General features: G+C 62.0%; 42 protein-coding genes and 2 pseudogenes (1 of these 44 running past the window's edge). 6 read left to right on the plus strand and 38 right to left on the minus strand.

The annotated features are described in order from the left end of the window. The 35 genes from DNK06_RS14340 to DNK06_RS14510 form a co-directional block, all read right to left on the minus strand. On the minus strand, window positions 1-138 hold the 5' end (the start) of the coding sequence (locus DNK06_RS14340) for an AAA family ATPase (RefSeq protein WP_207389988.1). The gene continues 357 nt to the left of window position 1, outside the view; the window shows 138 of its 495 coding nt (coding positions 1-138); the start codon lies at window positions 136-138; its stop codon lies off the left edge, out of view. Continuing rightward, a complete protein-coding gene (locus tag DNK06_RS14345; protein WP_131180666.1) occupies window positions 138-1148 on the minus strand; it encodes an aldo/keto reductase in 1011 nt (336 codons plus the stop codon). Before DNK06_RS14345 ends, DNK06_RS14340 begins: the two co-directional genes overlap by 1 nt. After that, entirely contained in the window at window positions 1145-1600 is a 456-nt protein-coding gene (locus tag DNK06_RS14350; RefSeq protein WP_131180667.1) for an NUDIX domain-containing protein, read from the minus strand. Before DNK06_RS14350 ends, DNK06_RS14345 begins: the two co-directional genes overlap by 4 nt. 14 nt (window positions 1601-1614) lie before the next feature. After that, window positions 1615-3447, minus strand: a complete 1833-nt coding sequence (locus DNK06_RS14355) for an ABC transporter ATP-binding protein (protein WP_131180668.1) — start codon at window positions 3445-3447, stop codon at window positions 1615-1617. 28 nt (window positions 3448-3475) lie between these two features. After that, window positions 3476-4021, minus strand: a complete 546-nt coding sequence (locus DNK06_RS14360) for a GNAT family N-acetyltransferase (protein ID WP_131180669.1) — start codon at window positions 4019-4021, stop codon at window positions 3476-3478. Window positions 4022-4205: 184 nt separating this feature from the next. Then, window positions 4206-5591 (minus strand): MFS transporter, encoded by a 1386-nt coding sequence (locus DNK06_RS14365; protein ID WP_131180670.1) that lies wholly within the window; start codon window positions 5589-5591, stop codon window positions 4206-4208. A gap of 112 nt (window positions 5592-5703) precedes the next feature. Continuing rightward, window positions 5704-7407, minus strand: coding sequence for a dipeptide ABC transporter ATP-binding protein (locus DNK06_RS14370; protein ID WP_131180671.1), 1704 nt, complete (start codon window positions 7405-7407; stop codon window positions 5704-5706). Beyond that, on the minus strand, window positions 7404-8267 hold the full coding sequence (locus DNK06_RS14375) for an ABC transporter permease (RefSeq protein ID WP_131180672.1): 864 nt from the start codon (window positions 8265-8267) through the stop codon (window positions 7404-7406). Before DNK06_RS14375 ends, DNK06_RS14370 begins: the two co-directional genes overlap by 4 nt. Then, window positions 8264-9250 carry an ABC transporter permease gene (locus tag DNK06_RS14380; RefSeq protein WP_131180673.1) on the minus strand — a complete coding sequence of 329 codons (987 nt, stop codon included), beginning with the start codon at window positions 9248-9250 and terminating at the stop codon, window positions 8264-8266. Before DNK06_RS14380 ends, DNK06_RS14375 begins: the two co-directional genes overlap by 4 nt. Further along, window positions 9247-10932, minus strand: coding sequence for an ABC transporter substrate-binding protein (locus DNK06_RS14385; RefSeq protein ID WP_131180674.1), 1686 nt, complete (start codon window positions 10930-10932; stop codon window positions 9247-9249). The genes DNK06_RS14380 and DNK06_RS14385 overlap by 4 nt, the downstream gene beginning before the upstream one ends. A 170-nt stretch (window positions 10933-11102) precedes the next feature. After that, window positions 11103-13271 carry a TonB-dependent receptor family protein gene (locus tag DNK06_RS14390; protein WP_131180675.1) on the minus strand — a complete coding sequence of 723 codons (2169 nt, stop codon included), beginning with the start codon at window positions 13269-13271 and terminating at the stop codon, window positions 11103-11105. Between the two features lie 512 nt (window positions 13272-13783). Next, complete coding sequence (locus tag DNK06_RS14395; RefSeq protein WP_131180676.1) at window positions 13784-14986, minus strand: acyl-CoA dehydrogenase family protein; 1203 nt, start codon at window positions 14984-14986, stop codon at window positions 13784-13786. A 72-nt stretch (window positions 14987-15058) separates the two neighbouring features. Next, on the minus strand, window positions 15059-16474 hold the full coding sequence (locus DNK06_RS14400; RefSeq protein ID WP_207389989.1) for an LLM class flavin-dependent oxidoreductase: 1416 nt from the start codon (window positions 16472-16474) through the stop codon (window positions 15059-15061). Then, window positions 16452-18110 (minus strand): dipeptide ABC transporter ATP-binding protein, encoded by a 1659-nt coding sequence (locus tag DNK06_RS14405; protein ID WP_131180678.1) that lies wholly within the window; start codon window positions 18108-18110, stop codon window positions 16452-16454. The genes DNK06_RS14400 and DNK06_RS14405 overlap by 23 nt, the downstream gene beginning before the upstream one ends. Beyond that, window positions 18107-18991 (minus strand): ABC transporter permease, encoded by an 885-nt coding sequence (locus DNK06_RS14410; protein WP_131180679.1) that lies wholly within the window; start codon window positions 18989-18991, stop codon window positions 18107-18109. The genes DNK06_RS14405 and DNK06_RS14410 overlap by 4 nt, the downstream gene beginning before the upstream one ends. Before the next feature lie 18 nt (window positions 18992-19009). Continuing rightward, window positions 19010-20065, minus strand: coding sequence for an NADP(H)-dependent aldo-keto reductase (locus DNK06_RS14415; protein ID WP_131180680.1), 1056 nt, complete (start codon window positions 20063-20065; stop codon window positions 19010-19012). Between the two features lie 25 nt (window positions 20066-20090). Further along, window positions 20091-21440, minus strand: a complete 1350-nt coding sequence (locus DNK06_RS14420; protein ID WP_131180681.1) for an LLM class flavin-dependent oxidoreductase — start codon at window positions 21438-21440, stop codon at window positions 20091-20093. Continuing rightward, a complete protein-coding gene (locus tag DNK06_RS14425) occupies window positions 21437-22732 on the minus strand; it encodes an acyl-CoA dehydrogenase family protein (RefSeq protein WP_423228062.1) in 1296 nt (431 codons plus the stop codon). Before DNK06_RS14425 ends, DNK06_RS14420 begins: the two co-directional genes overlap by 4 nt. A gap of 101 nt (window positions 22733-22833) precedes the next feature. After that, window positions 22834-23766: an ABC transporter permease gene (locus DNK06_RS14430; protein WP_131180682.1), complete on the minus strand. Its 933-nt coding sequence runs from the start codon at window positions 23764-23766 to the stop codon at window positions 22834-22836. A gap of 2 nt (window positions 23767-23768) precedes the next feature. Continuing rightward, a complete protein-coding gene (locus tag DNK06_RS14435; protein ID WP_317621893.1) occupies window positions 23769-25379 on the minus strand; it encodes an ABC transporter substrate-binding protein in 1611 nt (536 codons plus the stop codon). 201 nt (window positions 25380-25580) lie between these two features. Next, a complete protein-coding gene (locus tag DNK06_RS14440) occupies window positions 25581-27641 on the minus strand; it encodes a TonB-dependent receptor family protein (RefSeq protein WP_131180684.1) in 2061 nt (686 codons plus the stop codon). Between the two features lie 514 nt (window positions 27642-28155). After that, window positions 28156-30180, minus strand: a complete 2025-nt coding sequence (locus tag DNK06_RS14445; RefSeq protein WP_242674668.1) for a TonB-dependent receptor family protein — start codon at window positions 30178-30180, stop codon at window positions 28156-28158. Between the two features lie 335 nt (window positions 30181-30515). Next, a complete protein-coding gene (locus DNK06_RS14450; protein WP_207389990.1) occupies window positions 30516-32138 on the minus strand; it encodes a gamma-glutamyltransferase family protein in 1623 nt (540 codons plus the stop codon). Window positions 32139-32149: 11 nt separating this feature from the next. Then, window positions 32150-32926 (minus strand): ABC transporter permease, encoded by a 777-nt coding sequence (locus DNK06_RS14455; RefSeq protein ID WP_131180686.1) that lies wholly within the window; start codon window positions 32924-32926, stop codon window positions 32150-32152. Then, window positions 32919-33677, minus strand: a complete 759-nt coding sequence (locus DNK06_RS14460; RefSeq protein WP_131180687.1) for an ABC transporter ATP-binding protein — start codon at window positions 33675-33677, stop codon at window positions 32919-32921. Before DNK06_RS14460 ends, DNK06_RS14455 begins: the two co-directional genes overlap by 8 nt. Further along, a complete protein-coding gene (locus tag DNK06_RS14465; RefSeq protein WP_131180688.1) occupies window positions 33674-34981 on the minus strand; it encodes an acyl-CoA thioesterase/bile acid-CoA:amino acid N-acyltransferase family protein in 1308 nt (435 codons plus the stop codon). The genes DNK06_RS14460 and DNK06_RS14465 overlap by 4 nt, the downstream gene beginning before the upstream one ends. Next, a complete protein-coding gene (locus DNK06_RS14470; protein ID WP_131180689.1) occupies window positions 34978-36042 on the minus strand; it encodes an ABC transporter substrate-binding protein in 1065 nt (354 codons plus the stop codon). The genes DNK06_RS14465 and DNK06_RS14470 overlap by 4 nt, the downstream gene beginning before the upstream one ends. Window positions 36043-36069: 27 nt before the next feature. Continuing rightward, window positions 36070-37605 (minus strand): class I adenylate-forming enzyme family protein, encoded by a 1536-nt coding sequence (locus DNK06_RS14475; protein WP_131180690.1) that lies wholly within the window; start codon window positions 37603-37605, stop codon window positions 36070-36072. Next, complete coding sequence (locus DNK06_RS14480; RefSeq protein WP_131180691.1) at window positions 37602-38390, minus strand: VOC family protein; 789 nt, start codon at window positions 38388-38390, stop codon at window positions 37602-37604. Before DNK06_RS14480 ends, DNK06_RS14475 begins: the two co-directional genes overlap by 4 nt. A gap of 4 nt (window positions 38391-38394) precedes the next feature. Continuing rightward, entirely contained in the window at window positions 38395-38817 is a 423-nt protein-coding gene (locus tag DNK06_RS14485) for a PaaI family thioesterase (RefSeq protein WP_131180692.1), read from the minus strand. A 174-nt stretch (window positions 38818-38991) separates the two neighbouring features. Next, complete coding sequence (locus DNK06_RS14490; protein WP_131180693.1) at window positions 38992-40008, minus strand: zinc-binding dehydrogenase; 1017 nt, start codon at window positions 40006-40008, stop codon at window positions 38992-38994. A 17-nt stretch (window positions 40009-40025) separates the two neighbouring features. Continuing rightward, complete coding sequence (locus tag DNK06_RS14495; protein WP_131180694.1) at window positions 40026-41009, minus strand: ABC transporter substrate-binding protein; 984 nt, start codon at window positions 41007-41009, stop codon at window positions 40026-40028. Window positions 41010-41035: 26 nt separating this feature from the next. Then, entirely contained in the window at window positions 41036-41800 is a 765-nt protein-coding gene (locus DNK06_RS14500) for an ABC transporter permease (protein WP_131180695.1), read from the minus strand. A gap of 1 nt (window position 41801) precedes the next feature. Then, on the minus strand, window positions 41802-42563 hold the full coding sequence (locus DNK06_RS14505) for an ABC transporter ATP-binding protein (protein WP_131180696.1): 762 nt from the start codon (window positions 42561-42563) through the stop codon (window positions 41802-41804). Continuing rightward, window positions 42560-43288, minus strand: a complete 729-nt coding sequence (locus tag DNK06_RS14510) for a GntR family transcriptional regulator (RefSeq protein WP_131180697.1) — start codon at window positions 43286-43288, stop codon at window positions 42560-42562. Before DNK06_RS14510 ends, DNK06_RS14505 begins: the two co-directional genes overlap by 4 nt. Window positions 43289-43941: 653 nt before the next feature. Here DNK06_RS14510 and DNK06_RS14515 point away from each other — a divergent pair. Together DNK06_RS14515 and DNK06_RS14520 are read left to right on the plus strand one after the other, a co-directional pair. Further along, the gene (locus DNK06_RS14515; protein ID WP_131180698.1) at window positions 43942-44130 is read left to right on the plus strand and encodes a hypothetical protein; all 189 of its coding nucleotides are present in this window, start codon (window positions 43942-43944) and stop codon (window positions 44128-44130) included. Between the two features lie 51 nt (window positions 44131-44181). Then, a complete protein-coding gene (locus DNK06_RS14520) occupies window positions 44182-44601 on the plus strand; it encodes a VOC family protein (protein WP_131180699.1) in 420 nt (139 codons plus the stop codon). A 228-nt stretch (window positions 44602-44829) separates the two neighbouring features. On the opposite strand, the gene DNK06_RS14525 is transcribed toward DNK06_RS14520, so the two are convergent. After that, window positions 44830-45771: a toll/interleukin-1 receptor domain-containing protein gene (locus DNK06_RS14525; protein ID WP_165493630.1), complete on the minus strand. Its 942-nt coding sequence runs from the start codon at window positions 45769-45771 to the stop codon at window positions 44830-44832. Between the two features lie 203 nt (window positions 45772-45974). Between DNK06_RS14525 and DNK06_RS14530 the strand changes: the two genes are divergently transcribed. Further along, window positions 45975-46115 (plus strand): YHYH domain-containing protein, encoded by a 141-nt coding sequence (locus tag DNK06_RS14530; RefSeq protein WP_131180701.1) that lies wholly within the window; start codon window positions 45975-45977, stop codon window positions 46113-46115. A gap of 97 nt (window positions 46116-46212) precedes the next feature. Here DNK06_RS14530 and DNK06_RS14535 read toward each other — a convergent pair. Next, window positions 46213-46850 (minus strand): annotated as a pseudogene (locus DNK06_RS14535) (recombination protein NinG). 34 nt (window positions 46851-46884) lie between these two features. Next, a pseudogene (locus tag DNK06_RS14540) lies at window positions 46885-47163 on the minus strand (hypothetical protein); the annotation flags it as partial. Window positions 47164-47182: 19 nt separating this feature from the next. Between DNK06_RS14540 and DNK06_RS25530 the strand changes: the two are divergent. From DNK06_RS25530 to DNK06_RS14550, 3 genes are all read left to right on the plus strand, one after another. Continuing rightward, a complete protein-coding gene (locus DNK06_RS25530; protein ID WP_423228060.1) occupies window positions 47183-47569 on the plus strand; it encodes a hypothetical protein in 387 nt (128 codons plus the stop codon). A gap of 160 nt (window positions 47570-47729) precedes the next feature. After that, the gene (locus tag DNK06_RS25535; protein ID WP_423228061.1) at window positions 47730-47993 is read left to right on the plus strand and encodes a site-specific integrase; all 264 of its coding nucleotides are present in this window, start codon (window positions 47730-47732) and stop codon (window positions 47991-47993) included. Window positions 47994-48013: 20 nt separating this feature from the next. Next, window positions 48014-49600 carry an ABC-F family ATPase gene (locus DNK06_RS14550; RefSeq protein WP_131180702.1) on the plus strand — a complete coding sequence of 529 codons (1587 nt, stop codon included), beginning with the start codon at window positions 48014-48016 and terminating at the stop codon, window positions 49598-49600. Window positions 49601-49827: the final 227 nt, after the last annotated feature.

Below are 49827 nucleotides of genomic sequence, written 5' to 3' on the forward strand. Positions count from 1 at the left end.
CTGCGCCAGCAGCGCCTCCAAAGCGGCATAGGCTTGCTCCCATGCCTGGTGACTGCGCTCGGCGGTGAATACCCGCCCGGCTGGCGTTTCCAGGTAGTCGTCAGGATTGACGATGCGCCCCGCCAGCACCGACGGCATCAGCTCAACCGGCCGGAAACGAAGTGCGTCGGATCGTTGTAGCCGGGTGTCGATGCGTGGCCAGGCGTAACCAGTGAATCGACGAAAGCTTCATCCTCGGCAGTGATGAGCACCTCCAGCGCCTTGGTATAGGTGGCCCAATGAGCCTCGGTTCGCGGGCCAACGATGGCTGAGGAGACTGCCGCGTTGTTGAGCACCCAGGCGATGGCGAACTCCACCACGCCGACGCCGCGCTGCTCGGCATACCCTTTGATCTGCTGGGCGATATGCAGCGATTCGTCACGCCATTCCGTCTCGAGAATACGCTTGTCCTGACGCCCTGCACGGCTGTCGCCAAGCGGCGCGACGCCAGGCTGGTACTTGCCGCTGAGCACGCCACGGGCCAGTGGGCTGTAGGGCACCACGCCAATGCCATGGAAGGCAGCCGCGGTAATCTGCTCCACTTCGACCTGCCGGTTGACCAAGTTGTACAACGGCTGGCTGACGACTGGCTTGGCCACACCCAGGCGCTCGGCAACGTTGGCGATCTCGGCGATACGCCAGCCACGGTAGTTGGAAACACCCCAGTAACGGATTTTGCCCTGGCGCAGCAGGTCGCCGATGGCTGAAACGGTCTCCTCCAGCGGAGTGAGAGGGTCTTCACGATGCAGGTAGTAGATATCCAGGTAATCGGCACCCAGCCGACGCAGGCTACCCTCGATGGCGCGCAGTACGTTCTTGCGACTCAGCCCGCGACGGTTGACCACGCCATCCGCGGCGCCCATACCGACCTTGGAGGCCAGTACCCAATCATCACGTCGTGCGGCGATGGCCTGGCCGACGATCTCTTCGGAACGCCCATCGTTGTAGACGTCAGCCGTGTCGATGAAATTGACGCCCTGGTCGAAGGCCGTGTCGATGATGCGCTGCGACACGCTGGCATCGGTCTGCCCACCGAACATCATGCTGCCCAGGGTTAGCGGCGAAACCTGCAGGCCGGAACGGCCAAGGCGACGATATTCAAGACTCATCTGATTCTCCTGTCGGCCTCAGGCCGACTCAATACAGCCTCACGAACACGCTCGATCACTGGCTCGAACGACTCGTGGAAGCCTAAGGCTGGCAGCTCGAGCGGCTGCCAGAAACATTCGAAACATAAGCCATCCTCGGCTTCGCTGCCGGAGGCGCCATGCGTCCAGGCGGGCGGCAAACCCGACACCGGCAACAGAAACAGGTGCCAGCGCTGGATCTGCACGTCCCCGGACGCACCGTGGCGCTCATGATCGAGTACGGCGAGAGCCTGCACGTCACCGCCGAAGACGACACCGGTTTCTTCGAACAACTCGCGAACGACTGCCTGCTCGGGAAGTTCGCCCGACTCCACCGTGCCCTTGGGTACCTGGTTGCCGGCCAACGGATGCCGGAAACACAGTAGGCTGCCTTCCTGTATGACGCACGCGACCGCCTTCAAGACCTCATGCATAACGACGTATCCAATCAAACTGTTTGCACGGCATCCTCATGAACCATCCCATCGGATTGCCGACTCCACAACCGGTAGTAATAACCGCGTTTCTTGAGCAGCTCCTGATGGCTGCCATCCTCGACGATGCGCCCCTTGTCGAAAACCACGATGCGATCCAGGTGGGCAACGGTGGAAAGCCGGTGGGCCACCACGATCACCGTCTTGCCATCCATGATCTCGTCCAGCTTGTTTTGAATGAAGTGCTCGGTGATCGAATCCAGGCTCGATGTGGCCTCGTCCATCACCAGTATCGGCGCGTTCTTCAGCACGACGCGGGCAATGGCGATGCGCTGGCGCTGCCCGCCGGACAGTTTGACGCCGCGCTCACCGACCAACGAGTCGTAGCCCTTGTCCATCGACTCGATAAAGGCACTCGCCCCGGCTCGATGGATGGCTGCCGCCAGCTCCTCCTGGGACGCATCGAGCCGCCCGTAATGGATATTTTCGCGAATGCTGCGGTGAAAAAGCCCCGGTTCCTGGGGAATCAGCCCGATCTGTTGATGCAGTGACTGTTGGGTGACTTCACGCACATCCACGCCATCGATCGTCACCTGGCCACCATTGACGTCGTAAAGACGCAGCAACAGGTTGAGCAAGGTCGATTTTCCCGAGCCGGAGGAGCCTACCAAGCCCACGCGCTGTCCAGCGGGGATGACCAGTTCGAGGTGCTCGAAGATCGGCTTGCCTGGCGAATAACCGAAGGCGACATCACGAAATGCCACCTCTCCCCGGCTGACCTGCAGGCTGCTGGCATCTGGCTTGTCTACCACTTCGTGGGGACGGATCAGCGTGCGAACGCCATTGGCGATATTGCCCGATGCTTCGAAGAACTCGAGGAATCGCCGTGAAAGGCTGGCCACATCGTTGATGATCAACAACGAAAGACTGGTGGCCATGACGAACGTGGCAATGCTGATCTGCCCGCTACGCCACAGGTAAAGCGACAGCACCAGCACGCTGATCTTCAGCAGCATTCCCGATATCGACTGGAACCAGCGAATCTTTTCCATGTAGCCAAACGAGCGATAAGCAGCACCTACCTCACGCTCCAGGTAGTCCCCCAGATAATCGTGTTCGAAGGAGTGGCGAGCGAACAGGCGGATGTTGGTCAGGTTGCTCACTGCATCGACCACCTTTCCATTACTGGTGCTGCGGGCCGCTGAATATTGTTGAGCCAACGGATGGCTGCGTTTGGCCAGGTGATAGCAAACAGCGATGAACAGCACCGACCAGCCAAACATCAGCAAGGCCAGCAGCGACGATGCCGTCCACAGCAGAGCGGTGGCCAGAATCAGGGTGACGGCCAGGGGAATCAGATCGAACAGCAGAATGCTCAGCGTCTGGTTGACGCCCAGGGCCACTTCGGAAACCCGGTGCGCCAGGGCGCCGGCGAACTCACTGCTGACGAAGCGATGAGAATGCTGCTGCAGATAGGCGAATACGGTATGCGTCACGGTACGGCGTTGCTGCGGCAGCACCCGAATATGGCAGCCGGTCGCGCTGCGGGTGAACAGCACCTCGAGCAGTATCAGGCCTGCGAACGCCAATACCGGCCATTGCAGGATCACCCGAGCGTTCTCCACGCTCAGCCCCTCACTGACCAGCCGCGTGATCTGCCCCAGCCCCCAGGGCACGAGGATGGTACATATCACCGCAGCGACCTGCAGCAGCAGGATGGCCAGATACCAGGGTTTGTAGTGCCTGACGAAGAACAGCACGAACTGCAGCGGGGTATCCGGCAAGCTGCGGATCTTCCAGTCGAGCGGGTCGCTCGGGGGGCGCGGGGTCAATCTGAAAACGCTCATGGCGTACGAATCCTTGCGGCAGGTAGGGTTACGCCGGAGTGGCAAGTTGCAGATTGAAGCGGGTCAGCGGCAGGGGTTCGCCGTTCTCCTCGAAGGTGCGTTGGCTGGCGGTATCGGCGACGAAGCCGGCGCTACGGTAGAAGCCGGCAGCACGCTCGTTGCCGTCCAGCACCCAGGCGGTAACGGCACGGTAGCCGGCGTCTTGCATTGCCTGCCGGGCCGCCACCCAGAGGCGGGAGCCGATGCCCTGCCCCCAGGCCTCCGGCAGCAGGTAGATGGCCATCAGCTCGCCGGTCGCAGGCGCGAAGCCTTCATCACGGCTAGCGCCAAACGAACACCAGCCCAGCACGCGTCCCTGGGCCTCGGCGACTCGAATCACCGGCTCCCCCGCTGCTATGGCCTTGTCGAACCAGGCCACACGACGCTCCAGGCTATCGCTCAGTGCGGCAAGATAAGCAGCCGACAGCAGGTCACGGTAGGTCACCTGCCAACTGCGGATGTGAAGTTCCGCGATAGCCCGTGCATCTCCTGCCTGCGGTGGGCGAATCAGCACACTGGCTGCAATTGAGGTCATTTCTCACAGGCCTCCCGCCCATTCTTCACGCTCGCCGCACAATTGCCGGCCTAACCATGGAGCACAGCCCGTGCCAACGCTATAACCCAAATAAAATCAAATGGTTAGGCCTAAACAGCGGCAGTTGGAAAATGTCCCTCTGGGCAAACTGCTGGAACGCTGTCTGCCTGGTAACAGCATCGGCTCAACCAGTGACCGAGCTGCCCGCCTTTTGTCCCAGGCGACGAAACAGCAACCAGGATGACGCGCACAGCAATCCGCACAGCAGCATGGTCAGGCTCAGATCGGAAGCATGGATCTCGGTGTGGCCGCGAAGATTCATGATCGCGCTCAGTACTACCGCTGCCAGTCCTATCGCCAGGCTCATGCTCAGTTGCATGGACATCGCCGACAGACTGCTGGCGCGACTTGCCAGCTCCACGGGCACGTCAGAGAAGGTCAAAGCCCCCAGGGTACTGAACTGCAGCGAACGAATGACGCCGCCAACGAACAGCAAGACCACGATCAACCAGTACGGCGTCTGCGCATCGAAGAGCGCACACAGTGCGATGGAGACCCCCGCTAGCAAGGAGTTGCCCAGCAAGGTGCGGCGAAAGCCGAAGCGTTTGACGATGCACACAGAGAGAAACTTGATTGTCAGTGCTCCGGCGCCCCCGGCCAGTGTCAGCAGGCCGGCCACCAGCGGACTGAGACCGAAGCCGACCTGAAACAGCAGCACCAGCAGAAACGGCTGTGAAGCACTGCCGAGACGAAACAGGTTCCCGGCCCAGATGGCCGTAGCGAAAGTCGGCACCTGCAACAGCCGCAGATCGATCAATGGCTGCGGTGCATGCCGCGCATGGCGCACATAGAGAGTCGCACTGCTCACCCCCAGCAACAGCAACGCAATGATCCAGGGTGTGGGCAGCAAGCCGTGGCCAATGGCCTCGAAGGCGAAAACGAGGCTGGCCAGGCCGAGGCCACTGAGAACGAAACCTCGTTCATCGAGCTTCGCCTGCGGCTGCGCCGGGTATTCCGGCACATGGCGGCGGATCATCAGGATACCCAGCACGCCGATGGGCACATTGATCAGAAAGATCCATTGCCACGACAACAGGGTAACCAGCAGCCCACCCAGCGGCGGGCCAAGCACGGGGCCGAGCAATGCCGGGATGGAGAGAAAGGCCATGGCTTGCAGCAAATGCTCGCGGCGCGCCCAACGCAGCAGGATCACCTGCCCGACCGGAACCATCATCGCCCCGCTGGCCCCCTGCAACAGCCGTGACAGTGACAGCTGCAGCAATGAACTGGAGGCCGCGCAGGCCAGCGAGCTGAGCATGAACAGCAGGATGGCTGCGATGAACACCCGCCGCGGGCCAAATCGATCTGCCGCCCAACCGCTAACCGGCACGAACAGCGCCACAGCCAGCAGATACAGCGACACCACCAGGTTCATGCGCACCGTCGGCTCGCCGAAATCCGCCGCCATCTGCGGTAGCGCCGTAAGCACCGCCGTCGCGTCGAGCAGCTCCATGAACAGTGCGCAGCCGATGATGATCGGCACCGTGCGGGAAAACGATTCACTCGCCATCAGGTAAGCGCCGCCCGGAACGGATCGGTCAGAAGACCCACTTTGGTTTCCTTACTCCGCAAGTCGAGAACCTGCCAGCCGTGGCGCCCGCGATGTGAAAGGGTCATGCCATTCAAATGGCAATTCGCCACAACCGCGCCTCGTCGAGCAGCAGTGCGGGGCTTTCCGGCTCGGCAGGCGGAACGATCAGGTCGACGCCTGCACCCGGCAACCGCGGCACGGCCCCCAGCAGGCGCTGGGTATAGGCTTGCTGCGGGGCAAGAAACACCGATTCGACCGGGCCATGTTCGATGGCGCGCCCCTGGTGCATGACCAGTACTTCATCACTGACGTGGCGGATCACCCCGAGGTCATGGGAGATGAACAGGTACGCCAGGCCCAGTTCAGCCTGCAGATCCGCCAGCAGGTCGAGCACCTGGGCCTGCACCGAGACATCCAGCGCCGATACCGGTTCATCACAGATGATCAGCTGCGGCTCGCTGGCGATGGCTCGCGCGATGGCCACACGCTGGCGTTGCCCACCTGACAACAGCAGCGGCCGGCGAGCGGCGATATCGGCCGGCAAGCGCACCTTGTCCAGCAGTCCGCTGACGCGCTCCTGGCGAACCTCTGCCGGAACACCCGCTACCTCCAGCGCGTCAGCGAGAATCTGCCCGACGCTCCAACGCGGATCGAACGAGCTGAGTGGATCCTGATAGATCACGCTGATCGCACGGCGGTATGGGCGCCGGGACTTCTCCTCGACGCCGATGCCGTTCCAGAGCTGGCCGAGAAAGTGAACCACACCTTGATCGGCGGGCAGCAAGCCTAGCGCCATGCGCGCCACGGTGGTTTTCCCCGAGCCGGATTCACCGACGATTCCCAGCGTCTGTCCCGCACGCAGCTCGAAGGACACATCGTCCACGACCTGACGGATCTGCCCATCCGGGCCCTGATAACGCTTGCCGAGGCCATTGGCCGTCAGTAATACGGAGGTATCCGAGTTTGCACTGCGAACCGGGCCGGCCTTGCCACGCCCTGGCGATAGTCTCGTACCGCGTGGATGCTCGGTCGGTACGGCATCGAGCAGCGAGCGGGTATACGGATGCTGCGGGTTCTGCAGAACTTGCTGCATGGCCCCCTGCTCCACCACTTCACCCTGCCTGAGCACCACGACTTCATCGGCGAGCTGCGCCACGACGGCGAGGTCGTGACTGATGATCAGCAGGGAATCACCCCGTGCCTTGATCTCCTGCAATACGCCAAGGATCTGCGCCTGCACGGTGGCATCCAGCGCGGTGGTCGGCTCATCGGCGATGATCAGCCCTGGCGTCAGCGCCAGTGCGCTGGCGATCAGCGCTCGCTGGCGTAACCCGCCAGAGAGCTGATCCGGGCGCTGCCGGGCACGCAACTCGGGTTCTGGAACGCCAACCGTCTCCAGAAGTTCCAGAACCCGCGCGGAACGCTCATGGCGAGTACCCCAGTCGTGGATTTGCAACACTTCGAGAATTTCCTTGCCCACCGGCCGGAGCGGATCCAGTGACACCAGGGCATCCTGCAATACGAAGCCGATCTCCTTGCCGCGTAATCGGCGCCATTGCCGCTCGGACAAGGTCAACAGATCATGCCCGGCGTAGCTCAGACGGCGGGCGCTGACCTGTGCGCCACTGCCGGCAAGCCCCACCAGGCTGCGCGCTGTGACGCTCTTGCCGGAACCGGACTCACCGACCAGAGCGACGGCCTTGCCCGGCTCGAGGGTGAATGAAAGATCGCGGATCACCTGACGATCCGCGAAGGTGATGGACAATCCTTCGACGATCAGACTGCGCTCACTCATGACAGACGCCCCTCTAGCCGCTGCTGTAGATAACGCCCGACGACGGTGGTGGACAGCGTGGTCAGGACGATGAAGGCCCCCGGAAAGAAGGTCAGCCACCAGGCGTTGGCAATGAAGTCCCGCCCCATGGACAGCATGGTGCCCCACTCGGGCGCAGGCGGTGGTGCGCCCATTCCCAGGAAGCTGAGTGCCGACGCCCAGACGATCGCCTGGCCAATGCCCATGGTCACGGTGACCAGCAATGGGCGCATGGCATTGGGCAGCAGTTGCCGCAGGATGATGCGCCGCGGCGAATGGCCCAGCGCCCGCGCGGCCTCGATATAACCCGAGCCTTTGACGGCGAGCACCTGGCCGCGAACCATCCGCGCATAGCCGGGTGCCGCGCCGAGCCCGGTCGCCACGATCAGCGGAATCAGCCCGGTGCCGAAAATGGCCACGAACAGCAGCGCCAGCACCAGCGAAGGGAACGCGAAGAGGATTTCCAGCAGCCAGCCCACTGCGCGGTCCGTGCGCCCGCCGGCGAGCCCGCTCAGCAAACCGAGGGAGATGGCGATGGACATGGCCAGAAAGGTCGCGGCCAGGCCAATGGTCAGTGACTGTCCGGCGCCATGAATCACCCGCGAGTAGATGTCCCGCCCGGATTGATCGGTGCCGAACCAGTGTGCCCAGCTCGGCGCCTGGAATGCGTCGCGCGGTGCGATGCTCAGCGGATCGGTATGGCTGAACAGTTGAGGCAGCAGTGCCGCGATGATCAACAGCAGCAGAAACATTGCGGCCAGCAAAGCCGCCCAGGGCAGTTTGTGGCGGCGTAGTCGCACAGGCGTTGGAAGCACTTGGGTATTGAGCGTCAACTCACTCATACGGTCGCCTCCTGGCGTGGGTCGACCCACTGATAGAGCGCATCGACCACTACGTTGATCAATACGTAGCCGGCAGCGACCACAAGGCTGATACCGATGGCCAGTGGCAGATCCTGGGCCTGCACCGCCTGGTACAACTGACGCCCCAGACCGCGCCGGGAGAAGATTACTTCCACCACCACCGCTCCGCTGATCAGCGAGCCAATGGCCCAACCGGAGAGGGAAATGCCCGGCAGCAAGGCATGACGAAGGGCATGGCGAAAGCGCACGGCGATATCACTCAAGCCTCGGGTACGGGCAGTTAGCACAAAAGGCTGCTCGAGCGTCAGCTCCAGGGATTCACGGGTGACCTGGGCAATGAAGCCGGCCAGAGGAATGGCCAGCGCCAGGGATGGCAGGATCAGGGTGCGCCAGCCGTCGCTGCCAGCCGGGGGAAACCAGCGCAGACCAAAGGCGAACACCGCCAGCAACAGAATCGCCAGCCAGAAGTGGGGAATGGAAGCGGCCAGGGTCTCGAGCATGGAAGCCAGGCTACCCACCCAGTGCCTGCGCCCGGCGGTCAGTACCGTGAGCAGCAGTACCAGCAGCCAGGCCAGCAGCAGCGAGAACAGGGTCAACTCCAGAGTTGGCCAGAACTGCTCGGCCAGCACCTGGGTAACCGGCAGGTGCTGCGAGTAGGACGAGCCCAGATCGCCCTGTACCAGCTTCGCCAGGTACAGCCCGTATTGCACGGGCAATGGCTTGTCCAGGCCGTATTCGCGGGTGGCCTCGGCGATGGTCTCCGGTGTCGGATTGCCACTCGGCCCACCGAGGATTGCCAGCACGGGATCGCCCGGCATCAGGCGCAGCGCGAAAAAGATCAGCGTGGCAATCGCCCAGAGAACGAACGCGCCGCCCAGCAGCCGATGGAAAAATCGCCTGGCCAATGCGACCCGACGCTGACGACGAGGATCGGGCGTGAATGCTGCAACGGAATCGCTCATTTGTTCACCCATGCGTCGTACAGATATGGAACGGCCAGCGATGGCTCCAGGTGCACGCCCTGAGTGGTCTTGTAGATGCCCAAGCGCGTGCTTTGCGGGTAGGTGGTCAGCTGCAGGTACTGACGCGAGATGATTGCCTGGGCCTGGTAATAGAGACGCGCACGGGCACTGGCATCCTGGGTCGCCAGCGCGGCTTTCATTACCGAGTCAAAGTCCGGGTCGGCGAAGCCAGCGGTGTTCTGGTGATAGCCGCCAACTCCTGCGGGCTGGACGAACTCGGAGCCAAACACGATGCGCAGGACGTCAGCCGTATTGGTGTTCCAATAGCCAATGCGAATGTCGTACTCCCAGTCCGCCTGACGCTTGGTCGCCTGCACGTCGCTCATCTGCTCGAGCTGCACATCGATTCCCGCCTGCCGGGCAGTCGCCTGCACCTGCTCCCAGAGGGTCAGCTCCGACGGCGCCGTACGGCTACCGATCACCACGTTGACGTGCAAGCGCTTGCCATCCCGGGTTCGGTAGCCCTGCTCGTCACGTTGCGTCCAGCCAGCCTCGTCGAGCAGCTCGGCGGCACGCTTCGGGTCGTACGCCTGGGCGGCTTCGAAATCGGCGCTGAAGAACCGGGTCGCCGAGCTGAGCGGCCCGCCCGAACGCGGAAACTCGCCGAAGTACACGCTTTTCAGCGCGCCCTCGACATCGGCACTGCGCACGAAGGCTTCGCGCACGCGCACGTCGTCGAACGGCGCACGGGTGATGTTCAAGGTGCCATTGGTGGGGTTGCCCGGGCGCTGGGCGATGATCAGTTGCAGATCGGGGTTGCGCCGCGCCGCTTCGTGGGACTCCGGCGGCAGCGTCTCGATGACGTCGACCTCCCCCGCCTGCAGCGACGCGAAACGAACCGAGGGCTCCTGAATGAATTTCCACTGGATACGTTCCAGGTAGGCCGGCCCCTGATGCCATGCGGTAGGTGGCGCCGAGTTGTAAGCGCTGTTGCGCTCGAGCAGCACCTGGTTCTGCCGCTCCCAGCGCACCACCTTGAAAGGCCCGCTGCCCACCGGGCTCTGGCAATTTTCATCGCGGCTGCGCTGCAGCGCCGCCGGCGACTGAATGCCCAGAAAGCCCTGGGCCAGCACCTCGAGGAACGCCGCATAGGGCGCATTCAAGCGCACCGCCGCTGTGTACTCGTCAATGATGTCGGTGTCCACATACTGGCGAATGTAGCCGCCGGCCGTACTCGACTGCGTCTTGGGGTTGACGATGTGTTCGAGATTGGCCTTGAGTGCCTGCGCGTTGAACGACGTGCCATCGGTGAAGCGCACATCGTCACGCAGATGAAAGGTGTAGGTTCTGCCGTCCTCGGACACTTCCCAGGACTTGGCCAGCCAAGGGCCGATCTCGCCCTGCTCGTTCATCGACACCAGCGAATCGAGAAACTGTCTGGCGACGAACAGTTGCGGCATATCCCCCGCCACATGCGGATCGAGGCAAGTCGGCTCGCGATCGGTGGCGTAGATCAAGGTGCCGCCGCTCACGGGCTGGTCACTGCGCGCCTGGGTCGCCACCTCTGCCCCGCAGCCGGCAAGGAGAATGGCACAGAGCGCCGTGGCGCCTAGCGAACGAACTGGTCGGCCGCCAGGGAGGCATTGCCGAGCGAATGGCTTGCAATGGGTATAGATAGGCATGTCACGCTCATTCCGAATGTCGAAGCGTCTGTTGCACCCTGCGTGCCAGGCCCGAGGCCCAGTGAAACCGGCCTTACGGGCGAGCGAACGGACGTCATCAGGAAACAAACTGTGCAGGTGCTGTTGGCAGACAGACAGCTGGCGCCTGAAACGCCAGCTGCCGCCCCTCATCACCAGAAGCTGTACTGGACGCCCGCATAGGCGCCAAAGCCGTCACCCGGGATGATCGAGCGCACATCGACACCGCGCGCATCATGAGTCGGGCTGATGGAGGCGGCGTACTTCTCGTCGGTGATGTTGCGCAGATCGAGGTAGACGGACCAGTCCTTCTTCGGCGAATCCCAGCCCAGCACCGCGCCCCACAGGTTGTAAGAGCCTGCGTACTGGCTGTTGGCGAAATCGATCGGCGCCTTGGAGGCGTAGTAGGTGTTCACGCCGACGTACACGCCATTGTTGAAGTCGTAACGCAGCTCTGCCTGGTAGTTGTGCTTGGGCACGCCCGGCAAGTCATTGCCTCCGAACTGATCGTCGTCCCGGTAGAAGAAGTCGCTGTAGGTGTAGGACTGGCGCAGGCTCAAGGCATTGCCAGCGTTCTCGTAAAGCAACGACTGCAGGCCGAACTCGATGCCCTGGTGGATGGTCTTGCTGGCGTTGTATTCGGCGGTGAGCGCATCCGCAGTCGAGGTCGCCTCGCGGATCACCACCGACAGCAGTTCATCCTGTACATGGGAGCGGTAGAAGGTCAGATCCCACGCATGGCGGCCGTACTCCCCTCGCGTACCGAACTCCAACGTGTCGGCGATCTGCGGTTCCAGCTGCTGGCCGCCAGAGTTGAGCCCGCTCGCCGGGCCGGAAGTGAAGACCTGCGTCCCCGAAACGAACGCCCACGACTGTTGAGCTTCCACGGTACGGCTGAGATTACCGAAGAGCTGCCAGTTGGGGCTCAGTTGATAGCGAGCACCGATGCGCGGGACGAACTCCCAATCGTTCTTCTCGATCGGGTTGTTGGGGTTGTCGGCCTCACCACCCACCGGGTACGTCACTTCGGCACGACGGCGGAACTCGACGGCAGAAAGGCCTACTTCCAACCAGAAACGATCATCCACCCATTCGATTTCATTGCTCAGGCTGAACACTGTATCGGAGCCGTCGTATTCGGTTTTGCGTACCTGGGTGCCAACCGGCAAACCGGCGGTATTGCCCCCTGGAACACGAACGCTGATCTTCGAATAACCATTGGCGTGCTGGGTTCGCAGCGCGCTGAAACGCGTGGTGCTGTTCTTGCCCCACAGCGAATCGAGCCGGTCATATTTCAGGCTGGCGGAGTAATCGGTGAAACCCCAGTAGTTGCGGTTCACGCCCTGTTTGGCGTCGATGGGATAGTCATGGTAAACGAGGCCCAATTCCAGGTTCGAACCGTCGTCAAAGGCGTATTCGGTCTTGTTGGCAAGCCAGGTGGAACCAGGCTGCTTGCGGTGTGCGCCGACGTTGACGCTGGTCGGGTTGGCCTGCTTGGGATCATCCTGCAGCTGAGCCTTGGTGATGTAACCAGGGGTCTCGTTGTCCGTGGTGCGGTAGCGGTAATAGAAGCGCGTCTTCAACTGCGGAGAAAACTGATAGCCGATATTGGACGCGACCCCAGCGCTCTTGCCGCGGGTCTGATCCTGGAAACCGTCTGCAGCGGAGTCCGTCAGGCTGACGTAATAATCGAGCGGGCCGAACACCTGGCCCGAGCTGATCTGGCGCTTCTGATAGCCGTAACTACCCGCCTCGTAACGGATCTGCAACGGCGCAGCATTGTGGCCGGTCTTGGTCACGTAGTTGATGGCGCCGCCCAGGTAGAGCGAGCCGACATCGAACGCGTTGGCACCACGTAGCACTTCGGTATGGCTCAGGCCCAGCGGCTCGAATAGCTCGTAGGGTGTGCCGCCCGGCCCGGAAACCGGCAGCCCATCGAAAAGAAAGAAGATCCCCGCACGAAAATAGCCAACGCCCTTGTTGATGCCCGAACCGCGGATGGAAATCCGGATGCCATCGTTGTTGCCACCTCCCTGAGTGGCCAGAACTCCCGGCTGCAGGGCAAACACATCGGTACTGGTGGATACCCGACCTTTCTCGACCCGCGCCGAGTCGACGAAATTCACACCACCGGCCACTTCCTTGAGGGTGCTTTCGGCAAGCTCCGTGGCGTCCAGCGATTCGCCCTGAACGACCACTGTGCCCAGCTGACTTTCCTGCTCTGCTGCTTGCCTGCCCGTGTCCGCCTGCACCACCTGTAATCCACCGATGAAAAGTACCGTGGCACTTACACCCAAAGAAGGTGAAAACAATGCTCGCATTGCATTTTTAGTCCGTTTACGCGTTTTCATCTTAATTGCGCCCCAGCGTTATCAAAGCCCATACAAACAGCAATAAAAGTTTGCCGATACCAATCACAGAGAGCATTTACCGTGCCAAATAAAAACATCGAAAACGCAAGGTTTCATTGGAAAAATTCAATACACTGAACATATTCAGACACTTATTTATTAATCAGTGACCCACCAAGAACACTTACTCATAAACCACAACAAGCTGCTCAAGAACGGTGACGTTCAAAAACACCGAAGTGAAAGAAAAGTTATTACCGAGCGCGAAATAAACGCAGCGAAATGGAATAAGCACCCACACAAAACAGCAGACGCCATTTGAATGCACGGCGTCTTTTGGCAAGTTATAAATAACGAAGGAAATAACTAACGCGAGGTGCTACGCGGGAGAGACTTGGCAGGAAGTTACAGTCAATCACCAATAGCCTGGTGCTGGCTGTTATTCGTCAGCACCAGGCAAAGCCGAGTAATCAAGCGATCACTCAGAACAGCCCTGAAGTCGGCGGTTCGATACCCTTGAGTCGCCACGCACCCACGGCTGCAGCCTTCCAGTGACGTGGGTTGTGGTTCGCTACCGTGCGGGCGTTGCGCCAGTGGCGATCCAGATTGTGGCTGCGCCCCGTGGTGGATGCTCCACCCACATCGAACACCAGTTCGGCAGCTTTCAGCGCAGCCTCGATTGCAAGGTATTGCGCCTGCGCCACATCGACCGAGGCGCGGGTAATCGCCTCCTGGTTCAGGCCGGCGGCCCAGGCGGCATCGATGCTTTCCGCCGCGCGCAGTACCAGCGCTTCGGCAGCGAAGGCCCGGGCGGAAATCTCGCCCACCGAAAATTCGACGTAGGGATCGTCAACCGAGCGGCTGGCGCTGCTGTGCTTGATCGGCCGCGCATGCTCACGGGCGAAATGCACCGCATCGTGCAGCGCGTTGCGCGCGATACCGGCCTCCACCGCAGCGAGGAACAGCTGTAGAAAAGGCGTGACGATGGAGCGCTGCCCGTCACTGCCAGGACGCGTACGAATCTCATCGGGGTGAACGATGACGTTGTTCAGAAGCGTGGTTCCGCTGGCCGTCAGGCGCTGCCCCATGGCATCGAAATCGTCATGCAGCTCCAGGCCCTCGCGGTCACGGGGAAGGATGAACGACACTGGCTGCTCGTTCTCATCCAGCGCCACGGCGCTCACCCAGTCGGCATACAGCGATCCGGTGCTGTAGTACTTGCTGCCATTGGCCCGATAGTGTTCGCCCTCGCGAACGATACGGGCGCTTATCGCGCCATTGGCACCGCCCACTTCCCAGCCGGCATTACCGACCACTTCACCGGCCAGATAGCGCGCAAACCAGCGTTCGCGCTCTTGCTCACCGTCGCGCAGCAACAGGCCTTCGATGAAGGAAAAACTCGGCCGCAGCGCCTGGGCGATGTTGGAGTCGGCTGCCGCGAGATCGACGATGAATTCGATCACCTCGCGCACGCTCGCCCCACTGCCGCCATAGGCTTGGGGAATACGCCAGGTCAACAGGCGATCGCCTGCCAATGCGCGAATCTGCTCGGTCGGCAGCGAGCGTTGACGCTCCCGCTCGGATGCGCCCTCGGCAATGTTCGCCAGGCGTGTACGAGCCAGTTGCCTGAGTTCGGCAACGCTGAGGGAGTCGCTGGGGTTGGTGTTGACGGCCTGCAGAGTCATAGAATGGTCTCGGTGCTGGCGGGCATTTGGCGCAACCCAGTGCGCCTGCCCGCGAGTGAATGTGTCGGCGGGTCAGGCGTGGGTAGTTGCCAGGGGGAACCGTAGTGGCTGGCTGGGAACGGACAGCGCCGCCGGGTCGCGATAACGGGCACCATGGTGATCCGCCGGAAGCCGCGCGTGCCCCGTACCAAACAGGCGCTCGCGCAGTGTTTCACCGGGTTCGTAGCGCTCGCGGAAACGGCCTCGCTTGCGCAGTTCGGGAACCACCAGCTCGATGAAGTCCCGCGCGGTCTCGAACGACAGGTACTGGCGCAGGTTGATGCCGTCGATGCCGTCCTCGTCGAGCCATTTCTCGATTTCATCAGCGACCGTTCGCGGCGTCCCGGCAACGAAGAAACGGCCCTCATTGAAGCCGTTGATACGCGACAGGGCGTCAGCCACGGTGGCGTTCGAATCGTTCTGGCGTAGCAACCCCCAGGCTGCCGCGCCCTCGGGCAACACATCGACCAAGCGTGCCTGTGGCGGGAACGCAGTCAGGTCGATGGGCGCCTGCATGTGCGCCAGAGCGCCTTCGACGCTGTGCAGGCGGCGGTAGCTTTGCAGCTTCTCCTGCACCTCCAGGTCGGTGCGCCCGACGATCACCCCAGCCTGGACGATGAACTTGATGCCCTGGGGATCACGGCCGTGGGCGCGCGCCTTCTGGCGCATGCGCTCGATGTTGCGGCGCACTTCCTGTGGGGTAGCCCCGCCGGTGAATACCACCTCGGCATGCCGGCCGGCGAACTCCATACCGGCTGCCGAGCCGGTGGCCTGGAAGAGCACCGGCGTACGCTGGCGTGACGGCTGGCAAAGATGCGGGCCGGCCACCTTGAAATGTTCACCGACATGGTTGATGTAGCGCACTTTGCTGGGATCGGTGTAGACGCGCCTGGCACGATCGACCAGCACCGCATCGTCGTCCCAGGAACCCTCCCAGAGCTTGTAGAGCACATCGAGATACTCGTCGGCGATCTCGTAGCGATGGTCATGGGGCACCTCGCCGTCCAGGCCGAAGTTGCGCGCCGCATTGGGCAGGTAGGACGTCACCACGTTCCAGCCTACCCGCCCCTTGGTCAGGTGATCGAGGGTGCTCATGCGCCGCGCGAAGGCGAATGGCGGTTCGTAGGTGGTGGAAAATGTCGCGCCAAAACCCAGGTTCTGAGTCACCGCGGCCATGGCCGGAATGACCAGCATGGGGTCGTTGCTGGGGATCTGCACCCCTTCGCGCAGCGCAGTCTCGGGGCCGCCACGAAACTGGTCGTAGGCGCCCACGACATCGGCCAGAAACACGCCGTCGAAGGTGCCGAACTCCAGCAACTGCGCCAGCTCCGTCCAGTATTCGATGTCATTGAAGCGGTGACGGTTGTTTTCCGGGTGCACCCACAGACCATGGACAATATGGCTGACGCAGTTCATCTCGAACAGATTAATGAGCAATTGCTTCGACACGGACGCCACGCTCCTCATGGATGTACAGAAAGGGAATCGCTGCCAGCAGCGTGCGGGTGTAGGCGTGCTGCGGCCGGGCGAATACCTCGCGCACCGAACCACGCTCCACGACCACGCCATCCTTCATGACCAGCACGCGGTCGCTCACCTGCTGCACCACACCCAGGTCGTGGGAAATGAACAGACAGGCCAGCCCCAGGCGCTGCTTGAGATCGGCCAGTAACTGAAGGATCTGCGCCTGCACCGACACGTCCAGCGCCGACACCGGCTCGTCGCAGACCAATACATCCGGCTCTGCAGCCAACGCGCGGGCAATGGCGATGCGTTGGCGCTGGCCACCGGATAGCTCGATGGGACGGCGCGTCAGCAGCGCCGGGTCGAGTTGCACCAGGCGCAACAATTCGAGGGCTCGCTGGCGCCGCGGCTCACCCGATGAGACGCCTGCCACCGCCAGGGCTTCGTCGAGTACCCGAACGACCGTGTAGCGAGGGTCGAAGGAGCTCAGGGGGTCTTGAAACACCACCTGAATGCGCTTGCGCTCCAGGCGCTGCTGGGCCGCAGACAATTCGCCCCAGGGCCGGCCACGCAGCACGACCTGCCCGCCATCCGGCTTTTCCAGGGCCAGCAGCATGCGCGTCAGGGTGGTTTTCCCCGAGCCGGATTCACCGACGATCCCCAGGGTTTCGCCGGCCCGTAGCGAGAACGAAGTCGGGCTCACCACCGTGCGCACCTCACCATCAGGCCCGGTGAAGTGCTTGCTGAGCCCCTGCGCCTCGACCACGGTAGGGCTCTCGGCGAACCGATCCGTGCCCTCGCTGGATAGCGACGGGTCGCGCCGCACATGAACGGCAGCCGCCGCGCGCAATAGCGATTTGGTGTACGCCTCACGCGGTGCATACAGCACCTGCTCGACCGGCCCCTGCTCGACGATCTCGCCGTTACACATGACCGCAACACGGTCGGCAAGGCGCGAGACCACCGCCATGTCATGGCTGACCACCAGCATGGCGCGATCCTGGCTGCGCAGCGACGCCAGCAAATCCATCACCTGGGCCTGTACCGTGGCATCCAGTGCGGTGGTCGGCTCATCGGCGATCAGCAGATCCGGGTCGCAGGCAATCGCCGAGGCGATCAATGCGCGCTGACGCAAGCCGCCGGAGAGCTGATGAGGATACTGCCGCGCACGTAACTCGGGCTGGGGCACGCCCACCGAGCGCAGCAACTCGATAACCCGCTCCTGGCGCTCCTCTCGACTCAATTTGGTGTGCAGGCGCAGCGCCTCTTCTATCTCGAGGCCTACGGGGCGCAACGGATCGAGGGAGCCGAGCGCGTCCTGCATGACGAAACCGATGCGCCCGCCACGCACGCCCTGCCAGTCACGTGCGCGGTAGGTCAGCAGATCCTGGCCGTCGAAATGCAACCGCCCTGCCCGAATCTGCGCACCCTGGCCAGTGAGACCGACCAGGGTTCGCGAGGTCACGCTCTTGCCCGAGCCGGACTCGCCCACCAGGGCCAGGCACTCACCGCGGTAGAGCTGGAACGAAACACCTTTGACCACAGGAACGTTGTGGGCGAAGCCGACGTGCAGATCGTTCACCTCGATCAATGGATGGCTGGGTGCGCTCAAGATAGTCATAGCGCCTTGCCCTCGCTGTGACGCAGCAAGGCACGGCCCAGTGCGGTGATGGCGACCACCGTGAGGGTCACGGCGACGCCCGGAGCGGCGACCAGCCACCATGCATTGCCCAGGAAGTTGCGGCCCACCGACAGCATCGCGCCCCACTCGGGAGCCGGTGGCGGCGCGCCAAAGCCGAGGAAACTCAGCGAGGCACCCGCGGCGATATTGCCGCCGATGCTGATGGTGGCGAGGATCAGTATCGGCTTGATCGCATTGGGCAGTACGTGGCGAAGAACCACCACCAGCGGCGGCAGGCCCAGCGTCAACGCGGCCTCGACATAGGCAGCGCGCCGAACCAGCAGTGCCTGCGCGCGCACCATGCGGGCAAAACGCGGGATGCCGGCGATGCCGATAGCCACCACCGCATTGAGCATGCCCTGCCCCCAGAAGGTGATGATCAGCAACGCCAGCAGCAGATCCGGAAAGGCCAGCAGTACATCGATGAAGCGCATGATCGCCGCATCCAGCCAGCGATGACCGAGCCCGGCAGCGAGCCCCAGAACCACGCCGCCAAGCAACGCGATGATCGTGGCCGCAACACCCATCAACAGCGAAGCGCGAACGCCATGCACCAGCCGCGCGAACACATCGCGGCCATTTTCATCGGTACCCAGCCAATGTGCGGCACTGGGGGTCTGGAAGGCATCCCGGGCGCTGGCCAGCAGCGGATCGCCACGTACCAGCCAGCTCGGCTCGATACCGGCCAGCACCAGCAGCGCGACAAACAAGCCCGCCAGCAGCAGGCCTGGGCGGCGCAGCAAAACCGGCGACCAGGCAGGCAGACGCAATCCTGATCTGCTGCGCTGGCCAATGAATACTTCAGGAGTGGTCAGGCTCATGAAAAAGGACTCCGCGACTCAGGGCGCCGGGTTGGGCAAGCGCGAATGGATGGCATTGAGTTCGCCGAGGAGCTGGTCATCCAGCTGCACGTCGAGGCTGCCAAGGTTTTCATCGAGCTGAGCCAGGCTGGTGGCACCGGTTAACGCGCTGGTGACGAATGGGCGACCGACGACGAATGCCAGCGCCAGCTGTGCGGGCGTCAGCCCTCTGCTACGCGCCAGCTCGACATAGGCACGCACGGCACTGGCCGCCTCCGTGCTGGCGTAGCGCGCGAAGCGGCCATAGGGCGAGCCGGCTGAAAGACGCGCGCCCTCGGGCTGCGCGCCATCCAGATACTTGCCACTGAGCACCCCGAAAGCGAGTGGCGAATAGGCGAGCAGACCCGCCCCTTCCCGGTGGCTGAACTCGGCCAGCCCGGTTTCATACAAGCGGTTGAGCAGGCTGTAGGGGTTCTGGATGCTGACGATGCGCGGCAAGCCAAGACGCTCGGAGGCCTTGAGAAACTGCGCCACGCCCCAGGGGGTTTCATTGGACACACCGATATGGCGGATCAAGCCTTCCTTGACCAGGTCGGCGAGCGCCGACAGCGTCTCCTCGATGGATACGCTTTCCTGATCCTCGGCCCATGGGTACTCGCGCAGCCCGAAGAAGTTGGTACTGCGATCCGGCCAATGCAACTGATAGAGGTCGAGGTAGTCGGTCTGCAGGCGATCGAGGCTGCCTTGCAGGGCTGCGCGCAGGTTCTTCGCATCGTGATGGGACTTGCCCCCACGGATGTGGTTCTGCGATGGCGTACGTGCCGGCCCCACCGCCTTGCTGGCCAGAACGATGTCCTGGCGGCGCCCGCTTTTCGCCAGCCAGGTGCCGATGAACCGCTCGGTGGTACCCCAGGTCTCGGCGCGCGTTGGCGTCGGGTACATTTCTGCCGCATCCACCAGATTGACGCCCCGGGAAAGCGCGTGATCGAGCTGTTGGTGGGCGTCGGTTTCGCTGTTCTGGTGGCCCCACGTCATGGTGCCGAGGCCGATGCTGCTGACCTGAATATCGCTGTTGCCAAGTGGGCGGTAATTCATTGCTCTGCTCTCGAATGGAAGGCGTTCAAGCCGATGCGGCCCGTTGGGGGTGTTCGTACTGGCTACGGGGATATGGCAGGCCAAGGTGGTCACGCAGCGTGCTACCGCTGTACTCGTGGCGAAACACACCGCGCTTGCGCAGCAACGGCACCACTTCGTCGACGAAACTCTCGACGCCCGAGGGGAAGCTGTCCGGCATGATGTTGAAGCCATCGCCAGCGCCAGCGAGGAACCAGTGCTCCAGGGTGTCGGCAACCTGCTCGGGGGTGCCGACGATCAGCCGGTGGCCAACCAGGATGCGCCGCGACAGCTCGCGCACGGTGAGCTTTTCACGGCGCGCCAGATTGATCTGCGCCTCGAGAAAGCCGTGGGAGCCCCTCTCGAATTCATTGATCGGGCCGATGCGGTGCCAGGGCAGTTCGGCGTCCAGATCCAGCTCGTGCGCCGGGATGCCGATACGCTGCGCCACCTGGCTGATCAACCCGCCCTCACCGATGTAGGTATTGAGGCGGTCGAAACGCTCGTGGGCCTCCGCTTCGGTGCTGCCGATCACCGTCGACAGGCCAGGCATGATTTTCAGATGGTCAGGATTACGGCCCCAGGCGCGGGCGCGATTTTTCATCTCCTGATAGAACGCCTGTCCGTCCGCCAGGGTCGTTTGCGTGGTGAAGATGGCATCGGCCCAGCGCGAACCGAGCGCCTTGCCGCCTTCGGAGGAGCCGGCCTGTACCAGCACTGGCCGCCCTTGAGGCGAACGCGGCACGTTCAATGGCCCCTTCACCGAGAAGTGCTCACCGACGTAATCGATGCCGTGCACCTTCGCCGGGTCGGCGAATACGCCACGCTGGGCATCGCCGATGATGGCGCCCTCTTCCCAGCTGTCCCACAGCTTGGTGGCGATATCGAGAAACTCGTCGGCGCGGGCGTAGCGGTCGACATGCAGTGGCGCGCCGGCCAGCCCGAAATTCTGCGCCGCCGCGTCACCGGCGTTGGTCACCACGTTCCAGGCGACACGCCCGCCGCTGATGTGATCGATGGACGCAAATCGACGCGCCAGGTTGTACGGGTCGTTATAGGTACTCGAGCAGGTGGCAATCACCCCGATATGCTGGGTCGCCAGGGCCACGGCGGTAAGCAGCACGGTAGGTTCCAGCCGACCGGCCGGGCTTTTGGCAACGTCGCCCTGCAGAGCGGGGCCATCGGCCAGGAAGATGGCGTCCAGCGTGCCGCGCTCGGAGATCCTGGCGATATTGCGGTAGTAGTCCACATCGAGATAGGCCGAGGGATGCGCTTCCCCCGTGCGCCAAGCCGCGGCGTGGGCGCCAAAGCCGAGAATGTTCATGCCGATGCTCATCTGCCGCTTGAGGTCGCTCATGCCAGATCCCCTTCATTGGCTGCCGGCTGTTCTTTTTCCCGCCCCTTGGCGGCGGCGAAGCGCTCTGTCCAGGCCTCGCTGGGCACCGTACCGTTGAGGTAGTAATCGCCAAGATAAGCCTCACGCAGGATCGCCGGGTTGTGCGACGCCAGGGTGCGTGCATTGCGCCAATGGCGATCCAGGCGACGCGCGCTGCTCGACGCTGACGCGCCCCCCACTTCGAACAGCAAGGTGGTGGCTTCCAGTACCTGCTCGATCACGATCTGCTGGGCCTGGAAGGTGTGGATGTCCGCTTCCGCGTACTGCTCGGGCGTGGCCTTGCCAGCCTGATGCGCCTGCCAGAGTTCGTCCAGCGTACGCGCGACCTTCTCTACCAGGGCTTCGCTGGAGAAGGTCAGGCTGGACAGACGGCCGACCACCCGCTGTACCAACGGGTCGTGGCGCGGACTGGACTGCCCCGGCACACCGAAGGTGCGGGTACGTGCCTGCACGAATGCTATGGCATCGCGCTGCACGGCCCGAGCAATGCCGGCCAGGGTCGCCAGATGCACCTGCTGATAGAACGCACTGATGTAGGAATCGCTCTTGCGCTCTCCCGGCGTGAAGCGCCTGATGATCTGCTCGTCAGGAATCTCGACCTGCTCGAAGCGAGTCGTACCACTGGCCGTGAGGCGCTGGCCAAAACCGTCCCAGTCGTCCAGGCGCGTGACACCGGGCGCGGTAGTGGAGACCGCGACGGCCACATGCTCGTCGTCCTGATTGGCCGAAACGGCAATCCAGTCCGCATACAGGGTGCCGGTGCAATAGTACTTCTCGCCATCGAGCAGCAAGCGCTCGCCTTCGCGGGTCAGTTGGACGCTGTTGGTGGTGCTCTCGGTACGCTCGGCCATCGCCGCACCGAACAGCTCTCCGGCGACCACGCGCTGGAACCAGCGTTGACGGCTTTGCTCATCGTCGTCATTGAGGCGGCCTTCGACGAAACCGAAGTGAGCACGAAAGATCTGCGGCAGGTTGGAATCGGCTTCCGCCAGGCGGCTGATCAGCCGGAACAGTTGCTCCAGGCTGGCGCCGAAACCTCCATGACGCTGGGGCACGCGCAGCCTGCCCAGGCCCGCGTCGCGCAACCAGGCAACCGGTTCATACGCCAGCTCACGGCCCTGCTCCCGGGCGATGGCGCCTTCGGCAATGCGCGCGAACAGCGGTTCGAAAATGGCCAGCAACTGTGCATCGCTGGGCGCTGCCGGCAGTTCGGCGGAGGTCGCGGGTGAGGTTTGCTGTTCGCTGAATATCATGGGGGAATCCTTGGCAGTAGCGGAAAACTGGAGTGACGGCGGCGTGTCGTTCTCGTCGAACAGCGAGCGCAGGCGGATCAGGGCATTGAGGCTGCTCATGCTCATCGCGCGGTCACCCGCGGATCGATCAGCGGCAGGAGCAAATCCACGATCAGGTTGACGACCACGTAGATCAACGCGGCCAACAGAGTGATGCCGAGCACCATGGGCACATCCTTGGTGTTGGCGGCATCGAGCATCAGACGGCCGACACCCTGCCTGGCGAACAGCGTCTCGGTGATCACTGCACCGCCAAGCAGGCTGGCGAGAATGAAGCCGGAAAGCGTCACCAGCGGAATCAGCGCATGACGCAGAGCGTGGCCAAGGCGCACACCGGCTTCGGAAAGGCCGCGGGCGCGGGCCATGGTGATGAAGGGCTGTTCGAGGATGTCTTCCAGTTCCTGGCGCAGCACCTGGGCCAGTACCGCGGCCACCGGCAGTGCGAGTGTCAGGATCGGCAGCACCATGGTTTTCCAGCCGCTGGAACCGCTTGGAGGAAACAGCCGCAACTGGAAGGAAAACACCAGCAGCAGCAAAATGCCGAGCACGAACGACGGCATGGAAGACAGCACCAGCTCGGTTCCCGAGGACAGCGAGCCGACCCATGGGCCGCGTCGTGCGGTCAGCACCGCCACCGCGATCGCCAGCAGGACGGCCACCAGCGCAGCCCAGATCGCCAGTTGCAGGGTAGCCCCGAGGTGCTCGCCAATCGCCTGGGCTACCGGGATACGCAGACGATAGGATTCGCCGAGATCCCCCTGAGCCAGGCGGCCGAGATACTGGCCATACTGGACGATCAACGGCTGGTCGAGACCGTATTCCCGGCGCACCTGCGCCAGTGCTTCGGCCGTCGGCATGGCCTCCGGGCCGCCGAGTATGGCCAGGGCGGGATCGCCACCGGTGACATTCAACCCGACGAATGTCAGCGTTGCCGCCCCCCACAGCACCAGCACGCCGGCCAGCAGCCGCCAGATGATCCGTCGCAATGGGCTCATACTCACTCCTTGTCCAGCCAGACGCTAGTGAAGAACGGGGTGTTGTGAGACGTGTCGAAAACCACGCCCTTGACGTAGGTGTGGTGCGCGGTGATGTGATGGCTTTCGTAGGACGGCGCAGCAGGCACCAGCTCGGTCAGGCGCCGCTGGGCCTGGCTGTAGAGCGCGCGTTGCTCCGCCGCATCGTTGCTGCGCCGTGCACGCACAAGCACGTCGTCCAGTTCGGCGTCACGCAGTCGCGAGGAGTTCTGGCCGATCAGCCGGTCGGTCGTGATCGAGGCACTGTGATAGAGAATGAACAGGCCATCGGGCGTGTTGGTGTGCCAGTAGCCACCGCCCAGAACCTGATAATCACCGCTGTAACGGCGGTCGGTTGCCTGGGCCGTCGGGAGCATTTCAATCTCGATCCGCATGCCGACCTTGCGCGCATCGGACTGGATGGCCACCGCCACACTGCTCGGGAACGCGGGGTTCTCGCTGATCAGCAACTGCGCGGCCAGTCGCCTGCCATTCTTCGTGCGATAGCCCTCGCCATCACGCGCCTGCCAGCCAGCCTCATCGAGCAGCCGGTCGGCCGCTTGCGGGTCGAACTTCAACGCCTCGCCGAAAGACGGATCGTAGTAGCGCGAGTTGGCCGCCAGATAATCACTTTTCGGTTGGAATTCGCCGAAACCGGTGATCCACGCCAGGCCCTCACGATCCACGGCCTGGGTCAGTGCCTTGCGTACACGCACGTCATCGAACGGAAAGCGTTCGACGTTGAAGGTGAGGCTGCGAAACGGGTTGCCCTTGCGGATACGGCTGTTGAGCACCAGCTCAGGATTGGAGCGGATCGCCTTGGCGTTCTGCGTTGGCGCGTCGAGGGTGAAATCATGCTGGCCGGACAGCAACGAATTGTAGCGGATCATCGCCTCCGGGATGAAAGTCAGTTCGATGCGCTCCAGATACGCCGGGCCCTGGTGGCGTACGACCGCTGGCGCCCAGTTGTAATCCTCGCGCCTGGCGAAGGTCGCGCCCTGCTCGCGGGTATAGCTTTCCACGACGAAGGGGCCGGAGCCGATCGGTTTTTCCGCGATGGATTTCGGGTCATCGAGGATCTGCCGTGGCGAGATCATGCTCAGCCAGGACTGCGCCAACACATCGAGAAACGGCGAATAAGGCTCGCGCAAGGTGGCTTCGAAGGTGTACTCGTCGACTACCCGACCCTGGGCGTACGGCGCGATATAAGCCGCTGCCAGCGGCGATTTGGTCGCTGGATCGCGCATGTGCTCGAGGTTGACGCGAACCGCCTCGGCATTGAACTTCGTACCGTCGCTGAAGGTGACATCGTCGCGCAGGTGGAAGGTGTAGACGGTACCGTCCTCGGAAACCTCCCAGGACTTGGCCAGCCACGGTGAAATCCCACCCTGCTCGTCCTGATACACCAGGCCGTCGTAGACGATCCGCCCCAACCATTGAACATTTCCGTGGGAGATGGAGTGGACATCGAAGGTGCCGGTATCCAGTGCCACCGAAGCCCGCAGGGTTCCACCCGACTTCCCCGGCGCCGGTTCGTAATAGTCCGAAGCGGAATAGCTGAGCAATCCATCGACAACCTGACCGCTTGTCTTCACCGTGTTGCCGGTTGCCGACGCTAGAGGCTCTTCGCTGGGAGAGCAGCCGGAAAGGGTCAATAGAGCCCCGACAACAGCTCCGAGCCATCGCCCTGCGCTGACCGACCTGATTTGCCTGGCTGCGCTTTCATTTCGTTGCATGACACGCTTTCCTGAAAATACCGGTGAACGGCGACGGGGCTGAGCTCCGTCGCCAGAGGGTCAGAAACGGAAGGCCACGCCGGTGAAGGCGCCAAAACCATCCCCTACGTAAAGCGCTGCCGCATCATTGCCACGGGCGTTGTAGATCGGGCTGATCGTGGTGGCGTAGCTCTCGTCGGTGAGATTTCTGAGATCAAGGAAAACCTGCCAGCGCTGGCTCGGGTCTTCGTAGCCGAACTTGGCGCCCCACACGGTGTAGGACGGGGCGTAGAACGAGTTGGCGTAGTCCACCGCCGTGCTCGATGCCGCACGCACGTCGACGCCACCGTAAAAGCCGCTCGGGTGTTGATACTTCAGTTCCGCCTGGTAGATGTGCTTGGGCAGGCCAGGCAGCTCGTTGGCGTTGAACTCCTCATCGTCTCGGTAGTAGAAGTCGTTGAGTGTGTAGGACTGGCGCAGCAGGAGACTGTCGCCACGTGTGCCTTGCCAGAGCTCCGTATCCAACCCGGCTTCGACACCTTGATGGATGGTGCGGCTGGCGTTGGAAGTGGACGTCACCGCCGGGGTGGTCGGAGTTGCCGGAATGATCTCGACGTTGAGCAATTCGTCGTGAATCCACGAGCGGTATAGCGCCAAGCTGCCGGAGAATATGCCGTGCGAACCACGAATACCCACCTCGAAAGTGTTGGCCTTCTGCTCCACGAGCGTTTTCGCGAAGTTGCTGGTCGGCCCGGACGGTGAAATAGACCAAGCACTGGGCGGATCGATAGAGCGACTGACATTTGTGAACAGCTGGATCTCAGGCGTCAGGTCATAGCGCAGGCCCAGACGTGGCGCCAGGCTCCAGTTGTCGTATTTGTAGTGCTGAGAGTACGGGCTGGTGTTGGGCCGGTCGGAAAAGTCCACATCCACATCGCGGCGGATGTTGACCAGTGCCAGTCCACTGCTCAGCCACAGGCGTTCGGTCAGTTCCAGGTCGTTGCCTAGCGAGAACACCGTATCGAAGGAACCACTGTAGTTGGTGTCCTTCAGCAGCTCACGGGTGGTGCCGTCATAGGTGCTGACCTCGGCCCGATCATGCAGGGTATTACTGAAACTGAGCGTGGTTTTGCTCTGGTGGCCGAACAGCTCATCACTGCGCAGATAGCGCAGCGATGTATTGATGTCACGCCACTCCCAGTGATTCGGAATCACTGGGCTTTTTTTGCCGAGGATCTGTTTGTAGTTGTGGTAAACCAGCCCCAGCTCCAGCTGAGAGTCATCATCGAAGTTATAGGTGGTCTTGCTGCCAACCCAGATCGAACCGTTCTTGGTCGAGTCACCACGTTGCGCCACGGTGGTCAGGTTGGGTTGCGAGGAATCATCCTTCAACTGCGCACGCGTCAGAGTGCCGGCGTTCTCGTGATACTGCTCGCGGTAGCGGATGATCAGCCGGGTATCGAGCTTGGAGTTGAAGCGGTAACCGAAATTGGATACCACGCCCTTGGCCTTGGTGAAGGTGTAGTCCTGGTAACCGTCGCGTTCGGAGTTGTGCAGGCTGACGTAATAGTCGGCGTTGCCTTCCACGCCGCCGGTGCTCAGTTGCTGCTTGCGCCAGCCGAAGCTGCCCGCTTCGAAGCGAGCGTAGTTGCCCGGCGAGGTGTAGCCAGTGTGGGTGATCATGTTGATTGCGCCACCCAGCGAAAGCGCCGTGTAGTCGAACGCATTGGCGCCGCGTAGCACTTCGGTGTGGCTGACTCCAGACGTTTCCAGCAATTCGTAAGGCGTACCACCTGGACCGGTCAGAGCCAGGCCATCGAACAGGAACTTGACCCCCTCGCGGAAGTAACCGGGCGAAGCATTGGCGCCCGAACCGCGGATCGAGATCTTGATCGCATCGTTGCCACCAGCAGCTTGAGCTATTACCCCTGGCTGGAAGGCGAGTACATCTTCCAGAGTTGCCGCACGGCCACGCTCAACCTCCTTGTTATCCACAACACTTACCGATCCGGGTATTTCCTTCAGTTTGTCCTCTGCTTGTTGAGCCTCGGTCTTCTTGGCCCCACTCACGACGACAGTTCCCAGCCGGGCATCTGCTACCGATTGAGGCTCGTTGGCCAAGGCAATCTGACTTGCACACATAACCAATCCACCCAAGCTCACCGCTCTGCACAGCGGCCTGACACGGCTGGGAAAATTGGATTTGCTCCCCTCAAACGTTGACCAATGCACCGATACCACTCCTATGTCTGATTGAATTCCTCGGCGCTTTATTTATTTTAATTTCCGCACCTCAATACTCTCCAAGCAAAGGCCGTTCCAAAACAGAAAACTCAATAGATTCAGCGGATTAGGAATTCAATAAAACAGATTCATGTATCACTTAATGTTTTCTGCTGATCTGCTGTTTCGCCACATACAGCGAACAATGAACTATCGATAAGTCTTAAAAACATAAGCGACGATAGGCGTGGGAATATCGTTATAACGGCGACTGATAGTTCAAGAATTAACAATGCTTAAATCATTCCCTAACCTGTGCACTGATCCGCCGAAGCGAAGAAGTCGGGCAACAAAAACCATTGACTGGAAATACTCATGCGAAACGGCGCCTGAGAAGACGCCGTGCGATGGTCAAGCGCGGGATAGAGGCAGGCTAAAAACGGAACGCCACCCCTGTGGTAACGCCAAAGCCATCTCCCGGATAGAAGTTTGCCGAGTCATTGCCATTGAGGTTGTAAGCCGTGTTTGTCGTTGTGGCGTACTTTTCGTCAGTCAAGTTGCGCGCATCGAGAAACACGCTCCACCGCTCACTGGGTGCTTCGTAGCCTACCTTCGCCCCCCATAAGGTGTAGGAAGGTGCTTTCAGGGTGTTCGCATAATCCACATAGTAATTGGAAGCCGAACGCACATTCAGCTGGGCGTAAAAGCCGCTGGTGTGTTGATACTGCAACTCGGCCTGGTAGACATGCATGGGTAAGCTCGGCAACTGGTTGTCGCCAAACACATCGTCGTCTTTGTAGAAGAAATCATTGAAGGTATAAGCCTGACGCAAGCTGAGCGTATTGCCCGAACTGCCCTCCCAGAGCAAAGTGTTCAACCCGGCTTCGATACCCTGGTGAATGGTCTTGCTGGCGTTGGCGTTGGCAACGACCGCATCTGCGGTACTGGTGGCAGGTATGACGACCACCGACAACAGCTCCTTGTCGATCCAACTGCGATACAGCGTCAGGCTGCCATCGAAGATACCGGCGCTACCACGCACCCCGAGTTCGAGGGTGGTGCCTTCCTGGGGCTGTAGGGGTCGTACGTAGGCGTTACCGGTGCTGCCGTAGTACCAGGTTACGGGTGGGTCGATGGAGCGGCTGACGTTACCGAACAGCTGTACGTCGGGGTGCACCTGATAACGGAACCCGAGCCGTGGCGCTACATCCCAGTCCTGATAGCTGACACTGCTTGGAAATTCGGTTGTGTTGGTCAGCGTGGTGTATTCGATGCTGACGTCACGGTCGATTTCGATGAAGGAAATACCGCTCGACAACCAGAAGCGCTCATCGAGCTGCAGTTCGTTGCCGATGGCGAAAACGGTATCCCGCGAGCCGCTGTACTCGGTGTACTGACGCAACGAGCCATCGTTGCGATTGTAGGCTTTCACATCGCCATCGAGACGGGTATGGCTGAAGCTCAACGTGGTGTCACTCGGTTTGCCGAACAGCACATCACCCTGGCGTAGATAACGCAGGCTCACGCTGGTATCCGTGGAACGCCAGTCTTGCGGCGTGGCCGAATAGCGCCAGCCGTTATGCAGTGGATAGTCGTTGTATCCCAGCCCTACCTCGAGCACCGAATCATCATCGAAACGGTAGTTGGTCTTGCTGATCAACAGGGTCGTACCGTCTTTCTTGCGCCCGGCGGGCACAGTGTTCTGCTTGGGGTTGTCCAGCAATTGGGCTTTGGTCAATGTTCCGCCATTGATCAGGTCTTCTTCACGGTAGCGGGCGATCAACCGGGTATCGAGCTTGTCGTTGAATCGGTGGCCAAAGTTGCCGATGAAATCCTTGCCTTCATTGGGCGTATTGTCCTGGAAGCCGTCACGTTCGTTGTGCAGGATCGACACGTAGTAATCGCTGTCACCCACAACACCGCCAGTGCTCAACTGCTGCTTGCGGTAGCCGAAACTGCCCACCTCGAAACGCGCATAGTTACCCGGTGCGGAGTAACCGCTGTGAGTCACGAAATTGATCGCACCGCCCAAGGCCAGAGCCGTGTAGGAAAAGGCATTGGCGCCATACAGCACCTCGGTGTAATTCACCGCCGCCATGTTCAGCAGATCCTCCTGAGTACCACCGGGGCCGGTGATCGGCATGCCGTCATAGAGGTATTTGATGCCTAGGGAATAGCCCTGATAGAAGGTATTCAAGCCCGAACCGCGGATGGAGATCTTGTTGGCGGAGGTGCCGCTGGTTGCCTGGGCGAATACCCCGGGCTGCAGTGCGAGTACATCCTCGGCATTGGAGGCACGGCCACGCTCGACCTGCTTGTTATCGATGACGGCAGCAGCACCTGCCACCTCCTCGACGCGATCCTGCGCTAGCTGCGCCTCGGTCTTTTTCTCACCACTGACGACCACAGTACCGAGACGCTGATCAGTGGCGCCTGCCGTTGACTGGGCATGCGCCATGGATGTCGTCCCCAGACAGGCAACCAGCGCTCCTGCGCCAGCCACGCCCATCAGTGATATACGGTTCTCTCCCTTTGCCGGCATCTGCTTTCACTCCCGTCATGAACTTCGTGGTATCGATAGCGATACCAACGTCCATAGCAGTGTCTGTGCCAGCTATTAATTCCTTTTAAAACAATCGATTACTTTAATTCGTCAACAGTCAGAAAAATACCGGGCGGCCACTTTGCTGAAATGGTGTCCCGTCAACGACATCCCAGCCCGATGGGCTGAGACGACGAAGCGCGACCTGGAGTGGTATTTCGGTACATGGTCGCTGTCCGGTACTTCGTTTATCAAAATCCCACCGCCTGCCCATCCCGGCGACTGTCGCTGGCTGCGACGTAGCCGTGATCCGGGTCATCCGACAGCCGCCAGATGAACTGCCCGGAGCCGAAATCCATATAAGGATCCTCCACGGACTTCAGGCGGTTGCCGAGGGCCTCGAGGCCGCTCACGGCGTCGGCGTTCATGCTGGCTTCCAGATCCACCGAGAAATCCCGGTTGACCTTCCAGCGCGGCGCATCGCAGGCGGCCTGGGGTTGCTGGCCGTAATCGAGCATGCGCACCAGGGTCTGTACGTGACCCTGGGGTTGCATGTCGCCCCCCATCACGCCGAAGCTCATCTGCGCCATGCCGTCGCGGGTGAGGAACGCCGGGATGATGGTGTGGAACGGCCGCTTGCCGGGCGCCACCACGTTGGCCGAGGCCGGGTCGCTGGAAAAACCGGCGCCACGGTTCTGCAGGCTGACGCCGTAGCCCGGCACCACGACGCCCGAACCGAAGCCCATGTAGTTGGACTGGATGAAGGACACCATCATGCCGTTCTCGTCGGCGACGCTGAGGTAGACGGTACCGCCCGACTTGGGTAACCCGAAGCCGGGATGGCTCGCCTTGCGCGGGTCGATGGCCTTGGCGCGCTGCGCGAGGTAGGTCGGGTCGAGCATCTGCTGCGGAGTGACCTCCATGCTGCGCGGGTCGGCAACGTAGCGGTAGACGTCGGCGAAGGCCAGCTTCATGGCTTCGATCTGCAGGTGCTGGGAGGCCGCCGAGTCGACCGGCAGGGATGCCAGGTCGAAGTGTTCGAGAATGCCCAGGGCGATCAGGGCCGCGATGCCCTGGCCGTTGGGTGGTATCTCATGCACATCGTGACCGCGGTAACGCTGGGAAATAGGCGTCACCCATTCCGGGCGGTAGTCGCGCAAGTCCGCCGCGCTCAGATTGCCACCGGTGGCGCGCGCATGGGCGATGATGGCCTCGCCGATCTCGCCCTCGTAGAACGCGCGCGCGCCCTGCTCGCCCAACAGGCGCAGGGTGCGCGCGGCATCGGCGAAGACGAACTTCTCCCCGGTCTGCGGCGCCCGGCCAGCGGGCATGAAGGCCTCGGCGAAGCCAGGCTGGTCATGCAGTTCCGGGACGGCCGCCGCCCATTTGTGGGCGACGATGGGGGCGATGGTGATACCCCGCTCGGCCACCTCGGCAGCCGGCGCCAGCACATCGGCGAACGGTCGCTTGCCGAAGCGCTCGTGCAGCGCCGCCCAGCCGGCCACTGCGCCCGGTATCGTTATCGAGTCCCAACCACGTACGGGACGCTTCGCGTGGCCCTTGCCATCCTCGCCATGGTGCTGGCGGAAATACTCCGGCGTCCAGGCCGCAGGCGCCGTGCCCGAGGCATTCAAGCCATGCAGCGACTGGCCGTCCCAGACCATGGCGAAGGCGTCGCTGCCGAGGCCGCAGGATACCGGCTCGACCACGGTGAGCATCGCCGCCGCAGCGATTGCCGCATCCACCGCATTGCCGCCCGCCAGCAGCAGACGCAGACCCGCCTGGGCCGCGAGGGGGTGCGAGGTCGATACCACGTTGCGTGCGAACAGCGGAATGCGGATCGACGGATAAGGGTTGTGCCAGTCAAAGGACATCGGGTTCTCCATCAGTGTTTACGGGGTCGAACGGCGCCCGGTTCCCAGAAGATCACGCGGCGTTGCAGCCAGCGCACGGTCTGCGCACCGCACAGACCGATCAGCGCCAGCAGGATGACACCTGCGAACATGGTCGACAGACTCATGCTCACCGAACTGGACGCGATCAGATAACCAAGCCCACGCTGAGCGGAGAGGAACTCGCCGACCACCGCGCCGATCAGCGCCAGCGATACGCCGATCTGCAAGCCGGCGAACACCTCGCCCGCCGCTGCGGGAAACTTCACATGGATCAACAGGTAGAGCCGCGATGCCGAAAACGAACGGCAGGCGTCGAGCAACTCGGGATCGGTACGCCGAATGCCGTTCACCGTATTGACGAACAGCGGGAAGAAGCAGACCAGCGCCACCAGCACGATCTTCGAGGCCATGCCGAAGCCGAACCAGACCAGAATGATCGGCCCCAGCGCGACCTTGGGCGTGGCCTGCAGGCCGATCAGCAAGGGATAGACGAAGCGCTCGAAGGTTTCCGACTCGGCCAGCAATGCACCCAGCACGATCGCCAGCAGGCAGCCGATGACGTACCCGCTCAGGGTTTCCCCCACCGTGACGGCGATATGCGGCCACAGGCTGCCATCGGCAAAACCGCCCGCCAGCGCCTGATAGACCGTCAGGGGAGCCGGCAGCAGATAGTCGGGAATGCCGAGCAGGCGCACGGACAGATCCCAGATCAGGATCAGCACCGCCAGGCTGGTCAGCGGATAGAGCACGGGAAGCAATCTACGCATGGGTGAAGTGCCTTCGCAGGTGTTGGCAGAGCGCAGTGAATGCGGGGTCGACCAGGGTTTCCAGAGTGCGCGGACGCGGCAAGGTGACCGCCACCTCGTCGATGATACGGCCGGGGCGCGGCGACATGACCAGCACCCGATCCGCCAGAAACACCGCTTCCTGAATGCTGTGAGTGATGAACAGCACCGATTTGCGCTGCTGGCTCCAGATGTGTTGCAGCTCCAGGGTCAGCGCCTCCCGTGACAGGGCATCGAGGGCGGCGAACGGCTCGTCCATCAGCAGCAGTTGCGGATCGTGCAACAACATGCGGGCGATACCGACACGCTGCTGCATGCCGCCGGACAGTTCGAACGGGTAGTCGTTGGCGAACGGGCCGAGGCCCACCAGTTCGAGCAGTGCCATTGCCCGCCGGCGGGCTTCGTCTATGGGCAGACCCAGGGTGCGTGCCGGCAGCAGCACGTTGTTCAACACGGTTTTCCAGGGCAGCAGATTGGGCTTCTGGAATACCACACCGGTATGTCGGCCTGGCCCGTCGATCATCCGCCCGGCGACCGCCACCCGCCCCGAGCTGGCGTCGAGCAGGCCTGCCGCCAGTTTGAGGATGGTGGATTTGCCACAGCCCGAGGGGCCGAGCACCGCGACGAACTCGCCATCGCCGATGCTCATGTCCACGTCGTCCAGAGCCTGGATCTCTCCGCGTCGGGTCTGATAGGTCAGCCCGACGCCCTGCAGGGTCAACGCCATACTCATGGCTGAGCCTCTCGTGCACTCAGCGCATCGGCCAGAAATTTCAGCACGGCCTGCCAGCTCTTGCGGTTGGCGCGGGCATTGGCGGCCGGCGTGCCACCGCCGCTGATCAGCACGCCGGCGACCGGGTGAATCCTGGCGATCTGCGTGGTGGGCACGAACGGAAAACCGATGGCGTGCCCCGCCCCTTCGTTGCGCGCATGGGTTACCGGCCAGGCATGCCCTGACGCCTGAAGTTCGCTCTGGATACGCTCGCTGTAGTCGCTGGACGGCCAGAAGCCATCGTCGGTTCCCGAGATGAGCAGAACGGGCCCCTGGATACGCTCCACCGGGATGCGTGCCGCCGCGACACTGGCCGCATGCGCTTCCACCGTCACGAAAGCGGCTGCCTGGCGAATCGCGGCACCGGGTTCAGGTGGCTGGTCGAAAGCACGCCAGTCGGCCGCGGGGTTGTCCCTCCAGACATTGCAAAGGGGCTGGCCACGCCATGTCCAGGCATCGGCATCGCGCGGCTGCTCGGGACGCCCCGCGCGCAAGGTACCGTGGATCACCGCGCTGGGTACGTAGCCGATCACCACGGACACCAACTCGGGAAAGGTCGCCCCCAGCAGCAACGCCAGCTCACCGCCGCGGGATAGCCCGGCGACGGCGATGAAGCCATGTCGCGGTTGCACCTCGCGCTGCGCCCAGAGCAGGGCCTGCTCGAAGTACTCCAGCGGCGTGTCGGAAATATACTCGGGCCGCCCCTGCGCCTTGAAGAAGGCCAGTGCGAGTGCCGCATAACCATGGGCGGCATACAGTGCCGCGCGTTGCTCAGGGGTACCGCCACCCGAGCCGTTGAGCACGATCACCAACGGATGGGGGCCGGCGCCAGCAGGACAGAACAAGGTCGCGGAGAGTCCCTGCTCACGGACTTCACGACGGGTCACTCCGGGGGCGAGAAAACGCTGGGTGAGTGTCGCCGAGGCGCTGCCACCCGCGGCATCCCGTACCTGCAACTGAATCGACAAGGGCTCCAGTCCCTCGCTGACTTGCGGCCTGTCTGGCGCCCTCGACTGGCGCAGCGCCCACACCGGCGCCAGCGCCTCCAGCTCGCTCCAGTCGCCGCTCAGCGGCACTTTTTCATCGACATCCAGCGCTCCCTCGGCAGCGATTTCGAAGCTGGCCTCGCTCTGCCAAAGGCTGCCATCGGGGTGTTCCAGGGTTGCCGTCAGGCGCGTCACCCCCGGGCTCAGGCCAAGTACCTGGACTCGCCGGGGCTGGTCGATCAGCCCATCGACGATGTCGATTTCGAACACCGGGATCATTTCGCCGCCTCCGCCCGCTGGCGCAGCGCGTCGCGGTCGAAATCGTTGAATGCGGGCACGAACTCGTTGGAGAACACCTCCTCCACCGGCACTTCGGCGCTGGGGAACTCGCCAGCCTCGGCCATGGCCTTCACGGCGCCGCGAATCGCATCCAGATCATACTGCCCCGGCACGCGCGGGCTGCCGTCCGGGAAATACAGGGTGCGCTGCAGGCGGCGGCTGAGCAGCGTCTTGGCGTCTTCGAGGCCCTTGCCCTGGGCATCGGCGGGTTTGCTTTCCGGATGCTGACGCCAGAAGGCCTGGACGCAGAACGCCGGGTTCACCTCGCAAACGAACTGTGCCTCGGTATAGGCGCGGCCGAAGCGGCGAATCAGATCCGGGTTGTCCTTGAAGGTGTCCTGGTGAGCGATGAAGCCGTTGCCTGGGTTTTCCTGAAACACCTCGGGGTACTGGATGCGCCGGGTCGACGTACCGGAAAGCTCCAGCATGTCGCCCCAGCTGTTGTTGAAGTTGAGCGCATCCACCTGGCCGCTGCGCAGCGCCTGAAAGCCCGCGCCGAGCGCACCGACGGCGACGAATTCGACGTTCTTGCCAGGCTCCAGCCCGGCAACGCGCAGTGCTGCGCGACTGTTGGGCAAGGTGCCCCAGGTCAAGGCGCCGACACCGATCTTCTTGCCCTTGAGATCGGCCAGGGTTTTGATCGGCGAATCGGCGAGCACCTGATATTCCAGGGTCTGGCTGGGAACGCCGTTGTAGAAGTAGCGCAGCGGCAGCGGGTTCTTGTTGAAATGGCTGGAGAGCACCGGTTCGGCGACCGGGAAGCCAAAGGTCACCCGCTTGCTGGCGACCTGCGGCAGCAAGGCGCCTGCCCCCTGGAAGACCACGGTGTCGACGCTCAGCCCCTGTTCCTTGAACAGGCCCAGTTCCTGGGCGGCAGCGTAAGGCGCGCCGTCGTGGACGGCCGCTGGAATGGCGAGCGCGACGGTGACCTCGTCGAGGGCATGGGCATGGCTGGCGCAGACCAGCGTCAGAGGCAGCAATGAGCGAATAGCGAAGCGCATGGAAACAGATCCTAGGTAGGTTGAAAGTCAGACGGTTCGGTGCTCCGGCGCTCCGGTGATCCGGCCACTGTCCTGGAGGTTTCGCCGGGCCTCGTCGAGCAAGGCCTTGCGGTCGATCTTGTGGGTGGAGGCAAGCGGCAAGGTGTCGACGAACCACACCCGTCGCGGATGCTGATAAGCCGGCGCATGCTCCAGGGCGAAGGCCTTGATCTCGGCCTCGCTCACCCGGCTTCCTGCGCGGCGCACGACGAAGGCCATGGGTTTGAACCCTTTGATCTCGTCTTCGACCGGCACCACGCAGGCCTGCTGCACCGCGGGGTGACACTCGAGGAGCTTTTCCACTTCGCCGGGATAGATGTTCTCGCCGCCACTGACGAACATGTCGTCGCGGCGGCCAACGAAGGTATGGAAACCCTCGGCATCGCGACGAAACACGTCCCCCGTCACGTAGAAACCGTCCGCCGTGAACGGCGCGGCCAGATCAGGGCGGTTGTGGTAACCGGACATCAGCCCGGGGCTTTTCAGCTCGAGCACACCCTCATCCGCCAGCTCCCCCGCTTCATCGCGCAAACGCAGCCTGACATCGGGGTGGGCATGGCCAACCGACAACGCCGGGCTGGGCAGCCCCTGCGGATGAGGGCCGAACACCACCGGGCCGCCTTCGGTGGTGCCGTAGGCATTGATGATCCGCGCATTCGGCAACAGCCGGTGGATCTGCTCGAGCAGGCTCGCACTCACCGGTGCCGAGCCCATGCGCACCACCCGCACGGAAGACAGATCGGCTCGCTCCAGCAAGGCCTGCTCGCGCAGCATCATAGCGATCATCGGCGGCACGGCGGTCAGCCAGGTGCAGCGGTAGCGCTGTATCGCCTCGATATAGGCGCTGGCACTGAACTGCGGCAGCAGCACCGCGGTGGCACCGCTGGCCAGGGATAGCAGCGCCAGGGCCAGGGCATTCATGTGGTACAGCGGCGCCGCGATCAACGCACGCTCATCGGCCAGCGGGGTGGCCTGCAGACGGGTGCGCACGATCCACAGATGGGCACGGTGGCTGAGCACCACGCCCTTGGGCCTGCCGGTGGAGCCCGAGGTGTAGAGCATCATCGCCGGCTCGTCGGCCAGTGGCTGGAAGGCTTCGAAAGCTCCTCGCTCGGCGAAAGCATTCAGGTCATCGGGCTCCAGTGACACGCGAGGCATGTCCGGTGCCGCCTCTCGATGGGCCGCATCGCAGAACAGCAGGCGCGCGCCACTGTCGGCGATCACGTAGTCGATCAGCGCCTTCGGGAATCGGTGATTGACCGGCACCGCCACCAGCCCGGCGCGCATGATGCCAAGCACGGCAGCGATGGACGCCACCGAGTTGAAGGCCAGCAGCGCAATGCGCGCTCCCTGAGCGAAGCCCTGGATCAGCAGCGCACGGGCAATGCCATTGGCCAGCTCGTCCAGCTCGCCGTAAGTGCAGCGCGACTCGTTCAACTGGCTGTCGAGGCCGATGAACGCCAGCCGCTCGCGAGGGCTGTCGGGGCCGATCACACTGCCGAGATTGGCGATCTGCGCATTCATGCCAGGCACTCCAGCACGGTGGCGAACTGCGCAATGGCGATGACGACCCGGTCGTCCTCCTGCCGATGGGGCAAGCCGAGACTCGCGGCGCGGCGTGCCAGATCCGCCGGATCGCCACCACGCAGACCGATCGACACAAAGCGCTCGGGGCGCCCGGGCTCTTCCTCTTCGATCTGCACATCCCTGGTACGCCACGCTGCCTTATCGATGACCTCGACGCTGAAACGTCCGTCGAAGCGCCCCAAACGCTCGAACGCCTGGCGTGTCTGTTCGGGTTGCTCGCTGAGCACCGTCAACCGCTCGATACTGTGGATGCCGTTGGCGTGGCCCAGCCACTCGGGCCGCCAGACCAGTTCCGGTGTCTGGTGATGGCAGAAATACACGCGGCCAGCGGCGAACTGGCCCGGTACCAGCCGGACGGTGCAGAAGCGCGCTTCCTGAGAAGCGCCATCGATCTCGACCGGCCTGGAGAAGTGCTGCACCGGCTGAACCAGAAAGCCCGCCTGCACCAGCGCCGCATGGGTGCTGCGGGGGTCGTCACTGGCCAGAACCAGGCCGTCGATACCGAGGGGGCTGTCGAGGATTTCCTGGCGCAGACGTTCGCCCCCTACGGGCAGCCCGATCAGTTCCAGGTAGCCCTCATCGAACATGATCAGGTTGTTGATCGAGCCGAGTGAGTGATGACCACGGGGCGTCAGTGTGAAACCCAGGCCCGCGAAGATGCCTGCCGCTGCGTCGAGATCGAAGCGCGCGTTGATGACCAGGTGATCCAGTGCCGCACTCATGGGATCACACCTTCGGTGCGGGCGTGGAGTAGACGCCGCGGCCGCTGGCGACCAGGTTGCCCTCGCCATCGAAGACCTGTGCTTCGGCCACTGAGAATTGCTTGCCGAACTTGATGACGGTGCCCTTGGCGCGCAGGTCGCCCTTGGCGGGCCGGTGGTAATCGACCCGCAGGTCGATGGTCGGCACGCCTTTGCCAGTCTTGGATACCAGCGCCCAGTCCGCCGTCAGGTCGACCAGTGCCGCGAGTATCCCGCCATGGGTGTAACCACCCTCGATATTCACCACCCACTCTTCGCGCCATTTCGCGCTGAGCTCGATGCTGCCTTCGCTCACCGCCTGGACTTGCAGGCCCAGCCATTGGTGATAAGGGCCCTTGAGCAGCTTGGCCTGGATATCGGTGGCGTTCGGTAGTGTCGTTTCGGTCATGAGATCAATCCTGTCGAGTGTTTCGAAAAAGTTGCGACCACCGGCCCGGTCGGGCCGCGCAGTCGTAGGGCGGATTAGCGAAGCGTAATCCGCCGCATGTTCCCGCCGTGCCAGCGATTGCATGACGGCCCAACCCGGATTACGCCTGCGGCTAATCCAGGCTACGGGACGCCCTCAAGGCGTAACGACCACTTTGCCCAGCACTTCACGGTCACGTATCAGCGCCAGGCCTTCAGCGGCTTGTTCGAGGGGCAGCACGCGGTCGATGATCGGGTCGATCCTGCCCTCGGCGATCAGGTCGAGCAGACCGGCCAGGTTGTCTTCGTAGAAGCTGTTCGAACCCTTGATGTTGAGCTCGAAGCTCCATACGTAGCGCAGGTCTTCCTTGGGGTCGTGGCCGGCGGTGGCGCCGCACACCAGCAGCGTGCCGCCGCGCTTGATGCACTTGAGCGATGGCAGCCAGGTGTCGCCGCCGGTGAAGTTGATCACCACATCCACACCGCCTTCGTAGTTGCGGCGCTGCGGTTTGCCGTATTGGCCGATAGCCCACTTGGAGAAGTCGGTATCACGGTAGTTGATGACGTGATCGGCCCCCAGCGCCTTGAGGCGCTCGCCCTTCTCGTCGCTACCCGCACAGGCGATCACCTCGGCGCCCAGCAATTTGGCAAGGATCACGCACGCGGTGCCCACGCCGCCGCTGGCACCGAGGATCAGCACACGATCCCCCGCCTTCACGGTGTTGTGGGTGATCAGCATGCGGTGGGCGGTACCGTAGGCCACCGGCAACGCCGCCGCCTGTTCGAAACTCACTGCATCGGGCAGGCGGATCAGTTGCCGCGCATCGACCAGGGCGTACTCGGCCATGCCGCCATCGACCATCTCGCCCATCAGACCGACATCGGGCTTGAGCGGGTTGATCAGCACGCGGTCACCGACTTTCCAGCCTTCGACGCCCTCGCCCAGCTCGCTGATGGTGCCGGCCAGATCGAGGCCGATGACCACCGGCAACGGCACCTTGATGCCGGGCATGCCCTTCACCGTGAATACATCGTGGTAATTGAAGGACGATGCGCCAACGCGAATTACCACGTGTCCGCTGCCCACTGCCGGTATCGGCTTGTCGGTGACGACGCGCAACTGGTCGAGGTCGCCGTGTTCGTCGAGCACCAGGGCTTTCATGGTCTTGCTCACAGTCGTTGTCTCCGTGATTACTTGATTTGTTTGGCTTGGGTGTAGGGTTCGGTGGCGAACAGGTCGTCCTTGAGCTCGCCCTTGATCAGGCCGCCGTCGACGAACACCTGGTGCTGGCGACGCAGGGTTTCGATGTCTGCCGGCTCGAAGGTGATGCGGTTCATGGCATCCCACTGGCCGACGTACACGCGGGCATCCTTCTCTGGCAGGTTGGCGCTCTTCTGCAGGATGCGGACGACTTCATCCGGGTTCGCCTTGCCCCAGGCGAGCGTGTCGCGCAGGCCGGCGATGACGCGCGCGACAACCTCCGGCTTGTCGTCGACCAGCTTGGCGCTGACCGTGCCGACGCCGATGTACGGCACCGCATCGGAGTGCGTGAGGGTCTTCCATTCCTCGGCGAAGCTGCCCAGGCGCTTGACCTTCAGCTCGTCTTCGAGCTGGGCGATGGTGACCGAGCGCAGGGCCGCACCATCCACCTGCTTCTGCGCCAGGAACTGCGCCAGACGCGACTCGTTACCGCCGACCAGGGAGAAGTCATTGGTCTTGATGCCATGGTTGCCAGCCAGCACCGCGCCGGCGATCACCGCCACCGAAGAGCCTGCCGGCGACATGCCGATCTTCTTGCCCTTGAGCTCGGCCAGTGAGGTGATTGGCGAGTCGGCAGGCACCACGAACTGCACGTCGGCCGGCTGGGTAGCCGCAAAAATGCGGATCGGCACACCTTCGGCCGACGTCGAGAACACCCCGGCCAGCGGCGCCCCGAACGCCAGATCGATGGAGCCGGCCGCCAGCGCACGGATCGGCGCATTGACATCGGGGAAGTGCACGAACTCGGCCTCGATACCGCGTTTGGCGAGAAAATCCTTGGATTCGAGCACCGAGCCGTAGCCCAGGCTCACACCGCTGGTCCAGTAACCGATGCGAACCTTGTCCGCCGAATGGGCAGCAAAAGGCAGCACCGCGGTCGCGGCCAGAGCAGCGACGGCAATCAACTTACGCATAGGACGATCCTTGATAAATGAAGTAGCTAGGGGGTTTTCCAACGAAACAGCCAGCGTTCGAGGGGCTTGAGCACACCCGCCTCGAGCGCCAACATCAGGGCGACCAGCAGCACGGTCCAGGCGAACACCTGGTCGCTCTGCACCAGATCCGCGGCCTGGCGCAGGCGATAACCGATGCCATCGGAAGCGCCCAGGGTCTCGGCCACCAGCGATACCCGCCAGCCGAAGCCGAACGCCAGGCGGGCACCGGAAAAGAAGTGCGGCAGGATGCTCGGCAGGGAAATCTTCAGCAGGATCTGCAGCCGCGACAGACGAAACGAGCGCGCCAGCTCCACGTATTGCCGCTCCACCGTCTTCGCGCCCTGCCAGACGTTGGTGAGGATCAGCGGCATGGCGGTCATGAACACCACGAATACTGTGGTCGCGTCGGAGATGCCGAACCAGATGATCGCGAAGATCGCCCAGATCGCTGACGACACGGTGTTGAACACCGACAGCACCGGTTCGAAGAAGCGCGCCAGCACGGGGCTGCTGCCAAGTGCCAGGCCCAGCGGCGTTCCTACCAGCGTGGCGAGCGCGAAGCCGCTGAGCACCCGGCCGAGGGTGGCCGTCAGGTCATGCACGAAGGTTTCGCTCTGCACCAGGTTACTCAGTGCGACGAGGACTTTTTCCGGCCCGGGCAACACGAACGACGGCAGGCGGCCTGCGGCGTACCACCAGAGCAGGCCGACCACGGCGATCAGCGCGAAGCGTTGCAGGGCGAGACTGGAAAAGCGCCTGGCGGTATCCATGTCAGACCTCCAGGCGCAGGCAACGAACCTGCTCGCTGACGGCAGGCTCGGTTGGCACCCGCGGGCGCGGCAGCAGCATCGAGTGGATGGCGCGGATGCGACCAGGGCGCGGTTCCAGCACCACGACACGATCGGCCAATACCACGGCCTCTTCCACATCATGGGTAACGAACAGCACCGTCATGCCGGTGAGTGCCTGCAGACGCAGCAGCTCATCGTGCATCTGACTGCGGGTGTGCGGGTCGAGCTTGGAAAACGGCTCGTCCATCAGCAGCACCTGGGGCTTGACCACCAGGCTGCGTGCCAAAGCGACGCGACTGCGCATCCCGCCGGACAACTGATGCGGCCAGGATTTCGCGAAGGCCTCGAGGCCCACGAGACGCAGCGCTTCGGCAACTCGCTGGGCACGCTCGGCCTTGCCGATGCCACTCGCCTCCAGGCCGAAGGCGACGTTGGCCTGGACGCTGCGCCACGGCAACAGGCGATCTTCCTGGAACATGTAGGCGATACGCCGCCAGTCGGTGAAAACTGCCGAGGCTTCGCCGAACACACGCAACTGGCCCTGATCCTGAGCGAGCAGCCCGGAAACGATGTTCAGCAACGTGCTCTTGCCACAGCCCGAGGTGCCCAGCAGGGCGACCACTTCACCCTGCCCCACCTCGAAGGAAATATCGCGCAGTACCTCAAGCCTGCCGAAGCGCTTGCCGATGCCCTGCAAGGTGATCGCCGATACCGCGAGCCCCTGGCCGAGTGCCGCATTCATCGCGAGAACCTCGCCGCCAGCAGGGGCAACGATGCACCGGCTTCGCTGAGGCTGGCATAGACCTTTTCCAGGGTCATCGCCTGGAAGGTTTCGATATGCCGACGGGCGATCAGCTCGGCGCGCTTGCCATCGCCTTCTTCGAAAGCGGCGATCATGGCGTTGTGGTCGTGCTTGATCTCGGGCTTGGTGCCCTGGACGTTGAAGCCCAGCGCCACCAGACGCGTCATCTCGTCCATCAGGCCGGACAACGTACGCAGCAGACGCTCGTTGCCGGCAGCCTGAGCGATCTCCAGGTGAAACGCCTTGTTGGCGTCCATGAACACATCGATCTGATCCGGCAGCGAAACCGGATGCCGAACCCGGCAAGCCGCCTCCAGCACCCGCAGTCGCTCGATATCCACGCGCCCTACCGCCAGGCGCGCCGCCAACGGCTCGAGCTGCATACGCAGGGTGAACACTTCCTCGACATCCTTAACGGTGATCGGCGCGATCTGATAACCCTTGCGCGGCAGAGACCTGACGAAGCCCTCGTGGGAAAGACGCGTCAGTGCGATCCGGCAGCTGCTTTTGCCAATCTCGTACAGTTCCATGAGCCCCGGCTCGGTGATCAGTGCACCGGGCGTCAGGCGGCACGACAGAATGTCGCGACGGATGCGAGCGTAGGCGGAGTCACCCTGGTTGGCGCAGTCGAGTGGATGATCGGCGGAAGCGATGGTGAGTGACATTCGGCAGCCTTAACGGAAACAGTGAGCAGCTCACAGAACTCGCCTGTGATGCCTACAGATGGCCGCTAAGCTAGACCAGAACATTCAATTTTCGAACGAATTAATTCCGCTAAACATATAAACCGAAAGAATAGACTGAGCTGCTCAAGAAAACTTTAATGCATAAAAATCGAGGCGCTTAGCACCGCAGGCCGGGCCTTTGAATGGCAATCGACACCTGTTTTCCACGGTTCCAGAAACGCTGGATAGTGGCGCTCCAAGGTGAGGATAAATCTCGAATTCGAGCACCATTTCTTGCCAGCCGGGGCAGCGGTAGCAGGCATACCCTTGCGATACCGATTGATCCGGCGATCCTGTGCGCACTATGCGTGGCCCCGGCCCTGTAGCCGGCTGACCAGTTCACCCTGCCAGCGCAAACAGCACCTCATCAAAACCAGCCTCATAACCCCAGCTCCTTATCGATCACACTCGTGGCCGTAGCACAGGAATCGCTGCCGATCCGTTCCTGCTGCAGTCGGTTCGTGGCCTGGTAATCGGCCTCGGACTGTGGACGTGCCTTTGCTCCAGGCATCAAAAGCCCGCACGAGGTGGGCTTAGTCAGTAGTTTAGGTTGTACTACTATTGATATTTCTTGGGCGGGCTGGGGATGTCTCATGGAAAAGCCAAAGCTTCAAGCGTTCGCGAGCAGATACGTAGCGGAGCTGATCAATAGTGCACCACCGGACGCCGTAGTCCTCTCTACTGAGGGCTTCTCACATGAAGATCGTGATGCTGTTTATCGTGTGCTGAATCAGATCAGAGAACGCCTGTTGACCGAGGCCGAGGTGCTGGAATCGCTTTAAGCACCCTATCCAGAGCCCGGCCTGAAACCAAAACCGTTGGAGATGCACGCCATGCTGAGCTACACCATGATAGGCACCAACGACCTACGCGCCGCAGAGATCTTTTACAACGCGCTCCTGGTTCCACTGGGATACGAAGTGGAGCGATGGGAAAGTCAGTTGTGTTACTCGCTTCCTGGCACTGAGGATCGCGAGAATGGCCCAGGGGCGTTTCACGTGACCACCCCTTATGACGGAAAGCCGGCAACGGTCGGCAACGGCAGCATGGTCGCGTTCAGAACGCAGATACAGGACGAGGTACGCGACCTCCATGCAGAGGGCGTGCGCCATGGGGGAGTGAATGAAGGCTCACCCGGTTTTCGCGAGGCCTACAGCCCGAACTTCTTTGTCGGCTATCTTCGAGATCCAGATGGCAACAAGGTGGCACTTTTCTGCACCAATCCTGATGAACCCGTGCGACCTGAAAAGTAACCATCGATCCACATCAAGATGCGGCAGATCCAGATCAGCCGGTGATCGTGACGCTGACTTTCTCTGCTGAGATTCGGGTATTGGATTTTCTGCAGACGGAAAAAGCCTGCACACGGCTGGCTCAGTGAGAACTGAGTCGGATACCTGGGGTTCACACGCTGGCAGTCATGATCGCCATGGTGGCGCGCCACTTTGGATAGAAGAAGCCCCGCGATGCGGGGCTTTTTGTTAGTCCAGGGATCGCCTGAGAGAGGCAGACACATGATCAATGCTGCACTGCCCTCCGAGAAACCATGTTACCTGTAGCTTTCCACTGCTCTTCAGCGTTCTTAGAATGTGATCCACCAGAAACCGCTTAATACCCAGTTTCCCCTGAAGCTCGACGTTGCTGGCTACTTCCTCATTGACTATTAAGGAGATAGCCTTTCGGGCAAGCCCTGCATAGTCAGGTACATGTTGACGAGCGTAGAGCTCAAATCCAGCCTGGGATATTGAAACACCATGCAAGCTTCCCGAAAGATCTCTGCTCCACTCAATTGTGCCGTGTTCCGTTAAGTACTCAATAGAATCCTTCAGTTGCTGCAAGGGCAATACGAACTCACCGCCTTCCTTAAATGCCGCTTCACCAACAATCGGAGTGCCCGAGTTCAGCGCGGCCTCGCAAGCCAGCTTTATGACAAGGCTATCCACGTTGTTGTGCCCACCTACGCCAACGCCAAAAGAAGCTACGTATGGTGGCGGGCTCCCTAAAGCTGGTTTCTCCGAGGCGCCGAATATGGTGGCAACGATCTCGTTAAATGCATCATCATAATTTTCGAGATTTTTGCAACTTACCCACTTGGTCGCCTGTAACACCTGCGGCACTTCGCAATCATCAAGCACGACCGGAATAATTCGGGCTTGCTTATTGATCTTGTTCACCACGGCAGCATCTAGCTCTTCACGCACCCACGGTTTTACAACGCTGAACTTGGAGAGAACAATAATTACAGCCCTACTCTCTTTAAGCCCCTCCTGGAATATCCGCTCAACAAGGCTATCCCCAACCTGAATTTCCCATTTGTCGACCCAAGCATCCACTCCGTTTGCTCTAAGCCGTTTTGCAAATTCAATTACAAAACGGTCTTTATCCTCACTTGCATGACTTACAAACACCTTTGGCGCGACCATAAATTCATCCTTGTACTGGGGTGACCTTGATAGTGGCATATAGCCGTATCGCAGAACAACCCGTCATCCTTTTTGGATGTTAAGCGGGAAATCCATCTTCTTCCGCTGCTGTGCACCACCTCCATTTCTTTAGCATCAGGCCCATTGACGGCACATCGCCATCATGCGAAAAGAGCGCTTCATATATCAGAAGGAACTGCTCGATGAAACTGTCTGCCATCACGGCCGCACTTGTACTCCTTTTCTCGGCCTCGGCTGCCCACGCACACAGCGGCGGCACCGACTCCAAAGGCTGTCACACCAATCACTCTACTGGCGAATACCACTGCCATAACCGTAAGTGACAGAGCCGCTCGGCTGCGAGGCCGGGCATTCCCTTACTGCTTCGCAGCCTTCACTGCCTCGACAGGTGCGCACGTGGGTTACTGCGAACTGCGCCCACTACGCACCCTCGCTCAGGGGATTGCGTGCAGCCTGTAGCTCGCGGAGCAATGCCCGGTAGTGGGCTTTGATCCCCTCTAGATTCTCGATTGTGTAGCGCTTTGGCTCATGCGGCCCCTCTAGCCACTCCACCTTCTCGGCGCCGATGCGCTGCACCAGGCTGATTCGGTAGTTCACGATGTCGCCGGAGTTGTGGTTGTTGCAGGGCGCGCCTGCTTCCAGACGTTGAGAGACTCAAAGCGCAGCTCGGGATTGGCGCCCACCGTCCTGTAGTGACCGGCGTGGTATTGCCCCTGGTGGTGCCGGCCGCAACTGATACACGGCAGGTCGGCGTCTCGCCGACGTATCCAAGCGTTGAAAGCAGCCTGTGCCTCGCGGAGGTTGTCACCTCGGCTCTTGATTCGCTTCCGAGCTGTGCGCGTCTCCTGGCGTTCGAGATCAGCCAGGGCCTTGCACGCCCTCTCCCGGTTATCTGGCACCACGGCGGGTGCACAGGCGATTTTGCCGCAGACAGCCTGGAAGTTGCGTACTGGAGTGAACATCACCTGGCAGGCCTTGCAGCGCTTCTTTCGACGCTCACGGGGCTGGATGCCGCTGGCCTTGAGCGGGACGGTACGCCTCAGTTCTGTGCGCTTCATGCCCCCCAGCAGGTCATCGAACACGCCCTTTCCGGCAGGGCCCCATCAGTTCAAGCTTGGTTTCGTAGTCGAGGTGCAGGAACACCTGGTTCCAGCCCTCGCGGAAGCCGGCGTCAGCTTTGCGCATGATCGGCACGCCTACGTGAAGCTTGCAGTACCGGCGCGCGTCTTCCACGTCGCCCATGTTCGTCATCTCGGCGATGCGTTGGTACATGGCGAACCACAGGGCGTTCTGATCGAGCGTGCGGTCTTTGCCCGGACGAAGGCTCACCATCACGTACTTCTTGTCATGGTACATCGCGGTTAGGCTGGTGGCTCAGACCAGAGTGGACATGATCACAACCACCTTCCTACGCCGAATCATCGCTGGCACGGAATGGACGTCACCCGGCGTGAAGCGCAACGCCAAGGTGAGGCTGGCATCTATCACTCGATCAGTTGTAGCGGATGGCTTGATGCAGAAGGATCCTGCTGCTCCCTTGGAAAAGCCGCGGCGCACCCGTCGAGAGGTTGATCTATTCTCCCTCGCGGAGGCAGAACAGATAATCGACCGCCTCTACCAGAACGATCATTGGCCCGAGCTGATCTACGCGACGCTGTTTGAGTTCCTGATGTTCACCGGCCTCCGTATTTCTGAGGCATTAGCCTTACGCTGGGAGGACATCAACTGGGGCGGCGGCAGATGCATATTCGCCGCACGGTTGCCCTTGGCGAGATAGAGGAACGAACGAAGACCGGCACAGATCGTTTTGTACTGCTCAATCAGCGCGCCCTGAAGGCTCTTTGGTTTGCAAAGGGGTATGCCGATCGGCGCCTGCTCGGGATCGGCAGAATCAAATCCACCCCTATGTTTTCCCACTTTCGAAAGGCCAGGAGCACGTGAAGCAGACTTCGGATATCCATCACAAGTGGCGTCCAACACTGTCAGAGTTGGGTATCCGCTACAGGCGGCCATATAACTGCCGCCACACCTATGCCACAATATGCCTAATGTCAGGCTTGAACCCCGCCTTTATTGCCCAGCAGCTCGGCCATTCCGTGCAGATGCTGCTCTCCACATATGCGCGCTGGATCAACTCCAAATCGGACTGGGGCGAGCTAGAAAGCTCGAAATTGGTATCGCCCAAAATCCAGCGCAGCTAAGTCATTGATAGGTAAGCACTTTGATTTCCACAGCAAATATCACGATGCAGTTCGGTGCCAAGCCGCTGTTCGAGAACGTGTCCGTTAAGTTCAACAACGGCAACCGCTACGGCCTGATCGGCGCCAATGGCTGCGGCAAGTCGACGTTCATGAAAATCCTCGGTGGCGATCTCGAGCCCTCCGGCGGCCAGGTCATGCTCGAGCCGAACGTGCGTCTCGGCAAGCTGCGCCAGGATCAGTTCGCCTACGAAGAATTCAACGTGATCGACACCGTGATCATGGGTCACGAGGAGCTGTGGAAGGTCAAGGCCGAGCGCGATCGTATCTATTCGCTGCCGGAAATGAGCGAAGAGGATGGCATGAAGGTCGGTGAGCTCGAAGGTGAGTTCGCCGAGATGGACGGCTACACCGCCGAATCCCGTGCCGGCGAGCTGTTGCTCGGTCTGGGCATCCCGCTGGAACAGCATTTCGGCCCGATGAGCGAAGTCGCCCCCGGCTGGAAGCTGCGCGTGCTGCTGGCTCAGGCATTGTTCTCCGATCCGGACGTGCTGCTGCTCGACGAACCGACCAACCACCTGGATATCAACACCATCCGCTGGCTGGAAACGATTCTGACGGCGCGTAACAGCACCATGATCATCATTTCCCACGACCGTCACTTCCTGAACGCGGTCTGCACCCACATGGCGGATCTGGATTACGGCGAGCTGCGCCTGTTCCCGGGCAACTACGACGAATACATGACCGCTGCGACCCAGTCGCGCGAGCAACTGCTGTCGGACAACGCCAAGAAGAAGGCGCAGATTTCCGAGCTGCAGAGCTTCGTCAGCCGCTTCTCGGCCAACGCCTCGAAAGCCAAGCAGGCCACCAGCCGTGCCAAGCAGATCGACAAGATCCAGCTGGCCGAGGTCAAGCCGTCGAGCCGGGTCAGCCCATTCATCCGCTTCGAGCAGACCAAGAAGCTGCATCGCCAGGCCGTGACCATCGAGCAGATGTCCAAGGGCTTCGATGGCAAACCGCTGTTCAAGAACTTCAGCTTCACCGTCGAAGCCGGCGAGCGCGTCGCGATCATCGGCCCCAACGGCATCGGCAAGACCACCCTGCTGCGCACCCTGGTCGGTGAACTGACCCCGGACGCTGGTGCGGTGAAATGGACGGAAAGCGCCGAGGTCGGCTATTACGCCCAGGATCACGCCCACGACTTCGAAGACGACGTGACCCTGTTCGACTGGATGGGCCAGTGGACGCAAGGCGAACAGGTCATCCGTGGCACCCTGGGGCGCATGCTGTTCTCCAACGATGAGATCCTCAAGTCGGTCAAGGTGATCTCCGGTGGTGAGCAGGGTCGCATGCTGTTCGGCAAGTTGATCCTGCAGAAGCCCAACGTGCTGGTGATGGACGAACCGACCAACCACCTGGACATGGAATCCATCGAAGCGCTCAACCTGGCGCTGGAGAACTACCCGGGCACGCTGATCTTCGTCAGCCATGACCGTGAGTTCGTCGGCTCCCTGGCCACGCGCATCATCGAGCTGTCGGACAATGGCGTCACCGACTTCAGCGGCACCTACGACGACTACCTGCGCAGCCAGGGCATCATCGTCTGACCGCTTGAGCCGAGACAAAAAAGAAGCCCCGTCATCCTTCGGATGACGGGGCTTTTTCGTGTAGATGGGTCGTTGATGGGTATCGTCGCTTCGCTCCTCGACCCATCCTATGTATGGACTCGCCTTTACCTGTCAACCCGCTTTGAACAGAGAAACCCGGTTGCATCTATGTATCAGGCCTCAGCAAGGGAGCATCAGGTGCTCCGGGCCACCATTGTTTGAGCTCG

This window comes from Phytopseudomonas daroniae, assembly GCF_004327285.1.
Taxonomy (GTDB): domain Bacteria; phylum Pseudomonadota; class Gammaproteobacteria; order Pseudomonadales; family Pseudomonadaceae; genus Aquipseudomonas; species Aquipseudomonas daroniae.

Bases quoted from the DNA above. Each gene is read 5' to 3' on its own strand.
- DNK06_RS14430 (WP_131180682.1), bottom strand. From the start codon at position 23,766: ATGAGCCCATTGCGACGGATCATCTGGCGGCTGCTGGCCGGCGTGCTG.
- DNK06_RS14520 (WP_131180699.1), top strand. From the start codon at position 44,182: ATGCTGAGCTACACCATGATAGGCACCAACGACCTACGCGCCGCAGAG.
- DNK06_RS14410 (WP_131180679.1), bottom strand. From the start codon at position 18,991: ATGAGCCTGACCACTCCTGAAGTATTCATTGGCCAGCGCAGCAGATCA.
- DNK06_RS14360 (WP_131180669.1), bottom strand. From the start codon at position 4,021: ATGACCTCAATTGCAGCCAGTGTGCTGATTCGCCCACCGCAGGCAGGA.
- DNK06_RS14415 (WP_131180680.1), bottom strand. From the start codon at position 20,065: ATGAATTACCGCCCACTTGGCAACAGCGATATTCAGGTCAGCAGCATC.
- DNK06_RS14390 (WP_131180675.1), bottom strand. From the start codon at position 13,271: ATGCGAGCATTGTTTTCACCTTCTTTGGGTGTAAGTGCCACGGTACTT.
- DNK06_RS14485 (WP_131180692.1), bottom strand. From the start codon at position 38,817: ATGACCGAAACGACACTACCGAACGCCACCGATATCCAGGCCAAGCTG.
- DNK06_RS14370 (WP_131180671.1), bottom strand. From the start codon at position 7,407: ATGAGTGAGCGCAGTCTGATCGTCGAAGGATTGTCCATCACCTTCGCG.
- DNK06_RS14465 (WP_131180688.1), bottom strand. From the start codon at position 34,981: ATGATCCCGGTGTTCGAAATCGACATCGTCGATGGGCTGATCGACCAG.
- DNK06_RS14445 (WP_242674668.1), bottom strand. From the start codon at position 30,180: ATGGCGCATGCCCAGTCAACGGCAGGCGCCACTGATCAGCGTCTCGGT.
- DNK06_RS14350 (WP_131180667.1), bottom strand. From the start codon at position 1,600: ATGCATGAGGTCTTGAAGGCGGTCGCGTGCGTCATACAGGAAGGCAGC.
- DNK06_RS14510 (WP_131180697.1), bottom strand. From the start codon at position 43,288: ATGTCACTCACCATCGCTTCCGCCGATCATCCACTCGACTGCGCCAAC.
- DNK06_RS14525 (WP_165493630.1), bottom strand. From the start codon at position 45,771: ATGGTCGCGCCAAAGGTGTTTGTAAGTCATGCAAGTGAGGATAAAGAC.
- DNK06_RS14470 (WP_131180689.1), bottom strand. From the start codon at position 36,042: ATGCGCTTCGCTATTCGCTCATTGCTGCCTCTGACGCTGGTCTGCGCC.
- DNK06_RS14365 (WP_131180670.1), bottom strand. From the start codon at position 5,591: ATGGCGAGTGAATCGTTTTCCCGCACGGTGCCGATCATCATCGGCTGC.
- DNK06_RS14500 (WP_131180695.1), bottom strand. From the start codon at position 41,800: ATGGATACCGCCAGGCGCTTTTCCAGTCTCGCCCTGCAACGCTTCGCG.
- DNK06_RS14475 (WP_131180690.1), bottom strand. From the start codon at position 37,605: ATGAATGCGCAGATCGCCAATCTCGGCAGTGTGATCGGCCCCGACAGC.
- DNK06_RS14345 (WP_131180666.1), bottom strand. From the start codon at position 1,148: ATGAGTCTTGAATATCGTCGCCTTGGCCGTTCCGGCCTGCAGGTTTCG.
- DNK06_RS14455 (WP_131180686.1), bottom strand. From the start codon at position 32,926: ATGCGTAGATTGCTTCCCGTGCTCTATCCGCTGACCAGCCTGGCGGTG.
- DNK06_RS14385 (WP_131180674.1), bottom strand. From the start codon at position 10,932: ATGCCTATCTATACCCATTGCAAGCCATTCGCTCGGCAATGCCTCCCT.
- DNK06_RS25530 (WP_423228060.1), top strand. From the start codon at position 47,183: ATGATCACAACCACCTTCCTACGCCGAATCATCGCTGGCACGGAATGG.
- DNK06_RS14440 (WP_131180684.1), bottom strand. From the start codon at position 27,641: ATGTGTGCAAGTCAGATTGCCTTGGCCAACGAGCCTCAATCGGTAGCA.
- DNK06_RS14460 (WP_131180687.1), bottom strand. From the start codon at position 33,677: ATGAGTATGGCGTTGACCCTGCAGGGCGTCGGGCTGACCTATCAGACC.
- DNK06_RS14450 (WP_207389990.1), bottom strand. From the start codon at position 32,138: ATGTCCTTTGACTGGCACAACCCTTATCCGTCGATCCGCATTCCGCTG.
- DNK06_RS14395 (WP_131180676.1), bottom strand. From the start codon at position 14,986: ATGACTCTGCAGGCCGTCAACACCAACCCCAGCGACTCCCTCAGCGTT.
- DNK06_RS14530 (WP_131180701.1), top strand. From the start codon at position 45,975: ATGAAACTGTCTGCCATCACGGCCGCACTTGTACTCCTTTTCTCGGCC.
- DNK06_RS14355 (WP_131180668.1), bottom strand. From the start codon at position 3,447: ATGAGCGTTTTCAGATTGACCCCGCGCCCCCCGAGCGACCCGCTCGAC.
- DNK06_RS14515 (WP_131180698.1), top strand. From the start codon at position 43,942: ATGGAAAAGCCAAAGCTTCAAGCGTTCGCGAGCAGATACGTAGCGGAG.
- DNK06_RS14405 (WP_131180678.1), bottom strand. From the start codon at position 18,110: ATGACTATCTTGAGCGCACCCAGCCATCCATTGATCGAGGTGAACGAT.
- DNK06_RS14425 (WP_423228062.1), bottom strand. From the start codon at position 22,732: ATGATATTCAGCGAACAGCAAACCTCACCCGCGACCTCCGCCGAACTG.
- DNK06_RS14505 (WP_131180696.1), bottom strand. From the start codon at position 42,563: ATGAATGCGGCACTCGGCCAGGGGCTCGCGGTATCGGCGATCACCTTG.
- DNK06_RS14380 (WP_131180673.1), bottom strand. From the start codon at position 9,250: ATGAGCGATTCCGTTGCAGCATTCACGCCCGATCCTCGTCGTCAGCGT.
- DNK06_RS14495 (WP_131180694.1), bottom strand. From the start codon at position 41,009: ATGCGTAAGTTGATTGCCGTCGCTGCTCTGGCCGCGACCGCGGTGCTG.
- DNK06_RS14375 (WP_131180672.1), bottom strand. From the start codon at position 8,267: ATGAGTGAGTTGACGCTCAATACCCAAGTGCTTCCAACGCCTGTGCGA.
- DNK06_RS14480 (WP_131180691.1), bottom strand. From the start codon at position 38,390: ATGAGTGCGGCACTGGATCACCTGGTCATCAACGCGCGCTTCGATCTC.
- DNK06_RS14420 (WP_131180681.1), bottom strand. From the start codon at position 21,440: ATGAGCGACCTCAAGCGGCAGATGAGCATCGGCATGAACATTCTCGGC.